The organism is Sphingomonas sp. 3P27F8, from assembly GCF_005502745.1.
GTDB lineage: Bacteria > Pseudomonadota > Alphaproteobacteria > Sphingomonadales > Sphingomonadaceae > Sphingomonas.
Window position 1 is genome coordinate 57,505 of sequence record NZ_SCNL01000006.1, and the last position, 56,191, is coordinate 113,695.

Genomic DNA, 56,191 nt, shown 5'->3' on the forward strand with positions numbered 1-56,191 from the left:
GCGGAGGCGGCCGAATGACCTGCGTGATGTCCACAACTGACCGGCTCGTTTACATGGCCAACCAGATCGCACGGAATTTCGCCGTGAGTGGCGAGGACGAGGCGGTCGCCGCGATGCGTGAACATATGCGCCTCTATTGGGATCCGGCCATGCGCCAGCGTATCGCCGCCTGCCTGAAAGAAGATGCCGGCGCTTTCAGCGACATCGCCCGACGGGCGGTGACGGCACTTCCGAACGAGATCGCCCATTCCGCGTCTCAAACGTGATTTAACTTCCGCACGGCGGTTGACCGCCTCCATGCCGCGATGCAGCATCAATCGGCTATGGTCGATCTTCCCCCCATCACCAACAATCCGGACGTGCGCTATCTTGGCCGCGTGCTCGGCGACGTCATCCGCGCACTGGGGGGCGAGCGCCTGTTCGCCGCGACCGAGGCGATCCGGGCCGCCTCGGTCGAGCGGCATCGCGACGGCGGTCCGCCAGTCGATCATCATCTGGAGGCGCTGACTCTCGACGAAACGCTCGATTTCGTGCGCGGCTTCATGCTGTTCTCGATGCTCGCCAACCTTGCGGAAGACCGGCAGGGCGTTACCGCCGAGGAAGGCGCAGACGTGCCCAGCGTGCTCGCGCGACTGGCGACAGAGGGCATCGACAAGGCCGCCGTCTCCGCGTTGCTCGACCGTGCACTGGTTTCGCCGGTGCTGACCGCTCATCCGACCGAAGTGCGCCGCAAGTCGATGATCGATCACCGCAACCGCATCGCGCAACTGATGGCCTATCGTGATCGCGGACTTGAGGTGACGCCGGACGGCGATGTGGTGGACGAGGCGATCGTGCGGCAGGTCGCGCTGCTCTGGGAAACCCGCGTGCTGCGACGCGAGCGGCTCTATGTTGCGGACGAGGTGGAAACCGCGCTCAGCTATCTGCGCGACGTGTTCCTGCCGGTACTGCCGGCGCTCTATCAGCGCTGGGATCGGGCGATGGGCGGGCGCGTCCCCTCGTTCCTGCGCCCCGGAAGCTGGATTGGCGGCGACCGAGACGGCAATCCCTTTGTCACGGCCGAATCGCTGCGCAACGCACTGGCCCGCGCAGCCGAGGCGGTGCTCGTCCATTATCTCGACCAGCTTCACGCTCTTGGCGCGGAGCTTTCCATTTCAGGCGAACTCGCGCCGGTCGACGAGGCGGTGCTGGCGCTGGCCGAACGCAGCGGCGACACGGCGGAGAGCCGCGCCGACGAGCCGTATCGCCGGGCGATTTCAGGGATCTACGCCCGCCTCGCGGCAACGCACCTTGCACTGACCGGAAAATCCGCCCCACGACCGGGAACGCTGCGCGGCGAGCCCTATCCCGATCCGGCCGCCTTCCGTGCCGATCTCGTCGCGCTCGCCCATACGCTCGGCGCGATCGGAGACGGGATGCTTGCCTCCGGCGGGGCGCTCGGGCGGTTGATTCGCGCTGTCGAGGTGTTTGGCTTTCATCTCGCCACGCTTGACATGCGGCAGAACAGCGCGGTCCACGATCGCGTCGTTGCAGAGCTTCTGAAGGTCGCCGACGTATGCGACGATTACCTCTCGCTCGATGAAGATCAGCGCGTCATGCTGTTGCGGCACGAGCTTTCCAGCCCTCGGCCACTCGTCTCTCCTTACGCGCGCTATTCCGACGAAACGCGCTCCGAACTCGCTATCGTCCACGCCGCCGCCGAGGCGCACGCCCGATACGGCGAGGGCGCGATCCGGCAGTATATCGTCTCGATGTCCAAATCCGTATCGGACTTGCTGGAGGTGAACCTGCTGCTCAAGGAGGCAGGGCTTTACCGGCCCGGCAGTCAGCCGGCCGCCGCGATCATGGCGGTGCCGCTGTTCGAGACGATCGAGGATCTCGCGGCTGCGCCAGCGATCATGGCCGAATGGTTCGCGCTGCCGGAGGTGCGCGGGATCGTCGCCGCGCGCGGGCATCAGGAGGTGATGATCGGTTATTCGGATTCGAACAAGGATGGCGGCTATTTGACCTCCACGTGGCAGCTCTCCAAGGCGTCCACCGCGTTGAAGCCGGTATTCGAGGCAGCCGGCGTGGGGATGCAGCTTTTCCACGGGCGCGGCGGCGCGGTGGGGCGCGGCGGTGGCTCCAGCTTCGCGGCGATCCTTGCGCAGCCGCCGGGCACGGTGCAGGGCCGCATCCGCATTACCGAGCAGGGTGAGGTGATCGCCGGAAAATACGGCACGCGCGAGAGCGCCGCGACAAACCTGGAAGCGATGGCATCCGCGACCTTGCTCGCAAGCCTCGAACCGCCGCAACTTTCCAATGCCGAGAACGAGACGTTTGCCCGCGCGATGGATGCGCTGTCAGAGACCGCTTTCCGCGCATACCGTGACCTTGTGTATGGCACGGATGGCTTCACCACCTTCTTTCGTCAGATGACGCCGATCGCCGAAATCTCGGGTCTCAAGATCGGCAGTCGCCCGGCGAGCCGCACCAAAAGCCAGCGGATCGAGGATCTGCGCGCGATCCCCTGGGTGTTCTCCTGGGCGCAGGCACGCGTGATGCTGCCGGGCTGGTATGGCGTCGGCCAGGCGATTGCGGCGTTCGAGGACAAGGCGTTGCTCGCCGAAATGGCCGCAGGCTGGCCGCACTTCGCCGCGACACTGGCGAATATGGAAATGGTGCTGGCGAAATCGGACATGGGGATCGCCGAGCGCTATGCCGGGCTGGTCGAGGACGGGGCGCTCCGCGATCGCATCTTCGGCGCGATCCGCGATGGCTGGCAATCCACCCATGACGGGCTGCTCCAGGCGACTGGTCAATGCCGGCTGCTGGAAAAGCATCCCACGCTCGAATCCTCGATCCGGCTGCGCCTGCCGTATGTCGAGCCGCTGAATCTGCTCCAGATCGAGCTGATGAGGCGCCACCGCGCGGGCGAGAGCGACGAGCGTATCAGTCAGGGAATTCTGCTGTCGATCAACGCCATCGCAACCGCATTGCGCAATTCGGGGTGAGACCGGCAAATTTGTCGAGACGCAACCCTCGCGCCTGATCTACGTTATGCCAGCGATACGATCTATCTCGAAAGGATGCCGACCATGCGCAGAATGATGCTTGCCCTTGGAGCATTGTCGCTCGCGGTTCCCGTTTCCATGAGCTTCCCGACCAGCGATGCGCAGGCCCGGACCTACAAGCACAAATATCGCGGCGTTAAGCGTTGTCGTCGATCGAGCGGCACCACGGGCCTCGTCGCGGGTGGCGTAGGCGGCGCGCTGGTGGGCAGCTCGATCCTGGGGCATGGCGCGCTGGGCACGGTTGCGGGCGCGGCTGGCGGCGCGCTGGCAGGACGGGCGATCGACCGGACGATCACCGCGAAAAAGCGCTGCCGTTATTCTTGATCCGCGACAAACGGCGCCGCCACCTCGCGCCTGACGCGCAGGAGGCGGCCGCTGGCGCGATCGAGCAGCGCCCATGTTGTCACCCCCTCGACCTTCACTCGCTCGTCGGCGCCGGTAAAGACGAAACGGCGGTCAAAACGCGCGCCGCGCGGCTCTCCGGCGACCCATGTTTCGCCGATCACCGCCTCCCCCGGTCCGACATTGCCGCGATAGTCGATCTCGTGCCGCGTCACGACCCAGATATAGGCTTCCTGCTGCTCAGCGGGCGCGACCGCCGCCCAGTGCCGGACGGCCAGTTCCTGTACCCAGCGTACCCACACCGTGTTGTTGACGTGGCCGAGTTCGTCGATGTCTTCGCGCGCGGCGACAAAGGGCAGCGTGAAACGCCTCACGCCTTGCGCCAGTAACGGATGCCAAAGAACAAGCCGGTCGCCACCACGACGCCCGCAAGCACTGCAACCACAGTATGCGTATCGGGCTGGAGCCGCCCGAGGAGCTGCTCAAAGCTGCGGCCGAAGGCATAACCGATCGTCGAAAAGGTAATCCCCCACACGATCGCCGACACGAGATTGACCAGCACGAACAGACGCGCCGCCACATCGGTGGTGCCAATCGCGATCGGACTGATCGTGCGAAAACCATAGATGAACCGAAACGCGAATATGAAGCCGATCGGGTGACGATGGAAAAAGCCGATCGCCTTTGCGAACGCGGGCTTCTGATGCGCCTTGCGCACGATCCGGTGATCGTGGAAGCGCCGGCCGATCAGAAACCAGATCTGGTCCGCCACGAACGACCCGACCGCTGCCGCGATCATCGCGCCCGGCAACGGAAACAGCCCGCGATGTGACAGGATGCCGCCCGCCACGACGACCGTCTCGCCCTCCAACCCGGCGCCAAGCAACAGTGCGGCGAGGCCATATTTGGCCACGATCGCCTCGATCGTCACTGCTCGACGCCCAATTGCCACAGCACGAAGGCATGTTCCTCCGCCGCCTCGTAAAGGCTGTCGAAGCGCCCCGATTTGCCGCCATGCCCCGCGCCCATGTTGGTCTTGAGCAGCAGAACATTGTCATCGGTCTTCGTGGCGCGCAGTTTCGCGCCCCATTTCGCCGGCTCCCAATAGGTGACCCGCGGATCGTTAAGCCCGCCGGAAATGAACAGGGGCGGATACGCTTGCGGCTTCACCTGATCGTAGGGCGAATAGCTGTGGATCAGCTCGAACGCGGCCTTGTCGATGATCGGATTGCCCCATTCCGGCCATTCGCCCGGCGTGAGCGGCAGCGTCTCGTCCAGCATCGTGTTGAGCACGTCGACAAACGGCACATCGGCGATAACCGCGCCCCACAGTTCGGGATCGGAATTCACCACCGCGCCCATCAGTTCGCCACCCGCGGACCGCCCCGCGATCGCGATCCGGCCCGCGCTGGTCCAGCCCTGCGCGATCAGCCCCTTCGCCACATCGACGAAATCGTTGAAAGTGTTGGTGCGCTTTTCCAGTTTCCCGTCACGATACCATTGCTGCCCCAGGTCGTCGCCACCACGGATATGCGCTATCGCGTAAGCAAAGCCACGATCGAGCAGCGAGAGCCGGCCGGTGGAGAAGCCTGGCGCGATCGCGTGACCGTAAGCGCCATAACTGTAAAGATAGAGCGGCCGCGACCCGTCCTTCGGGAAATCGGCCGGAAAGACGATCGACACCGGCACCATCGTGCCGTCGCGCGCGGCGATCTTCAGCCGCTCGGTGCGATATTTCGTGCCATCATAGCCCGAAGGGATTTCCTGCACCTTGAGCACGGTGAGTTCGTCGGCCGCGACGTCATAATCATACACTGTTCCGGGCGTGACCATCGACTCATAGCCGAGCCGCAGGACGGTCTGGTCATATTCGGGATTGTCGCCAAGCCCGGCCGTATAGCTTTCTTCCGGAAACGCGATGCGCCTGCCCTGGGTCGGCGCATCGTAGCGGTGGATCGCAATCTGATCGAGGCCATCCTCGCGCCCCTCCACTACGAAGAAATCGCGATAGCATTCCACTCCCGTCATGTAGAAGCTCGGCGATGGAGCGATCAGTTCGGTCCATTCGCCAGGCGCGCTGATCGGCGCGGTCACCAGTCGCCACATCGGATCGGTGTCATTGGTGTGAATGAACAGGGTGTCGCCATGTGCATCGACATCATATTCACGGCCCGCAAGACGCGGCGCGACCATGATCGGCGCCGCGAACGGATCGTTCGCCGGCAGCAACCGCACCTCGCTCGTCACATGATCGCCAGTCGCGATCATGATCCACTTGCGGTCGCTCGTCTCCGACACGGCGACGCGATAGCCCTCATCATCCTCGTGATAGAGCTCGACATCATCCGCCGGATCGGTGCCGAGACGGTGGAATCGCGCATTGTCCGTGCGCCATTCTTTGTTGGCGAGCCCGTACAGGAAGCCGGCATCGTCCGCCGTCCAGACTATATCGGAGAGCATGCCGGGAATGACGTCCGGCAGATGCTCGCCAGTCACGATATCCTTCACGCGGATCTCGAAGCGCTCCGCGCCTGAATCGTCGATCGCATAGGCAAGTTTGGTGCCGTCGTTCGACACCGCGAACGCGCCCAGCCGAAAATATTCCTTGCCCTGCGCGAGCGCCGGTTCGTCGAGCAGCAATTCGTCCGGGCCGCCGGCGACCGGCCTGCGCCACCACTTTCGATACTGGCCGCCCAGATCAAAACCGGTCCAGTACAACCAGTCGCCGTCCTTTTGCGGAACGGTTTCCTCATCCTCCTTGATGCGCGCCCGCATCTCGGCGTTGATCCGATCGGTCAGCGGCTTCAGCGGCGCCATCACCGCCTCGAAATAGGCATTCTCCGCTTCCAGATATGCGAGCACATCCTTGTCGGTGACATCGGGATAACCGGCATCTTTCAGCCATGCCCAGGGATCTTCGATCGTGATGCCGTGGCGGGTAAATCGGTGCGGGCGGGTTTGGGCGCGGGGCGGAACTGGAAGGCTCATGCGCCCTCCATAACCACCGATCCGATCTTGTCGATGCATCCGCACATCACGATTGCACTTTTTGCAATCTACTCCGCTTAGTTTGCAGTTGCGAAATGACATGCTGCGTCGCACAAGGATCGGGCCTTTCAGGCATCCTCTCCTAAAAACTTTCCAAGGCCGGTCTCGCGACTGGCCTTTCTTTTTGCCTGAAGAGCCTGCAAGCAAAGGTCGCTGAGGCACGCCGAATCAAAATAATGATTTGGAGTGGAGCCGCCGGCAGGACCGGCACCGGCGGAGCAACAGTGCGGGGGATCGAGCGGTCCGCGGATGGCCGTTCTCCCCCGCTTTGTTCTACCGGCGGTTCGCATCCTGCCGATATCGCCCCTTGCGTATTGGGCGAGAAATGCGCGATGCCGGCTCTTCCGTTAATTTAACAGGGACTTGATCGATGGCCGGCGGCTTATTTGCGCTGCTTGACGATATCGCAGTGCTCGCCAAGCTCGCCGCCGCCAGCCTGGATGACGTTGCCGCCGCGGCCGGGAAGGCGGGCGTGAAGGCAGCCGGCGTGGTGATCGACGATACCGCCGTCACGCCGCGCTATGTGGTGGGCCTCTCCCCTTCGCGCGAGCTGCCGATCATCGGCAAGATCGCCCTGGGGTCGCTACGCAACAAACTCATCTTCCTGCTTCCCGCCGCGCTGCTGCTGTCGGCCTTCGCGCCCTGGGCGATCACGCCGATCCTGATGGCGGGCGGCACGTTTCTTTGTTTCGAGGCGACCGAGAAGGTGATTGGCGCGATCACCAGCAAAGCGGACGATAACGACGCCGTCGCAGCCGCAGACGCAAAGCAACTGGAGGACCGCCAGGTTTCCGGCGCGATCCGCACCGATCTGATCCTGTCGGCAGAAATAATGGCGATCGCGCTGTCCACGCTCGATGACCAGTCGCTGGTCAATCAGGCGATCGCGCTCGCGCTGGTCGCGGTGGCCATAACGGCGGGCGTCTATGGCGTGGTCGCGCTGATCGTGAAGATGGACGATATCGGCCTCGCGCTCGCCCGCCGCCCCGGCACTATGACGCAGGCGATCGGGCGCGGGCTGGTATCGGCGATGCCCGTGGTGCTGAGCGCGCTTTCCACGATCGGGATCGCCGCGATGCTGTGGGTCGGCGGACAGATCATCGTCCACGGGCTGGAACAGTTCAGCCTGACGCCCATCCCCGATTGGATTCATCACGCCAGCGAGACGGTGCGGGGAACCGCCGGCGCGTTGGGCGACGCGGCATCCTGGGCCTGCGCGGCCTTCCTATCGGCGATCATCGGCCTTATCGTGGGCGGTATTGTCGCCGGCGTGCTGCATCTTGTCCCCCGTCGGCACTGACCCACGAACGGAAGCCACGCATGTCCACCTATTCCGCCCGACTCGCCGCCCTGCGCGAACAGCTCGCCCGCGAGCGCCTCGGCGGCTTCGTCGTACCGCTGACCGACGAGCATATGAGCGAGTATGTGGGGGCCTATGCGCAGCGGCTGGCGTGGCTCACCGGCTTTCAGGGATCGGCGGGGACAGCGGTGGTGCTGCCTGAAGAGGCCGCCATCTTCACCGACGGGCGTTACACCCTGCAAGTCCGCGAGCAGGTCGATGGCGACGACTGGCAGTTCGTCGGCGTGCCGGAGACGAGCGTGGCGGCCTGGCTCGAGCGGCACGCGGCGGACGGAGCGCGGATCGGATACGATCCGTGGCTCCATACCCGCGCCTGGGTGGACGAGGCTTCAGCCGCGCTCGCGAAGGTGGGTGCAACATTGGTGGCGATGGATACCAACCCGGTCGACGCGGTCTGGCCCGATCGTCCCGCCCCGTCGGACGCCACGCTGGCGGTGCATGACGATGCGCTGGCCGGCCGCTCCTCCGCCGACAAGCGCGCCGCGATCGCCGACTGGCTGGCCGAGCAGCATGCCGACGCGGTCGTGCTGGCAGCGCTCGATTCGACCGCATGGCTACTCAACGTGCGCGGCGCCGACGTATCCCGCACGCCCGTGGCGCTCGCCTACACGATCGTCAACGCGGACGGCACCGCCGACCTGTTCGTCGCGCCCGAGAAGATCACCGATGCTGTGCGCCAGCACCTCGGCAATGCCGTGCGCGTCCATCCTCGCGCTGCTTTCGCCACCGCGCTTGCGACGTTCGCGGGCAAGCGCGTGGCGGTGGATCCAGCGCTCTCGGTCGCGGCGATCCCGCTGGCGATCGAGGCCGGCGGCGGCACGACATTGCCGCTGCGCGACCCGATCGTCATCCCCAAGGCGTGCAAGAATTCCGCCGAGATCGATGGCCACCGCGCCGCCAGCCTGCGCGACGGCGCGGCGCTCACCCGTTTCCTGCGCTGGATATCGATCGAGGCGCTCAAGGGCGGCCAGACCGAGCTTTCCGCCGCCGCCAAGCTGCAAGCGTTTCGCGAGGAAACCGGGCTGCTGAAGGATCTGTCGTTCGACACGATCTCCGCCACCGGCGCGCACGGCGCCAGCCCGCACTATCACGTCACCGCGGAATCGAACGCGCCGATCGAACCCGGCCAGCTCTACCTGATCGATTCCGGCGGCCAATATGCCGACGGCACGACCGACCTGACGCGTGTCGTGCCGATCGGTGCGCCGACAGCCGAGATGCGCGACCGCTTCACCCGTGTGCTCAAGGGCCATATCGCGCTGGCCACCGCAGCCTTTCCGCATGGCACGACCGGGCAGCAACTGGACGCGCTGGCGCGTCTGCCGCTGTGGAAGGCCGGGCTCGATTTCGCGCACGGCACGGGACATGGCGTCGGCAGCTATCTTTCGGTGCATGAAGGCCCGGCGCGCATCGCCAAGCCCAGCTATGGCGGTGGCGGCCCGCAGGAGCCGCTGCGCGCCGGCATGATCCTTTCGAACGAGCCCGGCTATTACAAGGCGGGCGAATACGGCATCCGCATCGAGAATTTGCTGCTGGTGGTCGAGCGCGAATTTGTCGGCGGCGAGGCGCCGATGCTCGCCTTCGAAACGCTGACGCTCGCCCCGATCGATCGCGACCTGATCGATCCGGCGCTGCTCGATCAGGCTGAGCTGGCATGGCTGAACGCCTATCACGCGCGCGTCGCGGAAAGTTTAGGTACGGTGCTGGAGGGCGACGATCGGGCGTGGCTGATCGAGCGTTGCCGACCGCTGAACCATTAGCCGCGCGGCTGGCGACATGCGGGCGATCACTCCACGCCAGTATTGGCCGAGCCGCGGTCGGCCGCAATCGGCACCTCAGTGGCCGATGCAGGCTTGCCACGCGCCTGCTGTTTGCGCTTTTTAAGGTTCGCGCGGAGCTGCTCTGCGAGCCGTGCGGCCCGGCTATCATCATTGTTCGACATGCAATCTGTTAATGCGCCTGCGCCAAAGCCTTGACAATGCCGCCGCCCTCGTCTCTAGGGCGCCTCTCCCTCGGGAAATGCTGCCGTAGCTCAGTGGTAGAGCGCATCCTTGGTAAGGCTGAGGTCGTGAGTTCAATCCTCACCGGCAGCACCATTTTTTCAACAACTTAGTGATTCTCACGCCGCTAGCAGATTGTCCTTGGCAATCGCTTGGCAAGCAGCGGCGTTCAACTACCGCCGTTTTGCTCACAAATTCATATGTTGCATCTTACACGCTCTTCGACCGATAACGGGCCGGTTCCGGACTGGCACGTTTCGGAAGAGCGAAGCCGAAGAGCTGCCGGTCCTGACCCATTCGATTGCCCGGCCGGCTACGACCAGTTCAGGTCTTTCGGTCACCGGTCCACGAACGACCGCTCGTGCCGGAACCGGCCATTCGCCTCCTGTGGAGCGAGCGGGCAGCAACGCGCCTCAACTCAGACGAAGTAGCTCGCGGGCCTGCCGTTCGTCCACGCTTCTTCGAAGCCCCGCCTCGCGCCTTCCACGACGTCCGGTGCTCGGACGATTGTAATGACCTCCCTGGCTGAAGAAGCACCTCCGCGATTGGCGAAGTTCGCTGAGGCATGCCGCTTCGTTGTCGACCACGAACACCTTGGCGTGAAGCCCCTCCACAACCCGTAGCGCGAGCCGTTCTGGGTTGGCCATGCGCAGGATAGGCGCAGCCAACGAGGCTTCCGAGGTCAGGACGCGCACGTCGAGCCTCGACGCGACGAACTCCAGCAGGGCGAGCAGCTCGACCGAGAGATGCGGGGCCGCGACGAGGAGGCTAACCGCAGGCGACCGTGATGGGGAACGCGTTGTCGGCGCCAATCGTGATCAATCCGGACCGAATCCGGAAAGAGGCTTTGACAGTTGCCATTGAGTGCTAATTAAATCGCACAAGTAAGACTCGGGACGCCGTCTGAGGGGAGCGCGCCGATGCCAAGTCCATCCTTTGAATTCGACCCGTTTCCGACCACCCTTTATTCCGCCGAGGACCTTCTCCAAGGGTTCGATCCCGATAAGCCTTCGAGCTATGGAAAGATGCACGACACCCTTATCTACAGGGAGTTCGTGGCAACCGGCGGCGCAGCCTGCACAGACTACCTTACCACGATGGGGAGGGCGCTGCATGACAACGCGATCGGCCAAGCGCTTGCCCAGACAGTGCCGGGGGACCGGATCGTGGCGATCATGGGCGGCCACGCAGGTGCTCGCGGTGACGCGGTATATGAAGACACAGCTAGGCTTGCCTCCCGACTGACGACCGCCGGCTTCACGCTAGCAAGCGGCGGCGGCCCCGGTATCATGGAAGCCACGCACCTCGGCGTGGCCTTCGCCGGCGATCCCGGTCTGGAGGACGCGCTGAAGGAAATCTCCGCTGCGGGCGTACCGCCGGCGATTCCAGCTAATGCTGGACGGCTCGTGCAAGCCGACGGCGCGATCGACACCGCGATTGCCGGCGCGCTCGGCGAGTATCTGGCGCCAGCGGTGCGGATTATGCGCTCGCTCGGTCGAACCGGCGGCATAGGCATCCCGACATGGCTATACGGCCATGAGCCGACCACGCCCTTCGCCTCGTCGATCGCGAAGTATTTCCAGAACAGCATTCGTGAGGACGGACTCCTCGCGCTCGCGACCAATGGAATTATCTACATGCCTGGCGGCGCGGGTACGCTCCAGGAGGTGTTCCAGGACGCGGCCCAGAACTACTACAAGACCTTCCCGACAGGACCGGGCAAAACGGGCGAGTTCAGTCCCATGGTCTTCTTCGGTGATTTCTGGACGACGAAAATCCGCGTCCGTCCGGTATTGAAGGCTCTGTTCGGGAAGCCGGCGAAGGCGCCGGACCGCAACATCGGCAACGAATATGAAGACTGGGTTCGCTTCCTCACAGATCCGGACGAAGTGATCGCCCACCTCGAATCATTCGAGGCGAGGCCTGCGCCAGGCCTTGAGCTGATGAAGGCGAACATTAGCCTTCCGGCGGGCAACCTGCTCGACGACATGTTGCCGGGTACAGTGCTGGTCCCTGCGGCCTCGTGGAACAGCGGGCAACCCTATGTCACTGCCTATCCGGACGGCCCCTGCTATCCTCCGAACCAGCAGTCCAACCTGGCACGCACCAGCCTGACGCCGGTCGGCGGCGCCACCAACGTCCCCGCGTGTGACAACAGCGGCAGCATGAGTGCGATACGATGCGCAGTTCACTGAAGCGTTTTCCGACACCTATCGTCGCTGTCATGATGCTCGGCGCCTGCGCGCATGCGGAGAACTATCGTTGGAGCGAGGACAGCTCGCCCAAGTTCGCCGGCAACCTTAGTCCGCCAGACGGCAGCTCGTTCGGATCGTGGTCGGACCCATCGGTCTCGGTATACAGCTTCGCCAGCCCGGCGACGCCGACCCCCGACGCAAGCCTGCGCGACCTCTCCGATCGCGGCCAAGCCGCGCTAATCTTGGCGATGACTGCGTCGGGTGCGAAACCGGACGACATCCGGGATGCCCTGGCAAAGCCACTGAAAGCGAAGACCGCACCCACCGAGACGCCGGTCGTGACCGAGGGCGTTTTCAAACGGACGCTCGTCGCCAACGTCACCAAAGGCTGGAACGCCCGACCCGGCGACCGCCTCGTCTGGACGTGGGTGTACGTGAAGCCGCTCAACTTCGCCTTCGAGGGATATACGATCGTCGCGACCGATAATCAGGTCCTGAACATCGAGAACGTGACCAACGCCACCACGGCGAGCCTAACGGGGCAGCTCGGGCGGACGACGAGCGGTACCACCGGTTCGACGACCACCGCTCCGCCGGTCGTCAGCACGCTCTCCAACGTTCTCGGTGGCTCGGCGGGTGTATCGGGCTCTGTGGGCAACACCTACACGACGACGGCCGCAATCAATCAGCAATACGTGAAGCTCGGCGCGGACATCGTGCCCGGCGAGTTGCGGATATATCGCGAGAGCGAACGCAACCTGGATGTCGCAGGCAACACGTTGATCGCGCTGAGCCTGCGGATGGATCCGAATAACTATCAGGACGCAGACTTCGTGCAGACCCTGCGCGTGACCGGGCTGAACGTGCTGGACGACAAGCGGGCTTTCCGCTCGGCGGACGAGACAGTCATCGACGTTTCGGTGAACAAGGCCCCGCCGAGGTGCGAACTCAAGGCCGAGGTAACTCTCTTCTACCAGTTCAGGCGTGCCAAGGATGGCCGCAGCTACGTGGAGGGTCAGCAGGACGCGGAGTACTATTCCGCTCAGACCACCACGAAGGCCGTGACCGTCGTGCCGGCGGGCGACATCACGAAGCCCAGCTGGCGGATTTTCTCCAGCGCGAGTACCGTTCCTCTCTACGGACTTACTGTCTTCGACGATTCACTGCCGATCGACTTCGTGTCCTACGAACAGGCCAATGCCTTCGCGGCTTGGCTGAACCATCAGCCGAAGTCCTTTTTCTCGACCGCTACGCCGTCGATCGGCAAGATGGGCCTGAAGCTCATCAGCGGCATTGGGATGAAGGGCAACTGGACACCGATAGTGGCGGGACAGTTCATTGCTCGGCCTTTCAGCCAGCCGCCGGCCGATCTCGCGAAGACATGCCTGAAGATCGACCAGAGCTACGCCGCCACAGCCGCAGCCGTCGCGGCTTCTCAGCCGAGGCCGCAGCCCACACCGGTGCCGCCCAAACGGAAGTGAACCGTCGAAGACTATGGGCAGGGCCTACTCTCTCTGGAAGTGTCATGCGGTGAATTTGCTGATCGCCTCGGGTTCGGTCAGGTCCATTTCCCCATTTCCTGGATGCGGACGGTTGAGCCAAACGTGTGGCAGCGCGAGGATATTCGGCTGATCCGCCGAAAGGTTGGTGAGGCAGGGCGGAGCAGCTAGGCGGGTGCCGAACGAAATCATGGATATGTGGATGCCAGACGAAACCGAAGATCAGTCTTGGTCCGACCGCCGCGAGGCATGGCGTGCACAGGTTGAAGATGCCCGAGATGCCGCAGCGACCGACTACGCACGCATCATTCATTCCGCGTCGTTCCGTCGGTTGCAGGGCAAGACGCAGATCCTCAACCTGGGTGACAGCGACTTCTACCGCAACCGACTGACTCACTCCATCGAGGTGGCGCAGGTCGCAGGCGGCCTTTCTCGGCAAATGCAGAAGGACTTTCGCGACCACCCCGCCGCGGCCTGGATCCCGGACCTGACGCTCATCCAGGCGATTGGAGCGACGCACGATCTTGGCCACCCGCCGTTCGGCCATGGCGGCGAGGTCGCGCTGAACTACTGCATGCGCGGTGACGGCGGCTTTGAAGGCAACGGGCAGACGCTGCGCATCCTCGCGCGGCTGGAGCGCTTTTCCGAATCCGCCGGCTCGAATCTGTCTCGCCGCACGCTTTTGGGTATCCTGAAGTATCCAGCCGCTTTCACGGCGGTGGCGAGCCACGATCCGGATCTACGCCCCCGGCTGCTGAGTGGGACCAGCGTCGTGAACCTGATCGACCGGAAGGCGTGCAAGCCGCCCAAGTGCTATCTCGACACCGAGGCAGACGTGGTTGAGTGGCTTCTGGAACGCTTGCCGACAGCCGATCGTGATCGCTTCATATCCTTTGATCGCGAGGACGGCGGACATGGCAAGACGCGTTATAAGTCGTTCGACTGCAGCATCATGGATTTGGCGGACGACGTCGCTTTCGGCGTTCATGACCTGGAGGACGCCCTCGCAATGGGTCTGATGGACGCGGACGACGTAAGGGCGATGATACCGGAAGCCTCGTGCGGCTGCTTCCTCGACAGCTTGAAGCAACGCTACCCGGCGGAATTCGGCAATGACGTGTACGAGGGGTTCATCGCTGGGCTGAAGGAACACGATCGACGCAAGCGCTTCATCGGCCGAATGGTGGCGCACTTCATCACGAATGTTCGCATCGCCACGGATGAGGCATTCGGGACGCCGCTTCTCCGGTACCGTGCCGAATTGCCGAAAGCCCAGCGCGATTTCCTGAACCAGCTCAAGAAGGCGGTGGCGACCAAGGTCATCCGCAGCGCATCGGTCCAGCATCTTGAATTCAAGGGGCAGAACATGGTGGTCGAAGTGTTCGAGGCGCTGGCGTCGGAACCGAAGGCGCTGCTCCCGGGTCCTACCCTGACCCGGTATGAGGCTTCCGCGGACCCGCAACGGGTGATCTGCGATCACATATCAGGAATGACCGACTCCTTCCTGTTGAAGACCTATGAGCGGCTGTTCAGCCCACGAATGGGATCGGTGTTCGATCGGATCTAGACGGTTGCGGACGATCGTTTGATATGGTCGGTGAAGTCGACCAAGCCGACCCATGTCGTCTTCCTGGTCTGGTGATCGACCGTCGCCATCATTCGGTCGTTCGCGGCTATGCCGGCCTCGAGCGTCGCCGGGTCGATTGCGAGCTTGATGGCGGCCGACAGCAGCGGGTCGCCGAAAAGCGAGACGATGATCTGCGTGTCGGCACCTTGAGGCATCAAGCAGACCAGGTGATCGGTGGCCCCGGCAGTTCCCATGGGGAGCGTCGATCGGATGTTGGGATCGACCCCCGTCAGGAATTTTTCGATTGCGCCGCCGCCCCCTGCGCCACGTACGACCGCCCGCATGCGGCGCGCGTGTTTGCTTCCCGTCCAGTGCCAGCCGAGCGCGAGGTGAGCGAAACCGAAAGCAATCTTGATCAGGCCACGGCGTAGCGCGTCGAGCTCCATCGGAAAACCGACCTTGTACTCCCCGAATTGCTCGCGTTCAGCGGCTGCAATCGATGCAGCGATGTCCATCGGCTGGCCGGTCGTCGGGTCGATGACGCTTTCACCGCGACGCTTCGACTTCGCGGCTATGCCTTCGACGATACCGGTGACCTGACCGTGGTCGCCCACGACGAGAACCTGCTCGCCGTATGTCTCGTGTTGCCGTAGGACGATCGGCTTATGACGGAATGTCGCCGGTTCGTTGTGGGGCCGGACCATGGTGGCTGGCTCGTTGCCGATCGTGCTGGTCGCCGGCAGCGTCAAGTCGGGCACGGTCCTGCCGTGGCCGCGGATCGAATGCGTCTGGCGCAGGATGACGATATACGGCTGGTTGATGCATTCGGCATCCACGGAATCGCCGAGGCTATTGTTGCACCCCACGCACGCGTCATGGGTCGCGAGTCCGTCGCTTCCCCCAAGCGAATATGGGATCGCATGCTCGAGCGAAGGATTGAGCGCGGCCTGCCCGGTCTCTCGCGGGATTAGCGTTTTCGTGCAGTAGATACATCGTTGCATCCGGCAGATGTCGCGACATCTTGCGGAGATTTCAAGTGCGGCATTGGGTTTCATTTGTAAAATTCCGATGCTTTGGTGCCATCGCCCTGAAATCCCTTGGCTAGATCTTGATTCCCTCGGGGGCTGTCCAAGCACGATGCCCGACCCCAAGGTCGAGGCGGCAACCGGACACTGCCCTTAAGCCGGTGACCTTCTGCGCATCCCAAGCGCGGACGAGACCGCCGAGGATATTCCGGTCGACGACGCCGATCGCTGGCCAGCCAAGCAGGGCAGCAGCGGAGAACAGCTCCTCGGGACAAAAGGCGCCACGAAGGAATGAGAATTGGGTTGTCGCCTGGCGCTGATCAAAGGCCAACTCGCGCCAAACTGCTCCCTTTATGCTCCTTTCATGCGAGAGCTCTGTCAATGGCCGACGGATCTGAAGCGGTTACGCTAGCGCTTCTGTCAGTCCGGCTGTTCGAGCAGCCAGCGTGCGACGATTCGCATGAAATCGACGTAGGGAATTTTGTCGGGATCGAATTCGAGCGCGTCGGCGAGTGCGGGAAGGTCACCTAGAAATGCCTCGTAAATGCGCTGCACGCGATCTGCGCTGGGCAACTCCCGCCTGGTTACGTTTGCGAGCCAGTCACGAACTTCGCGCAACGCGCGTATCGGCTCGCCCCCATGCTCATGGATGTCGATGCCGGCGAGGTCCGAGATGAATTTCTGATACCGATATTGCTCGATATCGAGGACCAGGACCCTCTTCGCCTTCTGATGCTTTCCGCCGTAGCGCTTGGCGCCGAGGAAAAGGCCAAGCTCGAGCGGCATGTTGAATCGGGGCAGGTTGTGCTTGTCGTCTAGTTCGGTTCTCGACAGGTCGTGGATCCCATATCGACAATCCTCGATCAGCCTTTCGATCTTGTCGATGCGTGTCTGCCCGCCGTCGTCCAGCTCCCGCGCCGATCGGGGGCGGAAGCCGCAGATGAGGATCGCGACAATAATCGCGCGGAACGACGCGGCAAACTCTGGGTCGAAGGGGCAGTTGATGAAGACGTCATCGGTCGACGTCGCTGCCCGAGCCATCCTATTTCTTCTTGGAAAGGACGCTCTTCACGGCGGCCGTGATCTGCTTATCTGACACGGTCGATTTCTTGGACACGACTGGTGCCAACACGTAGCGGCCCGTGGCGGCGCTCCGCCCCAGGACGACCGGCTTCTTGACTGTCACATTCGTGTTCGTGGTCATGCTCCCAATGTGCGCTCGGCGGGAGACTTCCGCAATCCCTGCTCTGCTATTTCCACGTGGTACCATCAGTGGCGTTGAAGCTGATCGCATCGACGAACGGCCTCAGGATCTCGCTTGGCAGCGCGTATGTGATGGGGAGGCTCACGCCTGCGATGTCTAGGCCACTTGTCACCATGCCTAGGACCGCGCCCGTCTGTGGATCACAGACGACGCCGCCGCTGATCCCACCCAACGCGACGGAACTGATCTGGAACAGCCGTGTCTCCCCCAGTTGAATGGCTGGGCCTATAACCTCTTCGCGTACGGACCGGCCTCGGCGCCGACGCAAGCCCGAGCGTGCGCATGGATTCCCACGCGGCTTCCACGTCTGCGAGATGGCGGTCTTCGATATCGATTGCCGGTTGCTTGATCTCGATGGCCAGTTTTCGCCGGAAATCTTCCAAACCTTCATATTGCCACGGGAAACCGAAGCCCCGCGCTCTGATCGAGCGGCACAGGATCTTGATCGTATGATCCATGTCAAAAGGTCGGACGGTGCTGAGGTCGGCCGGGTCCTCCTTCCCAACTTCATCCACCAGCTTCCCGACGGACGCGACGACCATGGTGTGCTTCCAGAGCGCGGGAAACTTCTGCCGCAGGCTCAGTTCCAGAGCACACATGCTCACAGAGCCATTCGCATCGACGGCGACTCTGCGCTTTTCGTGGAGGAACTTCGGGATCAGCGATTCGATCGATCGACATACGAAGGCCACGCGCCGAGCCATGGCCTCCCCAGCGATTTCGTCCGCCCTGCGCTCTTCGAGGCGGGCGCGGATATCGTTGATCCGTGCACCGATTGTCGGGAAGCGGTTTCTTGCCCCGGCGACGAAGCCGAGGCGTTGCTCGCACTTTCGCGCACTTGATATCCGGTCGCTCTCGACGATCGGAACGTGGTCCTCAGCCGCAATGGCGAGTTCGACGAGATCGAGGACTGCGCCGTATTCCGCCTCGATCAGGTTGTTACTGTTCGGCACATCCAAACCGGCGGCCTTGCAGAGCGCCAATTGCTGCTCGTTGACTGCGCTTCTGAAGAAGGGTCGATAGATGTCGCTTTTGTCACATCCGATCATGAACGTCACCTCGCGGTAGTCCACGTGGCCGCTACTAAGTACGGGAAACCTTTCCTTTCTGAGACCCAGCCAGATTCCGACGTCGACGATGCGGCGTCGCAGGGCGACGCTGTGTTTGGGATTTAAGATCGTCCGCGACGGACAGATCGTAACGACCCCGTGGCGCCGGGCGAGCTCGACGATGCCCTGATTGACCGCTTCGTGGCGGATGACCGGCTCGCGGCACTTCAATACTTCGGCACACGGCTTAATGGCCGGTTGGCCGCCTCGCCAAGGCACCTTCCCGCCGTCGAGCGCAAGGTCGGCGTCCCACATCACCAGTTCGTCCAGCGCGGCGTCGATCTCTTCCTGGCGTATGACGATGTCGTATCCCGCGACCGACTGGCGGAGCGCTTCAAGCTGGTCATCGGTAGCGGTGGGGCGCGCGAACGCGTCGGCGGAACGTACCAGCTTAGGCTGCTCTATCCAGACGGCGGTGTCGATCGTCGCAAGCGCTTCGATCTCTTCCCGGATGCCCGGCAGATATCCTGCGAAACGGGGGATGCCAAGCAACTTCGCGCTCCAGCCGATGTCCAGCTGACCGCGACTATTCCTACGGAGCTTTACCTCGCCGGCGGCGACAGCATCGCGGGCGGCACGGACGGTCAGGAGGTGCAGGTCTTTGGCGGTGACCTTCTTCGTCGGGTCGAAGAAGTCGTCGTCATTGACGGCGGAGCGACCATCCAGGTCGCTCGTCCGGTCTTTTACGATGCAGCCGTCCGTCATGCGAAGGTGCACGTCCGCATGCGAGCCTCTTCCCATGCGAGAAGGTCTGCGACCCTGTAGCGTACCGGTCCATTCTTGGAGGCTTGGATAAACGGTGGCGAATCTATCCCCGACGACCGTCGCTTCTCGAGAAACCCCTTGGCCCGACGCAAAAATACGTTGGCCTCAACGGTCGTGAGGAGACGTTCTCCATCCGTCACCGCCACTGCGCCGGACACCTCAAGCACGACGGCTTGCGGCCTGCGATCAATAGTCGTCCCCCTATGCATGATCGTGCTCCATGAATGTGTAGTGACTTGGCAACTTTCTTTCGCTTGCCATGTGTTACTCCATCCGTCAAGGGATGTTGCCTAACCACTACACATGGAGGTTGCGCTGTCTGGGCTTCAGATTTCTCGGGGCACGCTAGTCAGCACCCTGGCAAAGACGTTCAACGTTCCGCAAACCTCGGGGCGCGGGTCAGATGTGGGGCATAACGGCCTGAACGCTCTGATCGCGCGCATCAGGCAGCTTGGCGCCTTGGGAGTTCCGAGTAAGCCGAGGCCGACCATGAACGCGCATCTGACCTACGGTCTGACCGAGGTGGCCGAGATATCGATGGCCATGGCGTTGATGAACGCGCACATGTCGCCGGCGCTTGCGGCCCGCTACGTGAAAGAGAAGTGGAGTGACCTGGCGACATTGGCGCTTGCTGGGATGCTTAAGGCAATCCCTGGATCGATGCGCGACTCCTACGAAATGCCAACCGGCGGTTCGCTTGCACTGATCGAGGGGAACATATTGCGCACCTTGGGCAATCGTGAGGCACGGGATGGTGTCGACGAGGTGCCGCTAGCGCCTGTCGAACTGTTCAACGACGCAATGCGCCTCGGCATCCGCCTTGCCGAATGCCCGTCTGCGATCGTGCTGAATGCGGGAGACTTCATGTACAAGAACCTCATCTCGCTGCGAGCATTTGCCCCGCCAGACGATGAGCTGCGCCTCATGCTCGACGCGATTCAGAACGCCGCGACCGGCGAAGACTAGACGCACGGTCGGGACATCATCTTATTGGCTGGCGCGATGTCGCCGGGCGGGCCGCCCGACGACACGCGACTTTCAGGCCGCCTTCGCCAATGAGGGTAGCTTGAACGTTTCGCCCCTGCGGCGCTGCTCCGCCCCGATTTCGTTGAGCCGATTGTAGGCTCGTACCATGTCATCCTGCGCGGACTGGAAGTCAGGCGCGGGCGCCTCTTCAAGCCTGCGCAATCGCAATCGATCGTCGAAGCGGAAGCAACCCAAGTTGAAGCCGTCCGGCACGAGCTGCGCACGGCTGCCCCGGTCGCTCATCCAGAGCATGCAGTTCTCGATGATGTGAACCTTCTTCCCGTCCGGCGCGACGAGGCCGATCTGTGGCACGTTCGGCACGTCAGGGGCGTAATGCACCCAGATAACCGGACGGCGGGTCGCGCGGACCCTCGAGGTGAACTGCATCAGTTGCAATGCGTGCGGTTCGGCACCGCTCAGCACCAATTCGACCTTCTCGATGAATTCCGCGTGGCGGCCGGGGCGGCCGGTCAATAGATGGGCGAGCGCGCCCATGAAGTTGGCGACGGCCTCGCGCTGTTGCTGCTGTTCGTTGTCGTTCATTTCTGCTCCTTCTGTCCGGTGCTTCTTTTCCCCTCGCTCTGCGGGGACACTTCATGAGTTTGGAAAAGCCGAGCCTGGGCGGAGCGCGCACGTCGCGCGCATCGCCGCCAGCGGGCGGCCGCCCGAAATGCAGTCCTGAGCGGGAATGAGGGTTCGAAGGGAAAAAGCGGCTCGCGAGCCGCATGTTTACGGAAACTTAGGTTTTGAGCCCGTAGGCTCCGCCGGGGCGTGTCCGAAGCTGAATGTCTTTTCCCTTCTGCCACTTCATTCAACAACTCCTGTTGTTGAAACGCGCGCGCGACGCGGCGGGCCGCTAGTCCACGACTGATCAACCGACGTAACGGTTAGGCCTCGTCGTTACGGGACGGTCAGATCGTAGCTGCGCACTTGTAAGACGGGCCTGATCCGCTAACATTCGCGTTGTGGTCGAGAGGTGCCGATCGGTGGCACCCGGCCTGATGCAAGGAGGACCGCATGAACGACGCAGATCGGCGCGCTGCTGTGCTCGCCGTCATCAAGCTGAAGACCGAGGAGAACACTGCCTCAAGGGAGACCGCGCGCGCGGCTCTCATCGCCGAAGGCATCTACACTAAGGCGGGCAAGCTGCGCGCCCAGTTCCAGGTGCCGAACGAGCGTAAGCGCAAGACCGAGGCGGCTTGAGCCGTCTTACGACGTCCTTCCTTCTCGGCTACCACGGCTGCGACAGGAAGGTGGGCGAGCGCGCGATCGCTGGTGAGTTCGACCTCATTGCCAGCGACAAGAAATACGATTGGCTTGGTCCCGGCGCATATTTCTGGGAATCGGATCCTCGGCGGGCCGCGGAATGGGCGAGCTGGAAGGTCGGCCGCAACCATTACAGACACGGTGCCGTTATCGGCGCGGTCATCGATCTTCGTCACTGCCTTGACCTGACGACGCGCGAGGATGTCGAGGTCTTCAGGAAGGCGCACGAGTCCTTCATCGATCACCAGCAGACGGGCGGACTGGAGGTGCCGGAGAACATCTCTGTGCCGGGCCAACCGGATCAGGACCGTTCGCTGAGATTCCTGGACTGCGCGGTCTTCAAGCATCTTCACGGGCTGTTGGCCGAGGGAAGGGTCGAGCCGTACGATACCGTGCGGGGAATGTTCACGGAGGGGCCGGAGGTCTATCCAGGATGCGGTTTCGCCGAACGGACCCACGTCCAGATTGCGGTTCGCAATCCGAGTTGCGTCGTGGGCCTGTTCTGGCCGCGGGGCGACGCCGCCGCCGCGGTCAGGGATGTGCTAGATCCCAAACCGACGGCGACGACTTGATCGGCGCTGGGGTTGGCCGTCCTCTTCTAGGTCGCGACACCACCGGACCTTTCCGCCGACAAGCCAGAAGTGCGACCTGCAGCCGTCACGAGCCCAAACCGACGGATGGAGCGTAGGCAAGCCAAGCCGATCGACCGACAAGCTCCATCGCGGCTTGACGTTATCGAGCAGCATTACCTCGAGCTGTCGACCGCATCCGCACGGACAGATCATGCCGGCGGACCAGAGCTCGCCATCTTCCCGCGCGACGACGAGAAAGCCATCGGGAAGCGCGGCGGGCAGTTCGTCACCTTCGACGAAGGCCAAGGCGTATTCCTTGTCTCGGGGCCTACGCCCGGCGAGGAGGAGTATCCTCGCCCACGCCCGATCACGCCACTGTGCTAGGTGCGCGCCGACCTGCCTGATGAAAACGATCATCCCGCCTTTCCTAAGGCCGGCAGTCCGAGCGGCGGTTCCACCGCACCGGCGCCGAGGACATGGGAAGCCGCGACGTCGAAGCTACCCTCCGGGAAGGTCTCGTCTTCCATCTCGGCGAGGCGGAACAACGTTCGGGCATAGCGGTCGTTCGGTTCATGCCGGAAGGGGAAGGCTCGGGCGATATACTCGAGCATCGCTGCCGATGCCGCGCGCATGTTGAGCGCGATGACGGCTGGCGCCTCTTCGTGCACGCCCTTGATGTAGCCCTCCGCCACTTCGTCCGCGTGGGCGTTGGGCGCGACCCGCGCGAGGTATTCCGCTCGTAGTGATTCAGGCGTGTAGACCCGCCGGCTTCCTAGGCTCGACCGGCCGGGCTGGACATAGTCGACGCGACCCATGACCTCGGCAACCGCCGGATCGCCGTCCTCGTCCCGCCGCGTGGGAATCGTGACCCCCATGTCGATGAGCGGGATCAGGAACGCCTGAGCGATCAGATCGGCGATCTGTCGTCCCTCGGACGAATCCACGCACGAGAAGATGACATCCGCCTCTGCCGCCGCCTCGATGGCGGCACGGGTAAGGATCGTCTCGGGTATCGCCTCTGCGGTGGCGTCGGGGCGGTATCGCGCGATCGCTTCCGCCAGAACGTCGACCTTCAGACGGGCAGCATCGGCGTCGCCGACCACGGCGTTGAGGATGCGGTTCAGGTTCTTCGTTTCGACGCGATCGAAGTCGATGAGGATGATGCGGCCAAAACCGAGGCGTGCGACCTGCTCGGCCATGATCGAGCCGGTACCAGAAACGCCAATGATGCATGCGCAGCGGCGTTTAAGTGCGGCTTTCATGCCATCTCCAAACGCCATCGATGGCTTGCGGCCACCATCGCCCGGTTCGAAGTGAAGGATATCGTCGCCAGCTACGCGCACGACGAGGTTGTAGCGCTCACCCGCAGCCGTGTGGGCTCGCGCCCGCATCGCGCCGCCCGGCACCATGATAGCCGAACCGATCAGCGCGGGCGTGGCGCCGCACCACCCCGCGAACAGGTGCCGCATGACTTCGGCGTCGCTGACATCATCGGCGTGGGAGAAGGCGAACAGACCACCGGGGTGGGAGTGGACGAGGACAAGCGTCAGGCCTTCTTCTTCGGCCCGCTCCTGCGCGATAGCCAGTCGTGCTCCTGGCCACACGATCATGTCGGGCTCGCGAAGGCGACACTCGTCGTAAGGAACGAGCAGCACGTCGCGCGCGATCAAGTCTCCTTGCGGGCCAGCGCCCGAGCCGCATAGCAGGATCGCAGCCGCCTCGCCGCCGTCGATGGGCAGTAGGTGGGTCGCGAGGCGGGCGTGGAGGATGCCCGACAGCGTCAAGCGGCGGCTCACTTTTCCACCTCACGGGCGAGCGATTCCTCGACGAGCAGCAGGTGGGTGACCACGCTGTCCTTGCCAGGGCGCCAGGGCGCGATCGCGCCGCGATGGCGCGACCAGCGCTGAAAAACGCGACCAGTGATAGTCTCGCTGACCTGGGTCTGCGGGATCGGCTGACCGTCCGTGCGCGCGAGAGCCGGATTGCAGTAGAACATGTCGATCTCGGCCATCGGATAGGCAGTCGGGATCTCGATAGCGACGGTGGTCGTGCCTACGTTGTAGCCCGCCGGAAGTTCGACATCCCGAAGAACGAGCCAACGCCGTCCGGCGTCAATGATGGTCGCCCAGTCGTGTCCATGGGCGGTGAGCCATTCCTCGTCGGTCGGCAGCAGCGCGAAATCGCGATGCCGCGCCGTTGCGACCTCACCGTTGTTGATCTCACGGGGCGTGAGCCGGAGCTTCTCGATGCCCGGTTCGCGGAGATCGATGATGTAGTTGAGATCGACCTGCCTGCGCCCGCTGGCAGACTTCAGGACGATGATCCACGCCGTGTCGGTGTCGAACCCAGCCTTCGTCAGGGCATCACGGACGCTGATTTCGGGGGTGTCGCCCTTGATGGTCACGCCCTGAACGTTCAGCTTCCACTCGTCGGCTTTCGTATAGAAGGTCTCGACGCCGGCATGCTTCAGGTTGACGTCCGTGCCGGGCTCGATGAGCAGATCGGCCTCGTCCTCGCGCTGCAGGTAGATGTGCTGTGCCGGATCGACCGCGGCCAGCGTGCGAAGCGCGTGTTCACTGATGGCGTTAGCGGGCCACTCGATCGAATGGTCGTTGAGAACCAAGCGGAATGTGCGGTCGGTCTTTTCTACGATGAGCTTCGGCGCGGCGATGCCGGTCATATCGACCTGCTCCTCCGGCCGCACCTCTTCGATGTCGCCGCCGGGCAGCCACTGGAGGACGATGTACTCGTTGTGCGGGCTGAGGCCGAGACTCGCGAGAACCTGGCGGCCGGTCGGCGTCGTGTCGGGGACATGCACGCGGCGAAAGACGAGGCTCTCGTCAGAGACGTCGACGACCGTGAAGCGTTCGATGCTGGCGGTATTCTGGGGCTGATCCATGGAGAGAATCCTTTCAAGCTCGGTTTTCGATTGCATTCTTGCAACTGACGACTCATATGAGGTCGAGAGTTGGTAATTGCAAGAGTGAAATTTGATGCCGAATGTCGAATTTAATGCGCGGGCGTTCTATCTCGCGCTCGACGGGGCCCGTGCCGCCAAGGATCTCAACTGGAAGCAGGTGGCGGAGAAGTCAGGTGTCAGTGCGTCGACGCTGACCCGCCTGTCGCAAGGCAAGCGGCCCGACGTCGATAGCATGGCGGCGCTGGTGTCTTGGTCGGGCCTGTCGGCGGATGAGTTCGTTACAGGCGGCCGTGGTCAGCGGCCCGAGGCTCTATCGCAGATCACGAGCCTGTTGAGCGCGGATGCGCGGCTGACAACCGAAAGCCGCGATGCGATGATCGGTATGGTGACCGCCGCCTATCAGCGCATGGCGAAGGTCGACATCAAGAAATAGTTCAGCGCTTGCTGCGCTTACCGGAACCCGTGGGCAGGCTTTGGCCCTGGACGCTCGACATTATCCTCGCGACGTCGCCTGCGAACGCTGTGGTGACGCTTCGCACGACATCGTCCGGCGAGGGCGTGTCCCTTAGGTAGCGTCTCAATTGTTCGTCACGCGACGTCAGCATGGCCAACGTGCGCTCATCGTCGCCTGGCATGTGGATGCTCCTGCTCATTTAACGCGTTTCGCGTAGGAGGGGTTCAGCTCGATGTCGAAGTAGTGCTTTCGTCGAACCCAGATGAATCCTTCGTTACGCGTGAGGACCGCGACGTCGATCGGTCCGCCGACGGTATCGGGGTCGGGCGAGTATCGACGTTTGCGCGACGTGAGTTCGACAAGCGAGTAAGCGAATTCCGCGAGTTCCTTCTTCGACAGGTGGTCGATGACACCGACGACTTCCTGCTCGGAGGCTTCGCTGAGCCCCTCGATCCCTTCCCGGAACCGCTGGAGGGCAGCTTCCTGAAGGGCCTTGCGGGCCGTTCGCGGAAATGTGCGCGGCCGGGAATCCAGTATCTCCCCGACCATCGACATCATGATGCGCTCGAGCCGCTCCTCGGACGACTTGTCGATACCGAAGATGAAACGCTCGACCATGTCGGTCTGGGCGAAAGGCACGACGGCGGCCGTCGCGCCCCGCCGGTCGATGTCGATCACTTGCTCTTTGATCACCCGGAACTCGCCGAAGTAGATCCCATCCCATTCCACGGCGTGCATCGTCGGAAACTGGTCGGCGCTGCCGAAGCCCGCGAATACGAAACCAGTGAACACCTCGGTCCGGATCCGCGACCGCACCAAAGTGAAGATCATCGTATGCAGCTGGGAGCGGAGCGAGGCGTCGACCTCCAACCCGCTCAGGGCAACGTTGATGATGCCGTCGATCACGGCGCCGTAGCGCGAAATGAAATCGGCCTCGCTATGACCATCGAGGAAGCCGTCAATGCGATCGTCCTCGGCCTCGGCCTGGCGCGCTGCGATGGCAGAGCGGACGCGCTCTACGGGATCGACCGCGCGACGCCCACGACCTCGTAGCAACGCCTCGAGCATGGCGTTCACATGCACAGTGCTGAGCTGGTTCAGCTCGGCGGCGACGAGCTGTCGGAGGTGATCGAACTCATCTTCGTCGCTGTGTCCGAAGTTGAGCAGGAACTCGCTGAACTTGGGCCATACCGAGACGAGCCTGTCGAAGGTCCCGGTTGTCTGCTTCTCGCGGAAGTCGCGAACGACGACTTCCAATGGCGCGTTCATGTGATGGGCGTTGTTATAGATCATAAGCCCGACGGGCTGGAATCGCGACAGCTCGAAGATCTTCTCTGCGGAATCGTACATCTTCCGCTGGCCTGGGCTCGCCAACGTGACGACGCTGTCGGCTGCCAATGCCACCGCGGTGCGGTTGAGGAGGCGATCTCAGCGGTCAACGATCACACCTGCAATCTGCTCGCGTCGCCCCATGCAGCACCCCCTTCAAGCAGTCTGGATAATAGAGAGTTGCCGCGCAAGGGGGCGCCGTCTGATACGAGACGGCCCGGCTTGTTCAGTCGTCCGTCCGTGGACGCGCGATGCTGTTGATCGCGCCCTCGACGATACGCCCGAGATCGTTGCTCTTCGTGTCGTGATCATACAGGCAATACAGCAGCCAGACGGCGCGCCACAGATCGCATTTCGGATCCATCCACTCGACGTTCAGGCCCAGCTCTTTCGCTTCGCTAAAGTCGATGACCGCGCCGTGCGAGTTGTATTGCGTTGCCGACGACAGCTTGTTGAGCGTCGTCTGAAGATCCTTGTCATCGAGATCCTTAAGCATGCCTCGGCGCAGGATTTTCTCTGCCAGACCGCGCATCCGCTTGACGTTGGCGTCGGCATAGTCGCGGAGTACCTGGTCCTTTGAAGCGTCGCGGGCGATGAACTCGCAGGGCATCTGCCCGAGCTCGGGAAGCATCATGTGCGGGTCGATCGGCCCGAGCTCGGAATTGACGCCGAGTAGGATCGTCGATGCCGACATCGCGATCACCGTGCCTCCGCTTTTGGCCCAGCTCGGGACGATGACGCGGTAATCATCGACCCGGTGCCGTAGCACGGACACGAACTTTTCGATCGCATCGACGGAGCCACCCGGCGTCTGAATGATCAGATCGACGCTCTTCCCCTCGATGTCCTCGAGGATTTCGGAAAGGTCGTCGGGGTCCGTGTGGTTGATGCCCTCGTTGAGCTGGGCGAAATAGACGATCGCCTCGCGACCGGTCAGCTCCTCAATGTCAGTGATGAGCAGCTGACGTAGGTATCGGTCCTTCTCCTTCGCCCAGTATTTAGATGACTGCGTAGGCGGCAAGGCGGTTCGCGGAAATTGCCCCCGAGCTTTTCGCTGAATTTCGGCCACGGTCGTCCTTGGATCTCTCATTGGGATAGACTGTCGAGCTGCGCAGCGGCGGCTCGCTCTTCGGCACGGGGACTATCGTGGCTTCGTGCCGCGAAGGCGGGTGTTGCTCCCCTGGAAAACGCCTCTCGTTCGCAGCCATCGTCACGCTCCTGTACGTCTGCCCGCCTCGCTCTTCTTGGTCTAACCAAAGAAACGCCTGACGGACCCGACCGTTCATCCCCCATGGATCACGACGACGTCTGCATAACAGACGTGGACTCGAGCCACAATCACCCCAGATCCGCACCCTGCAAGCGGAGAAAAATCCAATTTGGTTCGGCGCCACTGCTTCATCATTTGCGCCTGCGCAACGTCGGAGACGGCCACCGTCCCGACGAGGGGAACGACGTTATCTGGGTCCTACGCAACAGCCACTTGCATATCGAGGTGCGAGGGCACCTTTCACTCATATTTGTGCCGCTTGTCCGTCCGCGAATTGCTTCGCCCAGCAGAAGTTGTTGACCAACTCCATCTGCGGGATCGTGTTGCAGGTTATCTCCATGAGTCTGGGGTTCGCGTAGATTACCGCCAGGCATCGTGCGCGGCTGATGGCGACGTTCAGCCGGTTCTGACTGTAGAGGAACTCGATGTTGCGCGGCAGGTCATCGCCGCTCGATGTCGCCATCGAGATCAGGACGATGGCGGCTTCCTGACCCTGGAACTTATCGACCGTTCCCACACGAGCACCGCCGGGCAGCATACGCTTCAGGAGTTCGACCTGCATGTTGTATGGGCTCACGACCAGGATGTCGGCGACGGTTATCGGATGCTCGACACCATCCTTGTCGCGCCACCGCTGACCGAGGAGCAAGCCGTAGGTGCGCGCGAGGCGATCCGCCTCTGGCTGCGACCGCTGCGTGCACCCAACGCTTTCGACGGTGACGAAGCGAAGCCCCGACGGTGCGATGACGCCAGGTTCCAGGTCGGCCGGCGCGACGAGCGATTGACGCTCGGTGCCGGCCGCAGAAGTGAGCCGGTTGTCGTAAACGGCAGCGGACACGAATTCACAGAGGTCGGGATGCATGCGGCGCGTCTGGGAAAGGAAGACTCCGCGCTCGGGAGGAACCGTCGCATGGTCCTGCAGAACGTGCCTCAGTGCCGATGTCCCGCTCGAGCGAGGATGCGTACCCTTGATAGGCTGTGCCAGTTGCATCTGGTCGCCGACGAGGACGATGTTTCGCGCGCACACACCCGCCGCGACCACGTTAGCGATGCCGAACTGCCCTGCTTCGTCTACGAAGAGGTAATCGAATGCCTGGTCGTGCTCGGGTCGGGCGAACAACCAAGCCGTTCCGGCAACCAGCTGGTGACCGGACGTCACGGCGTCGTTCTTGGTGGTTTCTTCGATCCACCGGCCGGTCCCGAGCTGCTGATCCTCGCGGCTGTTCTTCTTGATGCCGCGTAGGTTTAGGCCGTTCGCTGCGACGAGCGTCTCTACTTCACCGAGCAGTTGGTTGATTGCCTTGTGGCCGTGCGCGGTGATGCCGACACGATAGCCTTGCGCCAGCAAGGCAAGGATCGCGTGAGACGCGGTATAGGTCTTTCCTGCGCCAGGTGGGCCCTGCACAAGCAGGTGGCTCGACTGGAGTGCGTGCAGAGCCTCGATCGTTGCAGGCAGCACTGGCGCATCGTTCGCGATCACGTGCGCGCCCGGTTCACGCCCGCGGAGCGTCGGCAGGTCGCGACGCAGGATCGAAACAACGGCCGAATAGCGATCGAGATCGTTGTCACGAACCGCTTCCGCGAAGCGATAGATGGCCAAGCGGAGATTCTTGTCTGGGACGGGACCCGGTGGGATCAGCGCGGTGCCGGGCGCGATCGCGGCGACGCTCGGACCGAGCTTCAGCTCGATCGTCAGATGATCCTCGTCAATCGACATCACGGTGCCCGAGCGATCCAGCGTACCCGCGCGGACGGGCTCACTCCCCGCCTTCAACTTGAAATCTTGGGCGGGAAAAGTGAACGTGTGGATCACCGATCGCTTTTCTGGCCGCGCCGGGATGTCTGGGTGCGGCGCAAGGCCAGCCAGACATTCGGGATCGTCCAGCAGCGCGTCGTGCGGAAGGTCCTGTCGGGAAAACATCGCCCACCAGTCGGGCTTAGCCTCGCGACCGTGGAATTCGAGCAAGTCCGAGAGTAGCGGTCGCCATGTTTCGCCAGGTTCCTCGGCGGCGAGAAGCGCGACGCTCATCGCGTGCAGCCGCATCTCGACCTCATTGCGCTCCTCGGCTGCTTCCGGCCGCGCTGGCGTGGCGGGTCGTTCGAGCCAAGGCATGCCTTCGCCGCGCATCGAAACCAGCCAGTCCCGACATGCTAGCGTCGAGGCGCAGTCAAAGCGGTTGTATGCTTCGATGTCGTCGAGGAGCCGCTGGTCGCCCAATCGGCGCCATCGCTCATACATGACGATGCTGTCGCCAGCAGTCGTCACCTCTCCGCCACGCGCGTCTTCCAGGTAGAACTTCTCCATGTTCTTGATCGAGTACGCCGGCTCAGAGGTACGGATAGCCTCGCGCACGACCCGATAGAGGTCGACGAGGCGTTGTTGACGGAGGAAATCGTCGATCGCGTTCTCGCGGGTGCCGTGGAACATCGCCAAGCGCTTGAGTGCGGTCTCCTCATAGGCGGCATAGTGATAGATGTGGGCGTCAGGGTATTGTTCGATCCGATCGACCATGAAGTCGACGGCAGCTTGGAAGGCCTGCTTTTCTTCGTCACGGTCATGCGCCCAGAATGCTTGAAACTGCTCTTCACCGTCGTCGACAGTCGTGATGCCGAAAAGATACTCTAGTCCGCCATCGAAGAGCGGATCGCCCTCCATGTCGAAGAACATGTCCCCATCATTCGGGCGCGGCAGTCGGGCTAGCCCACGCCCTGATTCTAGGCCCAGCCGCTCGACGACGCGTTCGCCCGTCTGTCGTTGATGGTCCTGCAGCCGAGCCTGCTCTCTCAAGCGCCACAGCGTTTCAGGCTGGATGCCGTCGACACGGGCTTCCGGCGGCAGCGCCGCCAGAGCGCGAAGGTCAGGAACGTCGGCTGCCTTCAATGCTTCGGCCTGTCCCCGCGTCAGCCCCGCGACGAGACTGAGGTGATCGGCCGCGTCCCACTCGTCCTCGCATCGCTTCACCCAACGACAGTAAGTGCAATGTCCGCACGGAGCGCCTTCGGACGCAGCCGGCGGGTTCGCCGAGAATGCGAGGAAACGGTCTCGCGCGAGCATGAAATAGTGGATCACCGAGTTGGTGCGCACGCTTGCCGTCGAACCATCGCCGAGCACCACGTGCATCGCGTCCGGTTGACGGCCCTGCTCACGCGCGAGGATGTCCGAGTATATGCACATCTGGATCAAATGCTTCGGCTTGGCCGTCCGCGCGAGCTTCGTGTCAGCAACTTCGTAGGAGAAGTCACCGAGCGCTGAAGGTTGCGAGACCTTGAGCGGGAAATCTGAGTAACCCTGCCAAGGCCCGTCGCGGAACGCACCTTGATAGATGACGTCGGCGCCTTCGCGCATGGCTGCCAGCGTACGTGCGGCTTTCTCGTCGACATCGGCGTCGCCGGCGATCTCGACGACTACCTTGCCTTCCCCACGCAACCGCTCAAGATAAGCACGTTCGTGCTCGAAACCCTTTTCCTGAAGAAGCTGGGTCGGCTCGTCGTCCGGCGGAAAGGCGACCCGCTTATCGAGCTGGGCAATGTCGAGCACGGTCGCGTGCGCGCAGCCCAAGAAATTCACTAAGTCGCTAGCAGAATAGATAACCGTGGCGTTTCTGCGTTGCATTTGATTTCCCCTACCGCACTGATTTTCCGTGAGAAACCCACACACGGAAATCAGCGGTAACACACGGAAAGCCCACGCTCAGACTTGGTAAGGCTGAGGTCGTGAGTTCAATCCTCACCGGCAGCACCATTTTTCAGTCGGTTTGGCGGACGATGCTCGCCGACATGGTTCGTGTATCTGCCGCGACCTTACATGCTCGAGGAAAGCTGGCGGGGCGGCGCTGATACATGCGGTGTCCACATCATCGAGCTGGCAGGCTCGATAGCGGCACACCACGTCATTTTTTTTGGCGTAGAGTGTAGCCAAAGGCGAAATGACACCATTGCAGATCAGAAGGCCGCCTCCCACTCCGCAGAAGAAAAGCCGATCAAAAGCCCGCCGGCGAATTCCACAATCGGCCTTTTTATCATTGACGGGTTCGCGACCATCGCCTGAACCGCCGCCTCACCCTCCATCCGCCCCTTAACTTCGTCGGGCAGCTTCCTGTAAGTCGTGCCGAGCCTGTTGAGCACCCGATCCAGCCCGGCTTGCGAGACCCACTGGGCGATCTTGGCCGCGTCCACACCATGTTTCTTATAATCGTGAAAAGTGTACACGACGCCGTGCGCGTCCAGCCAGGCGCGGGCTTTCTTGACGGTGTCGCAGTTCGGGATGCCACAGAGCGTAATCATGGCGCCTCAATCAAGGAAACGGCCGAGCACCGCAACCGGCTGATCCACAAAGCCGAGCGCGCGATAGAAGGCGAGCGCTTCCTCATTTCCGTCACGCACCATCAACTGCAGCTTGGGCGCGCCGCGGTCGCGCAACCACGCTTCCGCCGTTCGCATCAGCGCGCGACCAATGCCGGCACGCCGCGCATCTGGCGCAACCGCAAGATAATAAACCCAGCCGCGATGGCCATCATGCCCCACCATCACGCTGCCGGCGATCGCGCGATCCTCCCGCGCGACGAAGATCGTCGAGGTAGCGCCTGCAAGCGCGAAGGCGATATCGCGCGACGGCGGGTTCCACGGACGCGTCAGACCGCAGGCTGCCCATAACGCGACAAGCTCGGCCTCATCCGCCCCTGTCGCCTCCACGATCATTGCATCTGCTGCTTCGCGAGATCGGCAGCGAAAGCGGCACGCGCTTTCGCGACCATCTCCGGCAACACACCGGCATCTATCAGCGCGCCGCCACGCGCCCGGTTGAGCAAATCGGTCGTCTCGGGATGGAAGGGCAGCACAATATCGGCTTTCACCGTCGCCAGCCGATCGAAAGTGCGGCGAAAATCGGCGACGATTTCGGGATAACGGTGATTGCGGACCAGCCGATTGCCCGCCACCGTGATGCTGCATGCGAACAGCACGTCGCGCAGCACGCCGCCGGCCATGATCCTCATCGACCAGCTTGTGCAGCCCGGCGTATGCCCCGGCGTTGCCACGGCTGTAAGCGTAACACCGCCGAGTTGCACCGCCTCACCGTCGCGGATCCCACGATCGACTGCTGCGGCCGGGAACCGGATAACGCCATAGGTCGTCTCGCCCGGCGGCGTCCCCGTGGTCACTGCATCGCGATCGCCAGCCCCCACCACCAGCCGAGCGCCGGTCGCCTTTTTCAGCGCCGCCAGCCCACCGGCATGGTCGAAATGCGCATGGCTGAGCAGGATCAGCTTCACATCGCGCAGCCTGACGCGCGCCGTGATGCTCTTTTCCAGTCGCGCCACGTTCTCCGCCATCGGCGCATCAATCAGGATCGCACCGGCGCTGGTATGGATCAGATAGGCAGCCAGCCCCTCGGTGCCCACGTAATCGATCGGTCCGATCAGATTAAACGGCTGGATCGGCCGGGTCCAAGCCGGAGGATCACCAGCCGACGCCGGCGCAGCGCCGGTAAGGAGCACGGCGGCGCACAGCGATCCCCGAAAGAAAAGCCTCATTCCCACTCGATCGTGCCGGGCGGCTTCGAGGTGTAGTCGTAGGTTACCCGGTTGATGCCCTTCACCTCGTTGATGATCCGCGTGGTCACGCGGGCGAGGAAGCCGCCGGGGAACTCGAACGCCTGCGCCGTCATGCCGTCGGTGGAGGTTACGGCGCGCAGCGCGAGTACGCTGTCATAGGTCCGCCCGTCCCCCATCACGCCGACTGAGCGCACCGGCAGCAGCACCGCGAACGCTTGCCAGATCGCATCGTAGAGGCCCGCATCACGGATTTCCTCCAGATAGATCGCATCGGCCTTGCGCAGGATATCGCAGCGCTCCTTCGTCACTTCGCCGGGGATCCGGATCGCCAGGCCCGGGCCGGGGAACGGGTGCCGCCCGACGAAGATTTCGGGCAGGCCCAGTTCGCGTCCCAGCGCACGCACCTCGTCCTTGAACAATTCGCGCAGCGGCTCGACCAGCTTCATGTTCATCCGCTCGGGCAGGCCGCCGACATTATGGTGGCTCTTGATCGTCACGGACGGGCCGCCGGTGAAGCTGACGCTCTCGATCACATCGGGATAGAGCGTGCCCTGCGCCAGGAATTCCGCGCCGCCGATCTTCTTGGCCTCCGCCTCGAACACCTCGATGAATGTCTTCCCGATGAACTTGCGTTTCGCCTCCGGGTCGGTGACGCCGGCGAGGCCGTCCATGAACAGCGTCTGCGCCTGCACATGGACCAGCGGGATATTGTACGCACCCCGGAAAAGCCCGACCACCTGCTCCGCTTCTCCCGCGCGCAGGATGCCGCCGTCCACGAAAACGCAGGTAAGCTGATCGCCGATCGCCTCATGGATCAGCACCGCCGCCACCGCGGAATCGACGCCGCCGGAAAGCCCACAGATAACGCGCCCCTTGCCGACCTGCGCGCGAATCTCCTCGATCTTGGCCTGGCGGAACTCCGCCATCGTCCAGTCGCCACGAAGCCCGCAGACGTGGCGCGCGAAATTGGCGATCAGCTTGCCGCCATCGGGCGTATGGACGACTTCCGGGTGAAACTGCATCGCATAGATCCGGCGCGCGTCGTCCGCGATCACCGCATAAGGCGCGCCAGAGCTGGCGGCGACCGGCCGGAAACCCGGGGCGAGCGCGGTGACCTTGTCACCGTGGCTCATCCACACCTGATGCCGCTCGCCCTCGCGCCACACCGCATCGAACAGGGAACAGCGATCGGCGATATCGATGAACGCTTCGCCGAACTCGCCGGAACTTCCTTTTTCCACCGTGCCGCCAAGCTGATGCATCAGCGCCTGCTGGCCGTAGCATATGCCGAACAGCGGCACGCCGGATTCGAGGATCTCCTGCGGGATGCGGGGGCTTCCCTCATCGAGCACCGAGGCGGGGCCGCCCGACAGGATCACCCCCGCCGGCCTCATCCGCGCAAAGGCGGCGGCGGCTGACTGGAACGGCGCGATCTCGCTATAGACCCCCGCCTCGCGCACGCGGCGCGCGATAAGCTGGGTCACCTGGCTGCCGAAATCGACGATGAGGATGCTGTCGGGATGTTCCATGTCGGGCCTGTAGCGATGTGCCGGCGCGCGCGAAAGAGGCCCTGCGCCTCAAACCGCGCGGCGCGTCAGAAACGCTTCCGGCCCTATCCAGCAGGGTAGGGGCGAGTCGCTCGACGCAGATTTCCAGCCGCTCGGTGGAGCTGCCGTGTGCCGCGTCCGAGATCGCCGCAATCGCTGGCAGGTCCGCCGCCCTTATCGAACGCCATGAACCGATCGTCGTCATCGCGCTCCTTCCGCCGGCAACCGACCGCGCCCTGGGCGCCGCGCGGGATCATATCAAGCGGGGCGATCGTGCAGTTCCGCTTTCAACTCGCGGCCATCGGGCGCGCGGTAATATATCTCATAATAGCGCGCCGTCGGGCTGTGCACCCGCTCCACCAGCGTGATACGTTCGCGTGGCGCGATCGCCAGCGCCCGCGCGCGCCAGGCGGGCGAAAGCGCCTCGAACGCGATCGTGCGTTCGAACGCGCCGTGGCCCTCCGGCTCCCACTCCAGCGCCGCCACGCGCCTGCCGCGCCAGTAGAATTGCATTTCGTTCTCCCCGCCCGGCGCGACATGCTCGATCCAGGCGCGGTGCAGGCGCGCGATTTGATCGCCAGACAGCGTGAACATCGCCGCCCCTGCGGCCACCATTGCGCCGTGCCCGATCCGGCGGAACAGCCGCTCGTTGATTAACGGCAGCAGTCGCTTCACCCCGATCGAGGCGAATACTGCCGCTGCCGCGACCAGCAGACCCGCCACCAGCGCGCCGCCAGTCAACAGGCCAAGCCACGCATAAAGTGCGATCTTGAGGATGTGGAGCAGCACCTCGTTCATCGCGCGGGTCGCGACGATCTCGCCCGGCGTGAGCCCGAGCCGCTGATAGGCGCGGTTGAACAGCAGCCCAACCGCGCCGGTGAAGCCCGACAGCAGCCCGGCCACCATTCCGAACAGCGGCAGCAGGCGCGGCGATAGTGCCGACCGCCGCGTCGTCTCGCGCCCACGAAACAGCGCGGGAACATTTGAGAGCAGGAAACAGCCGATGATGAATTCGATATAGGCCGGCTCGAACCGGCTGAGCAGCCATACGCCGAGCGCCGTGGCCGGCAACGCGGCCGGCACGAAGCGGCGGACGACGTCCCAGCGTACTTCCTTGCGAAACAAGGCGATCCGCGACAGCGCGCTCGCGGCCGTTCCGATCGACAAGGCAGCTGGCACCGCCGTGATCGGCACCACCAGGCGCAGGATCGGCACGAGCACCAGCCCGGCACCCCCGCCCGATACTGCGCTGACGAGAAAAGCCGCGAGGGCGGCCAGGAACACGACAACAATCATCACAGCCGGGATAGCGCGTCAATGCGACCGCCACGCGGCATTTATGTCAGCGATTGTTTCCGGCGCGGAAAAGAAAAGGGCCGCTCCCGACAAGGGAACGGCCCGATTCCTGATTTCCGCCGACGTTACACGGCGAGGCTGCGCCTTATGCCGCGGCGTCGAAATCCTCGTCCGTCATCACCGGGCCGGAATCCTGACCCTTGGCGGAAGCGTCGCGGTCCACGAATTCGATGATCGCCATCGGTGAGGCGTCCGACGGGCGGATGCCGGCCTTGATGATACGGGTGTAGCCGCCGTTGCGGCTGGCGTAACGCGGCGCGAGCACGTCGAACAGCTTCACCAGCTGCGCGTCGTCCAGCAGTCGCGCATGCGCCAGGCGACGATTCGAGAGACCGCCCTTCTTGCCCAGCGTGACGAGCTTTTCGATATACGGGCGAAGCTCTTTCGCCTTGGCCACCGTGGTGGTGATCTGCTCGTGCTTGATAAGCGCTGCCGACATGTTGCGGAACAGCGCGATGCGATGTGCCGAGGTGCGCTGAAGCTTACGGCCGCCAACTTTATGACGCATGATATCTTCCTTGTCGTTCGTTCGGGGGCCGTCTTACGGAACCCCAGACCAGGTGGAGGCGTGGTCCACCCCGAATACGCCGCCTCAGACTGGCTGAGGCCCAATAGGAGCCGGTGTGACGACGCGGAGAAGCCGCGCCGCCGGACAGATCAGGCTTTGCCGATCCGCCGGCCAAGGTTATCGCGAGACACGGATTGGCTTGCGCTAATCCGCCGCGATCACCCCATGATTTCCTGTTCGAGCTTCTTCGCCATCTCTTCGATGTTCTCGGGCGGCCAGCCGGGGATTTCCATGCCCAGGCGAAGCCCCATCGACGACAGCACTTCCTTGATCTCGTTCAGCGACTTGCGGCCGAAATTCGGCGTGCGCAGCATCTCCGCCTCGGTCTTGCCGACCAGATCGCCGATATAGATGATATTGTCGTTCTTCAGGCAGTTCGCCGAACGCACCGACAGCTCAAGCTCGTCCACCTTCTTAAGGAGGTAACGGTTGATCTGCTGTGTATCGCCCTGCGGCTCCGCGCCGGCGGCCGGCGCGGCGACACCGATCGGCGCGGACCGCGTAACGGCAGAATCGTCGAAGTGCACGAACAACGCCAGCTGGTCCTGAAGGATGCGCGCGGCATAGGCGAGCGCGTCCTCGGACGTGACCGTACCGTCGGTCTCGATCGACAGCGTCAGCTTATCGTAATCGAGATCCTGGCCAACGCGGGTCGGGTCGACCTTGTAGCTGACCTGGCGAACGGGCGAATACAGCGCATCGACCGGGATCAGCCCGATCGGCGCATCGGCCGGACGATTGGCTATCGCCGGGACATAGCCCTTACCGACATCGGCGGTCAGCTCCATGTTGAGCGTCGCGCCCTCATCGAGATGGCAAATGATGAGATCGGGGTTCATCACCTCGATATCACCGCTGACCGCGATGTCACCCGCAGTGACGGTGGCGGGCCCCGTTGCCGAAAGCTGAAGCCGCTTCGGGCCTTCGCCCTGCATCTTGAGCGCGATCTGCTTCACGTTCAGGACGATATCGGTGACGTCCTCACGGACGCCGGCGAGCGAGCTGAATTCGTGCAGCACGTTCTCGATCTTGATCGACGTGACGGCGGCACCCTGAAGCGAGGAAAGCAGCACGCGGCGCAGCGCATTGCCCAGTGTGAGGCCGAAGCCACGCTCGAGCGGTTCGGCAACGAAGGTCGCCTTGCGCTTCCCGTCGCCGCTCTTCTTCTCGAGCGCGTTGGGCTTCTTCAGTTCCTGCCAGTTCTTTGCGTTGACGGACAAGCTCACGTCCCCTGAAGTTGGGCCGGAACGGGGGCTCGCCCCGGCCTTGGTGCAAAAGACCCCCGGCTCGTCAGCCAGGGGCTACAAGATCAGACGCGGCGACGCTTCGACGGGCGCACGCCATTGTGCGGGATCGAGGTCACATCACGGATCGATGTGATCTGGAAACCGACTGCCTGCAGCGCGCGGAGCGCGGATTCGCGGCCCGAGCCGGGGCCCTTGACCTCGACCTCGAGCGTGCGGACGCCGTGCTCGGCAGCCTTCTTTCCCGCATCTTCGGCTGCGACCTGCGCCGCATACGGGGTCGATTTGCGCGAACCCTTGAAGCCCATCATGCCGGCGGAGGACCAGCTGATCGCATTGCCCTGCGCATCCGTGATGGTGATCATGGTGTTGTTGAAGCTGGCGTTGACGTGGGCCACGCCGGCCGTGATATTCTTGCGTTCGCGCCGACGGAGGCGCTGCGGTGCCTGTGCCATGTGGTATTCCTGACCTTTTCTTTCAATTCGGCGGCCGGGAGGCTGCATGCCTCAACCCTGCCACCGACGGAGCAAGCCGAAGAACCGTCCCTGCGGACGGCTCCCGTGCAGCTTACTTTTTCTTGCCCGCGATCGGCTTCGCCTTGCCCTTGCGGGTGCGCGCATTGGTGTGCGTGCGCTGGCCGCGAACCGGCAGGCCCTTGCGGTGACGCAGGCCACGATAGCAGGCGAGGTCCATGAGCCGCTTGATGTTCATCGCCGTCTCGCGGCGCAGATCGCCCTCCACGGTGTGATCGGCGTCGATCGTCTCACGGATCTGAAGCACTTCCTGATCCGTCAGATCCTGAACGCGCCGCTCCGGGGCGATCGCGAGCTTTTCGATGATCTGCTTGGCCTTGGCCGGGCCGATCCCGTGAATATAGGTGAGCGCGATCACTACGCGCTTGTTGGTCGGGATGTTGACACCCGCAATACGTGCCATGAAACTTGTTCTCCTGTGCTCCACAGGGGCCGGCATGGCTGCCACGGCCCCCATCTCGTCGCATTGACTTCCTAGACGCAGGAAAGCGGCGTACGCAAAAACGCGCCGCCGGTAACCGTTGTTTTGGAAGTACGTGCCACTAAGCCCCGCTGCAAGCCCTGTCAAGCGACGCGCCGAAGCGAGACCTTTGCCAACGGAAAGCCGGCGGGAAGCGAACTTCCCGCCGGCCTCGGTACCCCCGGGAGTTTCGGGTACCGATCTCGCGATCAAACGAAACCTGTTCAAGGAAACCGCGCGAGGGGACACGCGGCCATAGCGCATCAGTTACCGGCGCCCGCCCGTCGCGGGCGTGGCTTCGGCATGACAAATTGTTCATTTAGCCGGAGAGATATCTCCGCCCGAAACGCGCATCGCGCGATTGCACGCGCGAGCCATCGAGTCGCTCATCGCCAGGCGCGCGCTGCGAGCGGCACGATAGGCGGGCATTCACGCCGCCGCGGACGAGATGAGGGGAAGTCCTCGCTCTTCACTGTTGCGGCCCGCCTTAACTAAGGGGGGCCCGCCTCACTTGCCGTCGAGAATCGCCTCGATCGCGGCCGTCACCTGGCCGATGTCGGCCATGCCGTCGACGCGACGAACCAGCCCGCGCGACTCGTAGATCGGAATGATGGGCGCAGTCTTTGCGCGATATTCCGCCATCCGCGTGCGCACCGTCTCCTCGTTGTCGTCGGCACGACGCTTGAAATCATGGCCGCCGCAGACGTCGCACGTCCCGGGAACTTTCGGTTGCTGAAACGTGTCGTGGTATCCCGCACCGCAGGTACCGCACGTGAAACGCCCGACGATCCGCTCTACCAGCGCATCCTCGTCCACGCTCAGTTCGATCACGAAATCGAGGGCACGGTCACGGCCGGCGAGAATGCCATCCAGCGAGTTGGCCTGCGCAGCCGTGCGGGGATACCCGTCAAAGATCGCGCCCTGCGCCTCGCTCATCGATGCCAGCTTATCGTCGATCAGCGCCGAGACGATTTCGTCGGAAACGAGCGCGCCGGAATCCATGATCGCGGCAACCTCGCGCCCCAGCGGCGAATCGACCTTGCGCTTCTCGCGCAGCATGTCGCCGGTGGAAAGCTGCACCATGCCGCGGTCGGCAACCAGCCGCGCCGCCTGAGTCCCCTTGCCCGCGCCCGGCGGCCCCAACAGGATGATGTTCACGCGAACCGTCTCCCCCAATTCCTCAGCGCGATCAGCGCAGGCGGCCGCCCTTCAGCTTCGCCTTCTTGATAAGATCGCCATACTGGTGCGCCAGCAGGTGCGACTGGATCTGCGTTACCGTATCCATCGTCACGTTGACGACGATCAAAAGGCTGGTGCCGCCAAGATAAAAGGGAATTGACAGCGCCGAGACCAGATATTCCGGGAGCAGGCAGATGATCGTCAGATAAGCCGCCCCGATCACCGTGATGCGCGTGAGCACATAGTCGAAATACTGTTCGGTGTTCTTGCCGGGGCGAATGCCGGGAATGAACCCGCCATAGCGCTTCAGGTTTTCCGCCGTCTCCTCCGGGTTGAACTGTACCGCGGTGTAGAAGAACGAGAAGAAGATGATGCCCGCGCCATAAAGAAGCATGTAAACCGGCGAGCCGTGCTGCAGATACTGGTTGAGGCTGATGATGACATCGCCCCACCAGCTTTCGCCAGACACGCGATTGCCGGCGAACTGCGTGATCGTCAGCGGCATCAGCAGCAGCGACGATGCGAAGATCGGCGGGATCACGCCGGCGGTGTTGAGCTTGAGCGGCAGATGGCTACGCTCAGCCTGCATCCCGCGCTGCGTCTGTCGCTTGGGATATTGGATCAGAATGCGGCGCTGCGCGCGTTCCATGAAGCAAATGAACAGCACAAGCAGCATGACCGCAACGACGATGCCGATCAGCTTCACCGGATCGAGACTGCCCGAACGGCCGCCCTCCAGCAGGTTGAACAGCGTAGTGGGCAGATGCGCGACGATGCCGGCCATGATGATGAGCGAAACGCCATTGCCGATACCGCGGCTGGTGATCTGCTCACCCAGCCACATCAGGAACATCGTGCCGCCGATCAGCGAGATGACCGCCGCGACGCGAAACATCATGCCTGGCTGGATCACCGCCTGCACGCCCTGGTTTGCGCCCAGCGCCTCGAGCCCGACCGCGATGAAATAGCCCTGGACCGCCGTGAGCAATACCGTGCCATAACGCGTATATTGATTGAGTTTCTTGCGCCCGCTCTCGCCCTCTTTCTTGATCGCGGCGAGCTGCGGCGACAGCGACGTCGCGAGCTGCACCACGATCGAGGCAGTGATATATGGCATCACGCCGAGCGCGATCAGCGACATGCGCGTCAGCGCGCCGCCGGAGAAGGTGTTGAAGAAATCGAGCACCCCGCCACGCGTCTGCTGGCTGAGCAGCCCCAGCGCGGTCGGATCGATGCCCGGGAGCGGCACATAGCTCAACATGCGGAAGACGATCAGCGCGCCGATCGTGAACCACAGCCTCTTCTTGAGGTCGGTCGCCTTCGCGAATTTCGCGAGACTGATGCTTTGCGCCATCTGGTCGGCTGCGGATGCCATCGTGCGTGGATGCCTTCGGATACGAAAAACGGCGGAGTAGGTGCTGATGCCCCCGCCCCGCCGCTCATATAGTCATGCTCGAAGGCTTGTCTAACCCGGCGAGCAAATTCCGCCCTGGCCGATCGGCCGGGGCGGCATTCGAGACTTACTTCGCGGTCTTCGCGGCAATCTTCGCCGCGCGGACAGTGCCCTTCTTGGCCTTCGCCTTTTCGGCTGCCGGCACGATCTCCGGCACCGTGACCGAGCCACCCGCCTTCTCGACCGCTTCGCGCGCCGAGGCCGAGACGCCGGCGACGGTGAAGTTCAGCTTCGCCGTCAGCTCGCCCTTGGCAAGCAGACGGACCCCGTCCTTGCCGCCACGCGCCAGGCCGGCCGCCTTGAGCGCCGCGTGATCCACGTCGGTGCCGGTCAGCTTGCCCGCGTCGACCGCCTTCTGGATCGCGCCCAGATTCACCGTGGCATAATCCTTGGCGAAGATGTTGTTGAAGCCGCGCTTCGGCAGCCGCATGTGGAGCGGCATCTGGCCACCCTCGAAGCCGGCGATCGATACGCCTTCGCGGCTCTTCTGGCCCTTCTGGCCACGACCGGCGGTCTTGCCCTTGCCGGAGCCGATGCCACGGCCAACACGCATACGGCGATGGCGGGCGCCTTCGTTGTCGCGGAGTTCGTTCAGTTTCATATCGTGCACTCGCTTTCGCTTTTGTCGCGCGGACGGAAATAAGGAAGGGGGCGCGTTAGCCCCCTTCCGCAAATTTGTCACTATCGGCCCGACGGCGAAGGCATTGTCTGCACCGGCCTTCGCGTTACTGCGGGTCGGGCCGGATTTTGCCTGTGCGCCGTAGGATCCGACCGGATCATGCCGCGGTGCCGGATAGTGCCGTGGCGCCGCCTTTCAGCTTCGGCCTCCCCGAAGCGGCTGATCCCGATATAGCGTCAGCCCTCCTGGACTTCCACCATGTGCTGCACCTTACGGATCATGCCGCGGACTTCAGGCGAGTCCTCCAGCTCCGATACGCGGTGCATCTTGTTGAGCCCGAGCCCGACCAAAGTCGCGCGCTGGTCCTTGGTGCGACGGATCGGCGATCCGGTCTGCTTCACCTTGATCTTCGCCATGCCGGGTTACTCCGTGACGGCCGCGGCTTCGGCAGCGGCGGTCTGCGCATCAGCGCCATGCCCGCGACCGAGCAGGTCGGCGATCTTCTTGCCACGGCGCTGCGCGACCGACTTCGGCGAAGTCTGGCTGCCCAATGCCTCGAACGTGGCGCGGATCATGTTGTAGGGGTTTGACGTACCGATCGACTTGGTCACCACGTCGTGGACGCCCAGGCTCTCGAACACGGCGCGCATCGGGCCGCCCGCGATGATCCCGGTGCCCTGCGGCGCCGAACGGACGGTGACACGACCGGCACCGAAATGACCGTTGCCGTCATGGTGCAGCGTGCGGCCTTCCTTGAGCGCGACACGAACCATGTGCTTCTTGGCCGAGGCGGTCGCCTTCGAGATCGCCTCAGGCACCTCGCGGGCCTTGCCATGGCCGAAGCCGACACGGCCCTTGCCATCACCCACGACAACCAGCGCCGCGAAGCCGAAGCGCTTGCCGCCCTTCACCGTCTTGGACACGCGGTTGATATGGACGAGCTTCTCGATCAGCTCCTCGCCACCATCCTCGTTGTTGTTCCGCCGATCGTCGCGACGACCACGGTTGCCGTCACGGCCGCCACGGCCGCGATCGCCACCGCCACCGCCGCGGCCGCCACGCGCTCCACGGCCGCGCGGGGCCTCGCTGGCGCCACCGGACGCCGCTTCAGGAGCGGTCGCGGTCGCCTGAACCTCGGTGTTGTTCTCGTCAGCCATGTCTTAGAACTCCAGTCCGGCTTCGCGCGCGGCTTCCGCCAGCGCCTTCACCCGGCCGTGAAACAGGAAGCCGCCACGGTCGAATACGACCTGCGTAACGCCTGCGGCCTTCGCCGCCTCGGCAACGCGCTTGCCCACTTCGGTCGCGGCCGCGACGGTCGCGGTCTTGCCCTCGTGGCCGGCGAGCGTCGAGGCCGACGCGAGCGTGCGGCCCGCCTCGTCGTCGATCACCTGGGCATAGATGTGCTTGCCCGAACGATGCACCGAAAGGCGCGGACGAACGCCGGCGCGTGCGCGCAGCGCCGTGCGATTGCGGCGACGCCGCTTCTCGAAAAGCGAAAGGCCCTTGGTCACTTCTTCTTCCCTTCCTTACGGAAGATGTACTCGCCGTCGTACTTGATGCCCTTGCCCTTGTACGGCTCGGGCTTACGCCAGCGGCGGATCTCTGCGGCGAGCTGGCCAACCTTCTGCTTGTCGGCACCCGAAATCTCGACCGTCGTGTTATCCGGGGTCTTGACCTCAAGACCTTCCGGCACGTCGATGTCGACATCGTGGCTGTAGCCGAGCTGCAGCTTCAGCTTCCGGCCCTGCGCGTTGGCACGATAGCCGACGCCGGTGATGAGCAGCTTCTTGGTGAACCCATCGGTGACGCCCGTGACGAGGTTCTGCACCAGGGTACGCTGCATGCCCCAGAAGGCGCGCGCGCGCTTGGTGTCGTTCGCCGGCTGCACCGAGATGCCGTCCGCCTGAACGTCGTAGGTCACGTCGTCGGCGAGCGCGAGCGAAAGGGTGCCCTTGGGGCCCTTCACGCTCAGCGTGCCGTCAGCGATGTTAGCGGTCACGCCCGAAGGGATCGCGACCGGCTTCTTGCCGATGCGGCTCATCAGAACACCTCCGCCAGCACTTCGCCACCGACATTCTGCTCGCGCGCTTCCGCGTCGGAGAGAACGCCGCGCGGCGTCGATACGATCGTGATGCCCAGGCCGTTCATCACACGCGGCAGGTCGTTCGACCCGCTATAGATGCGGCGGCCCGGCTTCGAGACGCGCGCGACGTGCTTGATCGCCGGCTGGCCCTCGAAATACTTGAGTTCGATACGGACGCCCTTGGCGGGCCCCATGTCTTCCTCGCTGTAGCCACGGATATAGCCTTCGCGCTGAAGCACGTCGAGCACGCGGACGCGCAGCTTCGACGCCGGCGAAAGGACACTGTCCTTGCGCGCGCGCTGGCCGTTGCGGATGCGGGTGAGCAGGTCACCCAGGGGATCGGTCACTGCCATTGTTCGTGATCCTTACCAGCTCGACTTCGTGACGCCGGGAATAAGGCCCTTGTTGGCCAATTCACGCAGCTGCACGCGGCAGAGACGGAACTTACGATAATATGCGCGCGGGCGGCCGGTGATCTCGCAGCGGTTACGCACCCGGGTCGGGTTAGAATTGCGCGGCAGTTCGGCCATCTTCAGGCGCGCGATGAGACGCTCGGTCTCATCGAGCGACTTGTCGTTCGCCTTCGCCTTCAGCGCTGCAAGCTTGCCGGCATATTGCTTCACCAGCTTCTTGCGGCGCTCGTTCTTGTTAACGGAACTCAGTTTCGCCATGGACTTAAGCTCTCTCGTTCAAAAATTACGCGGGGCGCTCACGCGGCCTGCTTTTCTTCGATCTGGACATCCTGCGGGAACGGGAAGCCGAACAGGCGAAGCAGCTCGCGCGCCTCGTCGTCGGTCTTCGCGGTCGTCGCGACGATGATGTCCATGCCACGCACCTTGTCGATGCGGTCATAGTTGATTTCCGGGAATACGAGCTGCTCCTTCAGACCGCAGGCGTAATTGCCGCGGCCGTCGAAGCTCTTCGGGTTCAGCCCGCGGAAGTCGCGAACGCGCGGCAGCGCGATCGTGACGAAGCGATCGAGGAATTCGTACATGCGCTCGCGACGCAGCGTGACCTTAACGCCGATCGGCATGCCCTCGCGCAGCTTGAACTGCGCGATCGACTTCTTCGCCTTGGTGATCACCGGCTTCTGGCCCGCGATCAGCTCCATCTCCGAAGCGGCCTGTTCGACGCGCTTCTTGTCCTGGGTCGCCTCGCCGACGCCCATGTTGATGACGATCTTGTCGATCCGCGGAACTTCAAGCGCGTTCTTGTAGCCGAACTTCTCGGTCATCGCCTTCGCGATGGTGTCGTCATACAGCTTGCGCAGACGCGGGGTGTACGCATCAGCCATCGATCTTCTCCCCGGACTTCACGGCCACGCGGACCTTCTTGCCGTCCTTCACCTCGAAACGGACGCGCGTCGGCTTGCCGTCGGCGGTTACGTGCGCCACCTTCGAGATGTGCAGCGGCGCTTCCGTGCGCTCCAGGCCGCCCTGCGGGTTGGTCTGGCTCGGCTTGCGGTGACGGGTGGCGACGTTGACGCCTTCGACAACGACCTTGCCGCCCTTTGGCATCGCGAGGGTTACGGTGCCGGTCTTGCCCTTGTCCTTGCCGGACAGGACGATCACGCGATCACCCTTCTTGATCTTCGCGGCGGCCATTACAGCACCTCCGGCGCAAGGCTGATGATCTTCATGTGCTTCTTGGCACGCAGTTCGCGCACCACCGGGCCGAAGATACGGGTGCCGATCGGCTCCTCGTTCTTGTTGACCAGCACGGCCGCATTCGAATCGAAACGGATGGTCGAGCCGTCCGCGCGATGAATGTCCTTCGCGGTGCGAACGATGACGGCGCGATGCACGTCACCCTTCTTCACCTTGCCACGCGGCTGTGCTTCCTTGATCGACACCACGATGATGTCGCCCACGCTGGCCGTGCGGCGCTTAGAGCCGCCCAGCACCTTGATGCACTGCACCCGCTTCGCGCCGCTGTTGTCAGCGACGTCGAGATTGGATTGCATCTGGATCATCGATCCGCTTCCTTCTCGGTTATGGCACTGGATACCGACCCAGCGCCGCCTTCAAATCCAAACCCCATCAAGAGGCGAACGGTTTACGCCGCGACGTCGCCATCGACATCGACCTGAGCCGGCGTCGCGCGGGCATTGACCCGATCGACCACCTTCCAGGTCTTCAGCCTGGAGATCGGCGCGGTCTCTTCGATCCGCACGGTCTCGCCAGTCTTGAACTCGTTCGCCTCGTCATGGGCGTGATACTTCTTCGAGCGGCGAATGATCTTGCCGTAGAGCGGGTGCTTGACCTTGCGCTCCACGTTCACGACCACCGTCTTTTCGCCCTTGTCCGAGACGATCACCCCGGTCAGCACGCGCTTCGGCATGTCTCTCGTCCTCTTACTTGGCCGCTGCGGCGACGCGAGCCGCCTGCAGGGTCTTGATACGGGCGATGTCCTTGCGGACCTCGCGCACGCGGCTGGGCTTCTCGAGCTGATTGGTCGCCGCCTGGAAGCGCAGGTTGAACTGCTCGCGCTTCAGGTTGCCCAGCGCTTCGCCGAGCTGGTCGTCGGTCTGCCCGATGAAATCAGTCTTCTTTGCCATCTCATTCGCCTCCGAGGTGCGACGTGTCGCCGAGGCGCGCCACGACCTTGGTCTTGATCGGGAGCTTCATCGCCGCGCGTTCAAACGCCTCGGCGGCGAGCGCGCCCGGTACACCATCCAGCTCGAACAGGATGCGGCCCGGCTTCACCCGCGCCGCCCAGAATTCGGGCGAACCCTTGCCCGAGCCCATGCGGACTTCGGCGGGCTTTGACGAAACCGGCACATCCGGGAAGATGCGGATCCACAAACGCCCCTGGCGCTTGATGTGACGCGTGATCGCGCGGCGGGCCGCCTCGATCTGACGCGCGGTGATCCGCTCCGGCTCGAGCGCCTTGAGGCCATAGGCCCCGAAGTTCAGCGCGGTGCCGCCCTTGGCGTCGCCGTGGATACGGCCCTTGAACGCCTTGCGGAATTTGGTGCGCTTTGGTTGCAGCACGTTCTTTACTCCTTAGCGGCGGTCATCGCGCGCGGGGCGCACGCCGGAGGTCTGAGCCTCCATCATCAGCCGGTCGGTGGCCATCGGATCATGGCCGAGGATCTCGCCCTTGAAGATCCACACCTTGACGCCGCACACCCCATAAGCGGTATGGGCCTCGGCCTCGGCATAATCCATATTCGCGCGCAGCGTATGCAGCGGCACGCGACCCTCGCGATAGCTTTCCGAACGCGCGATCTCGGCGCCGCCGAGACGGCCGCCGCACTGCACGCGGATGCCGTCGGCACCCAGGCGCATCGCGGACTGCACCGCGCGCTTCATCGCACGGCGGAACGCGATACGGCGCTCGAGCTGGTCGGCGATGCCCTGCGCAACGAGCTTGGCATCCACTTCCGGCTTGCGGATCTCGACGATGTTCAGACTGACATCGGATGAAGTCATCGCACCCAGGGTGCGACGGAGCTTCTCGATGTCCGAGCCCTTCTTGCCGATAATGACGCCGGGGCGCGCAGCATAGATCGAGATGCGGCACAGCTTGGCCGGACGCTCGATCACCACCTTCGAAATCGCGGCCTGCGGCAGCGCCTTCATGATGTACTTGCGGATCTTTAGATCCTCAAGCAGCAGGCGGCCATAGTCCGCGCCTTCGGCGTACCAGCGGCTGTCCCACGTGCGGTTGATCTGCAGGCGCAGACCGATCGGGTTGCTCTTGTGACCCATTACGCTTCTTCCTGCTCGCGCACGACGATCCGCAGCCGCGAGAACGGCTTGAGAATACGGGTGGACTTGCCGCGGCCGCGCGTGGCGAACCGCTTCATGGTGATCGACTTGCCAACCGATGCCTCGGATACGACGAGCGCGTCGACATCGAGGTTGTGGTTGTTCTCGGCATTGGCGATCGCGGATGCAAGCACCTTGCGCGCGTCGACCGCCATCGCCTTCTTGGAGAAGGCGAGGATGTTCATCGCGTCACCGACCTTGCGGCCACGGATCAGGCCCGCGACGAGGTTCAGCTTCTGGGCCGAGCCACGGATCTGCGTGCCGACCGAGAGCGCTTCCTTCTCGCCGACCTTGCGGGGGGATGCAGGCTTGCTCATCAGCGCTTGCCCTTCTTGTCAGCCGCGTGACCAGGAAAATACCGGGTCGGTGCGAACTCGCCGAGCTTCATGCCGACCATGTCCTCGTTGACCGAGACCGGCACGAACTTGCGGCCGTTGTAAACGTTGAACGTAAGCCCGACGAACGTCGGCAGGATCGTCGAACGACGCGACCAGGTCTTGATCGGGCCGGCACGGGTGCCGGCGTCCTGTGCGGTTTCTGCCTTCTTGAGCAGATGCAGGTCCACGAACGGACCCTTCCAGACGGAGCGCGCCATTACTTCTTCCTCGCGTGACGGCTGCGGATGATCATCTTGTCAGTCGCCTTGTTGTGGCGCGTGCGGGCGCCCTTCGTCGGCTTGCCCCACGGGGTGACCGGGTGACGGCCGCCCGAGGTGCGGCCTTCGCCGCCGCCGTGCGGGTGATCGACCGGGTTTTTCGCGACACCGCGGGTAAGCGGGCGCTTGCCCATCCAGCGGCTACGACCGGCCTTGCCGAAATTCTGGTTCTGGTTGTCGGGGTTCGAAACCGCGCCCACCGTCGCCATGCAATCGCTGCGGATATAGCGCTGCTCGCCGGAGTTCAGACGAACGATCACCATGCCCTTGTCGCGGCCGACGACCTGCACATAGGTGCCGGCCGACCGCGCGATCTGACCGCCCTTGCCCGGCTTCATCTCCACATTGTGGACGATGGTGCCGACGGGCATCTGGCCCAGCTCCATGGCATTGCCCGGCTTCACGTCGGTCTTCCTGCCGGCAACGACCTTGTCGCCGACGCCGAGGCGCTGCGGCGCGATGATGTAAGCCACCTCGCCGTCCGCATACTTCACCAATGCGATGAAGGCCGTACGGTTCGGGTCATACTCGAGCCGCTCGACAGTGCCGTCGACGTCCCACTTGCGGCGCTTGAAATCGATCAGACGATAGCGCTGCTTGTGGCCGCCCGCGATACCGCGCGAGGTGACATGACCCTTGTTGTTGCGGCCGCCAGACTTGGTCTTGCCCTCGGTGAGAGCCTTGACCGGACGCCCCTTGTAGAGCGCCGAGCGATCAACCAGGATCAGGCCACGAACGCCCGGGCTGGTCGGATTATAATGCTTGAGTGCCATTACGCCTTGGCCCCCTCGGTCACGTCGATCGACTGCCCATCCTTGAGCGTGACGATCGCCTTCTTCATGTCGGACCGCTGATAGGGAGCACCCTTCCAGCGCTTGGTCTTGCCCTTCTGGACGATCGTGTTCACGCCCACGACGCTGACGTCGAAGATCGCTTCCACAGCCGCCTTGATCTCCGGCTTGGAGGCGTCTCGCGCCACCTTGAACACGACCGCGTTCTGCTCGGAGAGAAGGGTGGACTTCTCGGTGATGTGCGGCGCGACGATCACGTCATAATGACGGTTGTCGATCGCCTTGGTCGGCTTCTTAGCCATTGAAGCGCGCCTCCAGCTTCTCGACCGCAGCGCGGGTGATAACCAGCGTGTCGGCCTTGATGATGTCATAGACGTTGGCGCCGACGGCCGGGAGCAAGTCCACGCCCGGCAGATTGCGCGCCGAACGGAAGCCCTCGCCAGCATCGCCGTCGATAACGAGCGTCCGCTTGCCGACGCCGAGCGTCTCGAAATGCCCCTTGAGCTCCTTAGTCTTGCTGACCTGGAAAGCATCGAGGACGATCAGCGAACCGGCCTTTGCGTGGCTCGAAAGAGCCATCTTCAGGCCCAGCGCGCGGATCTTCTTGTTCAGCGACGGATTGAAGTCGCGGACGCGAGCGCCGTGCGCCTTGCCGCCGCCGATGAACACCGGGGCGCGGCGATCACCGTGACGGGCGACACCGCCGCCCTTCTGGCGACCGAGCTTCTTGCCCGACCGCGCGACGTCCGCACGCTCGCGGGTGCCGCGCGCGGTGCCACGACGCTTCTCGAGCTGCCAGGTGACGACACGATGCAGAATGTCGGCACGCGGATCGACGCCGAAAACCTCGTCCGAAAGCTCAACGTCCGCGGCATTCGCCTTGGCGTCGAAGGAGGATACCTTGATCTTCACTTATCAGCCCTCCTGGCCGTCGGTCGCTTCGGGCGCGACCGAGGTCTCGGCCGGCGTATCCGCAGCGGTGTTGCTGTTGGCGGCCTTCAGGCCGGCTGGCAGCGGGGCATCGGCATGACGCGGCTCTTTCACCGCGTCCTTGACGAAGAGCCAGCCGCCCTTCGAACCGGGCACCGAACCCTTGACGAAGATCAGGCCGCGCTCCGCATCGGTGCCGACGATCTCGAGATTCTGCTGGGTGCGGTTCTTGTCACCCATGTGGCCCGCCATCTTCTTGTTCTTGAAGACGCGGCCCGGATCCTGGCGGTTACCCGTCGAACCGTGGGAGCGGTGAGACACTGACACGCCGTGCGTAGCGCGCAGACCGCCGAAGTTCCAGCGCTTCATGGCGCCCGCAAAGCCCTTGCCCTGCGTGCGGCCCTGGATATCGACGTACTGGCCCGTGACGAAGTGATCGGCAGAAAGCTCCGCGCCGACGTCGAGGAGGTTATCCTCGGTCACGCGGAATTCGTGCACGATCGCCTTCGGCTCCACCTCGGCCTTGCCGAAATGGCCGCGTTGCGGCTTGGCGACATTCTTGGCCTTGGCGCTGCCTGCGCCAAGCTGGACGGCGGTATAACCGTCCCGATTTTTTTCGCGACGGGCGACGACCTGAAGCGCCTCGATCTGCAGGACGGTAACCGGCACGTGGCGGCCGTCGTCCTGGAACAGGCGGGTCATCCCCATTTTCTTCGCGATCACGCCAGTACGCATGATCTACACACTCCTTACAGAGGCACCCGCGGGCCCATCCCACAGGTGCTTGTGATCGCCTCCAGGAGAGGCAATCGATACAACCCGGATATACGAAACGTGCCCCCGTCCCGGGCTGGCGCCTTCCGGAGGAAAGCATGACGGGAGACGCTGTCCCGGAGGGCGAGCCCGCCGGCGGTATCTCTTGTCTGTCAGTCGCCCCGCATCGGCGGGGTTTCCAAACACGTTACCGGAAATCCGGGAACGACAAACCCGCGGGACTCGGTGTCCACCGCGGGGAGGCCGGCCATTACGCCAGCTTGATCTCTACGTCAACGCCCGCTGCGAGATCGAGCTTCATCAGCGCGTCGACCGTCTGCGGAGTGGGCTGCACGATGTCGAGCATGCGCTTGTAGGTGCGCACCTCGAATTGCTCGCGGCTCTTCTTGTCGATGTGGGGACCACGGTTGACCGTGAACTTCTCGATGCGGGTGGGGAGCGGGATCGGACCGCGGATAAGCGCGCCGGTACGTCGGGCGGTGTCGGCGATGTCGCCGGTCGCCTGATCGAGCACGCGATGATCGAACGCCTTCAGGCGGATGCGGATGTTGCTGTCCATATTCCCTACCGATGCGAAAGAGCGGGGCGACTCAACCGTGCCTCCATCCCTGAGGGGATGACGAATCGGCGGCCACCTCTTGCTGTTTTCAACCCAAACCGAAGGCGCGGCTCATATCCACGCCCTCACAAAAAGGCAACCGCCCGACTCACCTTATTGGCGAGCCGGGCGGCTGTTTCGCGATAAATCGCTTACTTGTCGATCGCGCTGACCACGCCGGCGCCGACGGTACGGCCACCTTCGCGGATCGTGAAGCGCTGGCCGACGTCCATGGCGATCGGCGCGATGAGCTTGATGCCCAGCGCGACATTGTCGCCCGGCATCACCATCTCGGTGCCCTCAGGCAGCTCGACGGTGCCGGTCACGTCCGTGGTACGGAAGTAGAACTGCGGACGATAGTTGGCGAAGAACGGCGTGTGACGGCCACCTTCGTCCTTCGACAGCACATACACTTCCGACTTGAAGTCCGTGTGCGGCTTGATCGAGCCGGGCTTGCAGAGCACCTGGCCGCGCTCGACCTCGTCGCGCGCAACGCCGCGGATAAGCGCGCCGACGTTGTCGCCCGCCTGGCCCTGATCGAGCAGCTTGCGGAACATCTCGACGCCGGTGACGGTGGTCTTGCGGACCTCAGGGTGGATGCCGACGATCTCGACTTCCTCACCGACCTTCACGATGCCCGTTTCGACGCGGCCGGTGACGACCGTGCCACGACCCGAAATCGAGAACACGTCCTCGATCGGCATCATGAACGGCTTGTCGAGCGGACGCTCCGGCTGCGGGATATAATCGTCAACCGACTGCATCAGCTCGAGCACGGCATCCTTGCCGAGCTTGTCGTTCGAGCCGCTGAGCGCGCAGGTCGCCGAGCCCTTGATGATCGGAATGTCGTCGCCCGGGAATTCATACGAGCTCAGCAGCTCGCGAACTTCCAGCTCGACCAGCTCGAGGATTTCCTCGTCGTCGACCAGATCGACCTTGTTCATAAACACGACCATCGCCGGAACGCCGACCTGACGGGCAAGCAGGATGTGCTCGCGGGTCTGCGGCATCGGGCCGTCGGTGGCGGACACGACGAGGATCGCGCCGTCCATCTGCGCCGCACCGGTGATCATGTTCTTCACATAATCGGCGTGGCCGGGGCAATCGACGTGCGCATAGTGACGCTTTTCGGTCTCATACTCGACGTGCGCGGTCGAGATCGTGATGCCGCGCTCGCGCTCTTCCGGTGCCTTGTCGATGTTCGCGAAATCGACCGCCGCGTTGCCGGCGACGTTATCCGCCAGCACCTTGGTGATCGCAGCAGTCAGCGAGGTCTTGCCATGGTCGACGTGACCGATGGTGCCGATGTTCAGGTGCGGCTTGGTCCGCTCAAACTTAGCCTTAGCCATTGATTCCCTACCTTCTGGATTTCCGTGTGAGCCGCACGAGGACTCGCCGTGAAGGCGGCCCCATAGCGACTGTTTTCACCCTTTGCCAGCCCCTCCCCGGCCCGGTGCCGCACGCGACGTCCGGAACATGGGGACAGGCCAGGCCTTACGCCAGCTTTGCCTTCACTTCGTCGGCGACGTTCTGCGGCACTTCGTCGTAATGCGAGAACTGCATCGAATAGCTCGCGCGGCCCTGCGTGAAGGACCGAAGCTGATTCACGTAACCGAACATGTTCGCCAGCGGGACCATCGCGGTCACTGCCTGGGCATTGCCGCGCGTGTCCGTGCCCTGGATCTGGCCGCGCCGGCTGTTCATGTCGCCGATCACGTCGCCGAGATAATCCTCCGGCGTCACGACCTCAACCTTCATCACCGGCTCAAGGAGGGTGATGCCGGCCTTCTGAGCCGCTTCACGCATCGCCCCACGCGCGCAGATTTCAAACGCGAGCGCCGACGAGTCGACATCGTGATAGGCACCGTCCGTCAGATGCACCTCAAAGTCGATGATCGGGAAGCCGATCAGCGAACCTGTCTCGGCCGTCTCGCGGAAGCCCTTCTCGACCGACGGGATGTATTCCCGCGGAATGTTACCGCCCTTAACCTCGTCGAAGAACTGATAGCCCGAGCCACGCTCGCCCGGGATCACCGTCACCTTCACACGGCCGAACTGGCCCGAGCCGCCCGACTGCTTCTTGTGCGTGTAGTCGATATCGACCTTCTTCTTGAGATATTCGCGATACGCCACCTGCGGCGCGCCGACGTTAGCCTCGACCTTGAACTCGCGCTTCATGCGATCGACGAGAATTTCGAGGTGAAGTTCGCCCATCCCCTTGATGATCGTCTGGCCCGATTCGTGATCGGTCGAAACGCGGAACGAGGGATCCTCGGCGGCCAGGCGGTTGAGCGCGATGCCCATCTTCTCCTGGTCAGCCTTGGTCTTCGGCTCAACCGACAGCTCGATCACCGGCTCGGGGAACTCCATCCGCTCAAGAATGATCGGATGCGCAGGATCGCACAGCGTATCACCTGTCGTCGTTTCCTTGAGGCCCGCGATCGCGACGATGTCGCCCGCGCGTGCCTCATCGATGTCCTCACGCGAGTTCGCGTGCATGAGGAGCATGCGTCCGATCTTTTCCTTCTTGTCCTTCACCGAATTCAGGTAGCCGCCCTTTGTGAGGACGCCCGAATAAATGCGCGCGAAGGTGAGCGAGCCGACGAACGGATCGTTCATGATCTTGAACGCCAGCGCCGAGAACGGAGCCTCGTCCGACGACGGGCGCTCGTCCGGCGTTTCGCCGTCGAGCTTGACGCCCTTGATCGCGGGCACGTCCAGCGGGCTTGGCAGAAAGTCCACCACGGCATCGAGCAGCGGCTGCACGCCTTTGTTCTTGAACGCCGAGCCGCACACAACCGGCACGAACGACATGTTCAGCGTGCCCTTGCGGATCAGCTTCTTCAGCGTGGCGGCGTCGGGCTCGTTGCCCTCCAGATACGCCTCCATCGCGTCATCGTCCTGCTCGACGGCCAACTCGATCAGGTCGTTGCGATACTTCGCCGCCTTCTCGACCATGTCGTCAGGAATCGGCTGATATTCGAATTTCGCGCCAAGCGATTCTTCGAGCCAGATGATCGCGCGATTTTCGACCAGATCGACGAGGCCCTTGAAGCCGCCTTCCATGCCGATCGGGAGATAAAGGACTGCCGGCTTCGCGCCCAGGCGATCGATGATCGACTGCACGCAGAAATAGAAATCAGCGCCAGTGCGGTCGAGCTTGTTCACGAAGCACATCCGCGGCACACCATACTTGTCGGCCTGACGCCACACCGTTTCCGACTGCGGCTCAACGCCGGCAACGCCGTCAAAACACGCGACCGCACCGTCGAGGACGCGCAGCGAACGCTCCACCTCGATGGTGAAATCGACGTGGCCGGGCGTGTCGATGATGTTGATGAGATGCTCGGGGCCGTTGCCCTCCTCGGCCTTCCACTTGCACGTCGTCGCAGCGGACGTGATCGTGATCCCGCGCTCCTGCTCCTGCTCCATCCAGTCCATCGTCGCGGTGCCCTCATGCACTTCGCCGATTTTATAGGACTTGCCGGTGTAATAGAGGATGCGCTCGGTCGTCGTCGTCTTGCCGGCGTCGATGTGCGCCATGATGCCGATATTGCGATAACGGTCGAGCGAATGGCTGCGGGCCATGATCGTAGGTTCCTTGAGCATGCGGGAAGCCGGCCGATCCGGCTCCCCGCGATATAGGGTTTGTTCTTACCAGCGGTAGTGGCTGAAAGCGCGGTTCGCCTCGGCCATACGATGGGTATCTTCGCGCTTCTTGACCGCGTTGCCGCGATTGTTCGAAGCGTCGAGCAGTTCGCCGGAAAGACGCGCCGCCATCGTATTCTCGCTGCGGCCGCGCGCGGCGGAGATCAGCCAGCGGATCGCCAGCGCCTGCGCACGCTCGGGACGAACCTCGACCGGCACCTGATAGGTCGCACCGCCGACGCGGCGGCTGCGGACTTCGATGCCCGGCTTGATGTTGGCGAGCGCTTCATGGAACACGCCGAGCGGATCCTTCTTCGCGCGGGTCTCCACGGTTTCGAGCGCACCGTAAACGATGCCTTCGGCG

Annotated in this window: 61 protein-coding genes, 1 tRNA gene and 1 pseudogene (2 of these 63 running past the window's edge); 15 read left to right on the forward strand and 48 right to left on the reverse strand. The window is 63.4% G+C overall.

What is annotated here, in order from left to right; all coding sequences use genetic code 11:
* The 4 genes from fdhF to FFS35_RS08770 form a co-directional block, all read left to right on the forward strand.
* Positions 1–18, forward strand: partial view of a formate dehydrogenase subunit alpha gene (gene fdhF, locus FFS35_RS08755; RefSeq protein ID WP_137786712.1) — the final stretch only. The gene continues 2,826 nt to the left of window position 1, outside the view; the window shows 18 of its 2,844 coding nt (coding positions 2,827–2,844); the start codon falls outside the window, past its left edge; its stop codon occupies positions 16–18.
* A gap of 35 nt (positions 19–53) precedes the next feature.
* A complete protein-coding gene (locus FFS35_RS08760; RefSeq protein WP_249341539.1) occupies positions 54–266 on the forward strand; it encodes a formate dehydrogenase subunit delta in 213 nt (70 codons plus the stop codon).
* A gap of 57 nt (positions 267–323) precedes the next feature.
* On the forward strand, positions 324–2,993 hold the full coding sequence (gene ppc / locus FFS35_RS08765; protein ID WP_137786714.1) for a phosphoenolpyruvate carboxylase: 2,670 nt from the start codon (positions 324–326) through the stop codon (positions 2,991–2,993).
* 84 nt (positions 2,994–3,077) lie between these two features.
* A complete protein-coding gene (locus FFS35_RS08770) occupies positions 3,078–3,377 on the forward strand; it encodes a hypothetical protein (protein ID WP_137786715.1) in 300 nt (99 codons plus the stop codon).
* Here the strand turns inward: FFS35_RS08770 and FFS35_RS08775 are convergent.
* The 3 genes from FFS35_RS08775 to FFS35_RS08785 are packed head-to-tail and all read right to left on the reverse strand — an operon-like array spanning position 3,368 to position 6,383.
* Complete coding sequence (locus tag FFS35_RS08775; protein ID WP_137786716.1) at positions 3,368–3,769, reverse strand: acyl-CoA thioesterase; 402 nt, start codon at positions 3,767–3,769, stop codon at positions 3,368–3,370. The two genes, FFS35_RS08770 and FFS35_RS08775, sit on opposite strands and share 10 nt — an antisense overlap.
* Positions 3,766–4,326, reverse strand: coding sequence for a DedA family protein (locus tag FFS35_RS08780; protein WP_137786717.1), 561 nt, complete (start codon positions 4,324–4,326; stop codon positions 3,766–3,768). Before FFS35_RS08780 ends, FFS35_RS08775 begins: the two co-directional genes overlap by 4 nt.
* Entirely contained in the window at positions 4,323–6,383 is a 2,061-nt protein-coding gene (locus tag FFS35_RS08785; protein WP_137786718.1) for a S9 family peptidase, read from the reverse strand. Before FFS35_RS08785 ends, FFS35_RS08780 begins: the two co-directional genes overlap by 4 nt.
* Positions 6,384–6,813: 430 nt before the next feature.
* Here FFS35_RS08785 and FFS35_RS08790 point away from each other — a divergent pair, with 430 nt between their 5' ends.
* The 6 genes from FFS35_RS08790 (at position 6,814) to FFS35_RS08815 (ending at position 15,064) form a co-directional block, all read left to right on the forward strand.
* A complete protein-coding gene (locus FFS35_RS08790; protein WP_137786719.1) occupies positions 6,814–7,743 on the forward strand; it encodes a DUF808 domain-containing protein in 930 nt (309 codons plus the stop codon).
* 20 nt (positions 7,744–7,763) lie between these two features.
* On the forward strand, positions 7,764–9,563 hold the full coding sequence (locus tag FFS35_RS08795) for an aminopeptidase P family protein (RefSeq protein WP_137786720.1): 1,800 nt from the start codon (positions 7,764–7,766) through the stop codon (positions 9,561–9,563).
* A 261-nt stretch (positions 9,564–9,824) separates the two neighbouring features.
* Positions 9,825–9,899: transfer RNA gene (locus FFS35_RS08800), tRNA-Thr, on the forward strand.
* Positions 9,900–10,828: 929 nt separating this feature from the next.
* Entirely contained in the window at positions 10,829–11,998 is a 1,170-nt protein-coding gene (locus FFS35_RS08805; RefSeq protein WP_137786721.1) for a hypothetical protein, read from the forward strand.
* A complete protein-coding gene (locus tag FFS35_RS08810) occupies positions 11,983–13,479 on the forward strand; it encodes a hypothetical protein (RefSeq protein WP_137786722.1) in 1,497 nt (498 codons plus the stop codon). Before FFS35_RS08805 ends, FFS35_RS08810 begins: the two co-directional genes overlap by 16 nt.
* A 220-nt stretch (positions 13,480–13,699) precedes the next feature.
* A complete protein-coding gene (locus FFS35_RS08815; protein WP_137786723.1) occupies positions 13,700–15,064 on the forward strand; it encodes an anti-phage deoxyguanosine triphosphatase in 1,365 nt (454 codons plus the stop codon).
* Here FFS35_RS08815 and FFS35_RS08820 read toward each other — a convergent pair.
* From FFS35_RS08820 to FFS35_RS08845, 4 genes and pseudogenes are all read right to left on the reverse strand, one after another.
* Positions 15,061–16,119: an HNH endonuclease gene (locus FFS35_RS08820; protein ID WP_137786724.1), complete on the reverse strand. Its 1,059-nt coding sequence runs from the start codon at positions 16,117–16,119 to the stop codon at positions 15,061–15,063. The genes FFS35_RS08815 and FFS35_RS08820 overlap by 4 nt on opposite strands.
* A 94-nt stretch (positions 16,120–16,213) precedes the next feature.
* Positions 16,214–16,444, reverse strand: a pseudogene (locus FFS35_RS20310) (hypothetical protein); the annotation flags it as partial.
* A gap of 65 nt (positions 16,445–16,509) precedes the next feature.
* A complete protein-coding gene (locus FFS35_RS08830; RefSeq protein ID WP_137786725.1) occupies positions 16,510–17,130 on the reverse strand; it encodes a hypothetical protein in 621 nt (206 codons plus the stop codon).
* Between the two features lie 363 nt (positions 17,131–17,493).
* Complete coding sequence (locus tag FFS35_RS08845) at positions 17,494–19,167, reverse strand: hypothetical protein (protein WP_137786727.1); 1,674 nt, start codon at positions 19,165–19,167, stop codon at positions 17,494–17,496.
* A gap of 363 nt (positions 19,168–19,530) precedes the next feature.
* On the opposite strand from FFS35_RS08845, the gene FFS35_RS08850 reads away from it, so the two are divergent.
* Complete coding sequence (locus FFS35_RS08850) at positions 19,531–20,193, forward strand: hypothetical protein (protein ID WP_137786728.1); 663 nt, start codon at positions 19,531–19,533, stop codon at positions 20,191–20,193.
* Positions 20,194–20,265: 72 nt separating this feature from the next.
* Here FFS35_RS08850 and FFS35_RS08855 read toward each other — a convergent pair whose 3' ends face one another.
* Positions 20,266–20,796, reverse strand: a complete 531-nt coding sequence (locus FFS35_RS08855) for a hypothetical protein (RefSeq protein ID WP_137786729.1) — start codon at positions 20,794–20,796, stop codon at positions 20,266–20,268.
* Between the two features lie 474 nt (positions 20,797–21,270).
* Here FFS35_RS08855 and FFS35_RS08860 point away from each other — a divergent pair, with 474 nt between their 5' ends.
* The 3 genes from FFS35_RS08860 to FFS35_RS19970 all read left to right on the forward strand — a co-directional run bounded on the left by FFS35_RS08860 (position 21,271) and on the right by FFS35_RS19970 (position 22,475).
* On the forward strand, positions 21,271–21,456 hold the full coding sequence (locus FFS35_RS08860; protein ID WP_137786730.1) for a hypothetical protein: 186 nt from the start codon (positions 21,271–21,273) through the stop codon (positions 21,454–21,456).
* A 50-nt stretch (positions 21,457–21,506) separates the two neighbouring features.
* Positions 21,507–22,091, forward strand: a complete 585-nt coding sequence (locus FFS35_RS08865) for a hypothetical protein (RefSeq protein ID WP_137786731.1) — start codon at positions 21,507–21,509, stop codon at positions 22,089–22,091.
* Positions 22,092–22,196: 105 nt separating this feature from the next.
* Complete coding sequence (locus tag FFS35_RS19970; protein ID WP_171007572.1) at positions 22,197–22,475, forward strand: hypothetical protein; 279 nt, start codon at positions 22,197–22,199, stop codon at positions 22,473–22,475.
* A 29-nt stretch (positions 22,476–22,504) separates the two neighbouring features.
* Here the strand turns inward: FFS35_RS19970 and FFS35_RS08875 are convergent, their stop codons facing one another.
* Complete coding sequence (locus FFS35_RS08875) at positions 22,505–23,887, reverse strand: ThiF family adenylyltransferase (protein ID WP_137786732.1); 1,383 nt, start codon at positions 23,885–23,887, stop codon at positions 22,505–22,507.
* The gene (locus FFS35_RS08880; RefSeq protein WP_137786733.1) at positions 23,884–24,990 is read right to left on the reverse strand and encodes a multiubiquitin domain-containing protein; all 1,107 of its coding nucleotides are present in this window, start codon (positions 24,988–24,990) and stop codon (positions 23,884–23,886) included. Before FFS35_RS08880 ends, FFS35_RS08875 begins: the two co-directional genes overlap by 4 nt.
* Before the next feature lie 94 nt (positions 24,991–25,084).
* Here FFS35_RS08880 and FFS35_RS08885 point away from each other — a divergent pair, with 94 nt between their 5' ends.
* On the forward strand, positions 25,085–25,444 hold the full coding sequence (locus FFS35_RS08885) for a helix-turn-helix transcriptional regulator (RefSeq protein ID WP_137786734.1): 360 nt from the start codon (positions 25,085–25,087) through the stop codon (positions 25,442–25,444).
* Positions 25,445–25,660: 216 nt separating this feature from the next.
* Here FFS35_RS08885 and FFS35_RS08890 read toward each other — a convergent pair whose 3' ends face one another.
* From FFS35_RS08890 to rpsG, 38 genes are all read right to left on the reverse strand, one after another.
* Entirely contained in the window at positions 25,661–26,815 is a 1,155-nt protein-coding gene (locus FFS35_RS08890) for a hypothetical protein (protein ID WP_212742188.1), read from the reverse strand.
* A gap of 205 nt (positions 26,816–27,020) precedes the next feature.
* On the reverse strand, positions 27,021–27,863 hold the full coding sequence (locus FFS35_RS08895) for a hypothetical protein (RefSeq protein WP_171007573.1): 843 nt from the start codon (positions 27,861–27,863) through the stop codon (positions 27,021–27,023).
* 445 nt (positions 27,864–28,308) lie between these two features.
* The gene (locus tag FFS35_RS08900) at positions 28,309–31,677 is read right to left on the reverse strand and encodes a TM0106 family RecB-like putative nuclease (protein WP_137786736.1); all 3,369 of its coding nucleotides are present in this window, start codon (positions 31,675–31,677) and stop codon (positions 28,309–28,311) included.
* Positions 31,678–32,006: 329 nt separating this feature from the next.
* Positions 32,007–32,348 carry an arsenate reductase gene (locus FFS35_RS08905; RefSeq protein WP_137786737.1) on the reverse strand — a complete coding sequence of 114 codons (342 nt, stop codon included), beginning with the start codon at positions 32,346–32,348 and terminating at the stop codon, positions 32,007–32,009.
* Positions 32,349–32,354: 6 nt separating this feature from the next.
* Entirely contained in the window at positions 32,355–32,762 is a 408-nt protein-coding gene (locus FFS35_RS08910) for a GNAT family acetyltransferase (protein ID WP_137786738.1), read from the reverse strand.
* A complete protein-coding gene (bla, locus tag FFS35_RS08915) occupies positions 32,759–33,595 on the reverse strand; it encodes a subclass B3 metallo-beta-lactamase (protein ID WP_137786739.1) in 837 nt (278 codons plus the stop codon). The genes FFS35_RS08910 and bla overlap by 4 nt, the downstream gene beginning before the upstream one ends.
* The gene (guaA, locus tag FFS35_RS08920; RefSeq protein ID WP_137786740.1) at positions 33,592–35,145 is read right to left on the reverse strand and encodes a glutamine-hydrolyzing GMP synthase; all 1,554 of its coding nucleotides are present in this window, start codon (positions 35,143–35,145) and stop codon (positions 33,592–33,594) included. The genes bla and guaA overlap by 4 nt, the downstream gene beginning before the upstream one ends.
* Before the next feature lie 276 nt (positions 35,146–35,421).
* Positions 35,422–36,447 (reverse strand): sulfite exporter TauE/SafE family protein, encoded by a 1,026-nt coding sequence (locus FFS35_RS08925; protein WP_249341541.1) that lies wholly within the window; start codon positions 36,445–36,447, stop codon positions 35,422–35,424.
* Positions 36,448–36,604: 157 nt separating this feature from the next.
* Complete coding sequence (gene rplQ, locus FFS35_RS08930; RefSeq protein WP_137786742.1) at positions 36,605–37,027, reverse strand: 50S ribosomal protein L17; 423 nt, start codon at positions 37,025–37,027, stop codon at positions 36,605–36,607.
* 218 nt (positions 37,028–37,245) lie between these two features.
* The gene (locus FFS35_RS08935; protein ID WP_137786743.1) at positions 37,246–38,307 is read right to left on the reverse strand and encodes a DNA-directed RNA polymerase subunit alpha; all 1,062 of its coding nucleotides are present in this window, start codon (positions 38,305–38,307) and stop codon (positions 37,246–37,248) included.
* An 89-nt stretch (positions 38,308–38,396) separates the two neighbouring features.
* Positions 38,397–38,786: a 30S ribosomal protein S11 gene (rpsK, locus tag FFS35_RS08940; protein WP_066486290.1), complete on the reverse strand. Its 390-nt coding sequence runs from the start codon at positions 38,784–38,786 to the stop codon at positions 38,397–38,399.
* Positions 38,787–38,898: 112 nt separating this feature from the next.
* Positions 38,899–39,267 carry a 30S ribosomal protein S13 gene (gene rpsM / locus FFS35_RS08945; protein WP_137786744.1) on the reverse strand — a complete coding sequence of 123 codons (369 nt, stop codon included), beginning with the start codon at positions 39,265–39,267 and terminating at the stop codon, positions 38,899–38,901.
* A gap of 564 nt (positions 39,268–39,831) precedes the next feature.
* Positions 39,832–40,482, reverse strand: a complete 651-nt coding sequence (locus FFS35_RS08950; protein ID WP_137786745.1) for an adenylate kinase — start codon at positions 40,480–40,482, stop codon at positions 39,832–39,834.
* Positions 40,483–40,513: 31 nt separating this feature from the next.
* Positions 40,514–41,878 (reverse strand): preprotein translocase subunit SecY, encoded by a 1,365-nt coding sequence (secY, locus tag FFS35_RS08955; protein ID WP_137786746.1) that lies wholly within the window; start codon positions 41,876–41,878, stop codon positions 40,514–40,516.
* Between the two features lie 145 nt (positions 41,879–42,023).
* Positions 42,024–42,557: a 50S ribosomal protein L15 gene (gene rplO / locus FFS35_RS08960; protein ID WP_137786747.1), complete on the reverse strand. Its 534-nt coding sequence runs from the start codon at positions 42,555–42,557 to the stop codon at positions 42,024–42,026.
* Between the two features lie 254 nt (positions 42,558–42,811).
* Complete coding sequence (gene rpmD / locus FFS35_RS08965) at positions 42,812–42,991, reverse strand: 50S ribosomal protein L30 (protein ID WP_137786748.1); 180 nt, start codon at positions 42,989–42,991, stop codon at positions 42,812–42,814.
* 6 nt (positions 42,992–42,997) lie between these two features.
* Positions 42,998–43,732, reverse strand: a complete 735-nt coding sequence (gene rpsE / locus FFS35_RS08970) for a 30S ribosomal protein S5 (protein WP_137786749.1) — start codon at positions 43,730–43,732, stop codon at positions 42,998–43,000.
* 3 nt (positions 43,733–43,735) lie between these two features.
* The gene (rplR, locus tag FFS35_RS08975) at positions 43,736–44,086 is read right to left on the reverse strand and encodes a 50S ribosomal protein L18 (protein ID WP_137786750.1); all 351 of its coding nucleotides are present in this window, start codon (positions 44,084–44,086) and stop codon (positions 43,736–43,738) included.
* Positions 44,083–44,616, reverse strand: coding sequence for a 50S ribosomal protein L6 (gene rplF / locus FFS35_RS08980; protein ID WP_137786751.1), 534 nt, complete (start codon positions 44,614–44,616; stop codon positions 44,083–44,085). The genes rplR and rplF overlap by 4 nt, the downstream gene beginning before the upstream one ends.
* On the reverse strand, positions 44,616–45,011 hold the full coding sequence (rpsH, locus tag FFS35_RS08985) for a 30S ribosomal protein S8 (protein ID WP_137786752.1): 396 nt from the start codon (positions 45,009–45,011) through the stop codon (positions 44,616–44,618). The genes rplF and rpsH overlap by 1 nt, the downstream gene beginning before the upstream one ends.
* A gap of 12 nt (positions 45,012–45,023) precedes the next feature.
* Positions 45,024–45,329 (reverse strand): 30S ribosomal protein S14, encoded by a 306-nt coding sequence (gene rpsN / locus FFS35_RS08990; protein WP_137786753.1) that lies wholly within the window; start codon positions 45,327–45,329, stop codon positions 45,024–45,026.
* Between the two features lie 38 nt (positions 45,330–45,367).
* Entirely contained in the window at positions 45,368–45,952 is a 585-nt protein-coding gene (rplE, locus tag FFS35_RS08995) for a 50S ribosomal protein L5 (RefSeq protein ID WP_137786754.1), read from the reverse strand.
* Positions 45,945–46,262, reverse strand: a complete 318-nt coding sequence (gene rplX / locus FFS35_RS09000) for a 50S ribosomal protein L24 (RefSeq protein ID WP_137786755.1) — start codon at positions 46,260–46,262, stop codon at positions 45,945–45,947. Before rplX ends, rplE begins: the two co-directional genes overlap by 8 nt.
* Complete coding sequence (gene rplN / locus FFS35_RS09005; protein WP_137786756.1) at positions 46,262–46,630, reverse strand: 50S ribosomal protein L14; 369 nt, start codon at positions 46,628–46,630, stop codon at positions 46,262–46,264. The genes rplX and rplN overlap by 1 nt, the downstream gene beginning before the upstream one ends.
* Positions 46,631–46,713: 83 nt before the next feature.
* Positions 46,714–46,998 carry a 30S ribosomal protein S17 gene (gene rpsQ, locus FFS35_RS09010; protein ID WP_137786757.1) on the reverse strand — a complete coding sequence of 95 codons (285 nt, stop codon included), beginning with the start codon at positions 46,996–46,998 and terminating at the stop codon, positions 46,714–46,716.
* A gap of 13 nt (positions 46,999–47,011) precedes the next feature.
* Positions 47,012–47,215, reverse strand: coding sequence for a 50S ribosomal protein L29 (gene rpmC, locus FFS35_RS09015; RefSeq protein WP_137786758.1), 204 nt, complete (start codon positions 47,213–47,215; stop codon positions 47,012–47,014).
* Between the two features lies 1 nt (position 47,216).
* Positions 47,217–47,651, reverse strand: coding sequence for a 50S ribosomal protein L16 (gene rplP / locus FFS35_RS09020; protein WP_137786759.1), 435 nt, complete (start codon positions 47,649–47,651; stop codon positions 47,217–47,219).
* Between the two features lie 12 nt (positions 47,652–47,663).
* Positions 47,664–48,371, reverse strand: a complete 708-nt coding sequence (gene rpsC, locus FFS35_RS09025; RefSeq protein ID WP_137786760.1) for a 30S ribosomal protein S3 — start codon at positions 48,369–48,371, stop codon at positions 47,664–47,666.
* Entirely contained in the window at positions 48,371–48,748 is a 378-nt protein-coding gene (gene rplV / locus FFS35_RS09030) for a 50S ribosomal protein L22 (protein ID WP_137786761.1), read from the reverse strand. The genes rpsC and rplV overlap by 1 nt, the downstream gene beginning before the upstream one ends.
* Positions 48,748–49,026 (reverse strand): 30S ribosomal protein S19, encoded by a 279-nt coding sequence (rpsS, locus tag FFS35_RS09035; protein WP_137786762.1) that lies wholly within the window; start codon positions 49,024–49,026, stop codon positions 48,748–48,750. Before rpsS ends, rplV begins: the two co-directional genes overlap by 1 nt.
* Positions 49,026–49,859, reverse strand: a complete 834-nt coding sequence (rplB, locus tag FFS35_RS09040) for a 50S ribosomal protein L2 (RefSeq protein ID WP_137786763.1) — start codon at positions 49,857–49,859, stop codon at positions 49,026–49,028. Before rplB ends, rpsS begins: the two co-directional genes overlap by 1 nt.
* Positions 49,859–50,179 carry a 50S ribosomal protein L23 gene (locus FFS35_RS09045; RefSeq protein ID WP_137786764.1) on the reverse strand — a complete coding sequence of 107 codons (321 nt, stop codon included), beginning with the start codon at positions 50,177–50,179 and terminating at the stop codon, positions 49,859–49,861. The genes rplB and FFS35_RS09045 overlap by 1 nt, the downstream gene beginning before the upstream one ends.
* Positions 50,172–50,789: a 50S ribosomal protein L4 gene (gene rplD / locus FFS35_RS09050; RefSeq protein WP_137786765.1), complete on the reverse strand. Its 618-nt coding sequence runs from the start codon at positions 50,787–50,789 to the stop codon at positions 50,172–50,174. The genes FFS35_RS09045 and rplD overlap by 8 nt, the downstream gene beginning before the upstream one ends.
* A 3-nt stretch (positions 50,790–50,792) precedes the next feature.
* Positions 50,793–51,542, reverse strand: a complete 750-nt coding sequence (gene rplC, locus FFS35_RS09055; protein ID WP_137786766.1) for a 50S ribosomal protein L3 — start codon at positions 51,540–51,542, stop codon at positions 50,793–50,795.
* Positions 51,543–51,831: 289 nt separating this feature from the next.
* A complete protein-coding gene (gene rpsJ / locus FFS35_RS09060) occupies positions 51,832–52,140 on the reverse strand; it encodes a 30S ribosomal protein S10 (RefSeq protein ID WP_007406109.1) in 309 nt (102 codons plus the stop codon).
* A gap of 191 nt (positions 52,141–52,331) precedes the next feature.
* A complete protein-coding gene (gene tuf, locus FFS35_RS09065) occupies positions 52,332–53,528 on the reverse strand; it encodes an elongation factor Tu (protein WP_137786767.1) in 1,197 nt (398 codons plus the stop codon).
* A 145-nt stretch (positions 53,529–53,673) separates the two neighbouring features.
* Positions 53,674–55,767, reverse strand: a complete 2,094-nt coding sequence (gene fusA, locus FFS35_RS09070; RefSeq protein ID WP_137786768.1) for an elongation factor G — start codon at positions 55,765–55,767, stop codon at positions 53,674–53,676.
* A 66-nt stretch (positions 55,768–55,833) separates the two neighbouring features.
* Positions 55,834–56,191: the 3' portion of a 30S ribosomal protein S7 gene (gene rpsG, locus FFS35_RS09075; protein WP_137786769.1), read on the reverse strand. The gene runs 113 nt beyond the window's last position; 358 of the gene's 471 nt are visible here — the last part of the coding sequence; its start codon lies beyond the right edge, outside the window; it ends in the stop codon at positions 55,834–55,836.

Coding starts and splice junctions, on each gene's coding strand:
- FFS35_RS08760 (WP_249341539.1), top strand. CDS start 54: ATGGCCAACCAGATCGCACGGAATTTCGCCGTGAGTGGCGAGGACGAG.
- ppc (WP_137786714.1), top strand. CDS start 324: ATGGTCGATCTTCCCCCCATCACCAACAATCCGGACGTGCGCTATCTT.
- FFS35_RS08770 (WP_137786715.1), top strand. CDS start 3,078: ATGCGCAGAATGATGCTTGCCCTTGGAGCATTGTCGCTCGCGGTTCCC.
- FFS35_RS08785 (WP_137786718.1), bottom strand. CDS start 6,383: ATGAGCCTTCCAGTTCCGCCCCGCGCCCAAACCCGCCCGCACCGATTT.
- FFS35_RS08790 (WP_137786719.1), top strand. CDS start 6,814: ATGGCCGGCGGCTTATTTGCGCTGCTTGACGATATCGCAGTGCTCGCC.
- FFS35_RS08795 (WP_137786720.1), top strand. CDS start 7,764: ATGTCCACCTATTCCGCCCGACTCGCCGCCCTGCGCGAACAGCTCGCC.
- FFS35_RS08805 (WP_137786721.1), top strand. CDS start 10,829: ATGCACGACACCCTTATCTACAGGGAGTTCGTGGCAACCGGCGGCGCA.
- FFS35_RS08810 (WP_137786722.1), top strand. CDS start 11,983: ATGCGCAGTTCACTGAAGCGTTTTCCGACACCTATCGTCGCTGTCATG.
- FFS35_RS08815 (WP_137786723.1), top strand. CDS start 13,700: ATGCCAGACGAAACCGAAGATCAGTCTTGGTCCGACCGCCGCGAGGCA.
- FFS35_RS08820 (WP_137786724.1), bottom strand. CDS start 16,119: ATGAAACCCAATGCCGCACTTGAAATCTCCGCAAGATGTCGCGACATC.
- FFS35_RS08830 (WP_137786725.1), bottom strand. CDS start 17,130: ATGGCTCGGGCAGCGACGTCGACCGATGACGTCTTCATCAACTGCCCC.
- FFS35_RS08845 (WP_137786727.1), bottom strand. CDS start 19,167: ATGACGGACGGCTGCATCGTAAAAGACCGGACGAGCGACCTGGATGGT.
- FFS35_RS08850 (WP_137786728.1), top strand. CDS start 19,531: ATGGAGGTTGCGCTGTCTGGGCTTCAGATTTCTCGGGGCACGCTAGTC.
- FFS35_RS08855 (WP_137786729.1), bottom strand. CDS start 20,796: ATGAACGACAACGAACAGCAGCAACAGCGCGAGGCCGTCGCCAACTTC.
- FFS35_RS08860 (WP_137786730.1), top strand. CDS start 21,271: ATGAACGACGCAGATCGGCGCGCTGCTGTGCTCGCCGTCATCAAGCTG.
- FFS35_RS19970 (WP_171007572.1), top strand. CDS start 22,197: ATGGAGCGTAGGCAAGCCAAGCCGATCGACCGACAAGCTCCATCGCGG.
- FFS35_RS08880 (WP_137786733.1), bottom strand. CDS start 24,990: ATGGATCAGCCCCAGAATACCGCCAGCATCGAACGCTTCACGGTCGTC.
- FFS35_RS08885 (WP_137786734.1), top strand. CDS start 25,085: ATGCCGAATGTCGAATTTAATGCGCGGGCGTTCTATCTCGCGCTCGAC.
- FFS35_RS08890 (WP_212742188.1), bottom strand. CDS start 26,815: ATGTACGATTCCGCAGAGAAGATCTTCGAGCTGTCGCGATTCCAGCCC.
- FFS35_RS08900 (WP_137786736.1), bottom strand. CDS start 31,677: ATGCAACGCAGAAACGCCACGGTTATCTATTCTGCTAGCGACTTAGTG.
- FFS35_RS08905 (WP_137786737.1), bottom strand. CDS start 32,348: ATGATTACGCTCTGTGGCATCCCGAACTGCGACACCGTCAAGAAAGCC.
- FFS35_RS08910 (WP_137786738.1), bottom strand. CDS start 32,762: ATGATCGTGGAGGCGACAGGGGCGGATGAGGCCGAGCTTGTCGCGTTA.
- bla (WP_137786739.1), bottom strand. CDS start 33,595: ATGAGGCTTTTCTTTCGGGGATCGCTGTGCGCCGCCGTGCTCCTTACC.
- guaA (WP_137786740.1), bottom strand. CDS start 35,145: ATGGAACATCCCGACAGCATCCTCATCGTCGATTTCGGCAGCCAGGTG.
- rplQ (WP_137786742.1), bottom strand. CDS start 37,027: ATGCGTCATAAAGTTGGCGGCCGTAAGCTTCAGCGCACCTCGGCACAT.
- rpsK (WP_066486290.1), bottom strand. CDS start 38,786: ATGGCACAGGCACCGCAGCGCCTCCGTCGGCGCGAACGCAAGAATATC.
- rpsM (WP_137786744.1), bottom strand. CDS start 39,267: ATGGCACGTATTGCGGGTGTCAACATCCCGACCAACAAGCGCGTAGTG.
- secY (WP_137786746.1), bottom strand. CDS start 41,878: ATGGCATCCGCAGCCGACCAGATGGCGCAAAGCATCAGTCTCGCGAAA.
- rplO (WP_137786747.1), bottom strand. CDS start 42,557: ATGAAACTGAACGAACTCCGCGACAACGAAGGCGCCCGCCATCGCCGT.
- rpmD (WP_137786748.1), bottom strand. CDS start 42,991: ATGGCGAAGATCAAGGTGAAGCAGACCGGATCGCCGATCCGTCGCACC.
- rpsE (WP_137786749.1), bottom strand. CDS start 43,732: ATGGCTGACGAGAACAACACCGAGGTTCAGGCGACCGCGACCGCTCCT.
- rplF (WP_137786751.1), bottom strand. CDS start 44,616: ATGAGCCGCATCGGCAAGAAGCCGGTCGCGATCCCTTCGGGCGTGACC.
- rpsH (WP_137786752.1), bottom strand. CDS start 45,011: ATGGCAGTGACCGATCCCCTGGGTGACCTGCTCACCCGCATCCGCAAC.
- rpsN (WP_137786753.1), bottom strand. CDS start 45,329: ATGGCGAAACTGAGTTCCGTTAACAAGAACGAGCGCCGCAAGAAGCTG.
- rplE (WP_137786754.1), bottom strand. CDS start 45,952: ATGGCTGATGCGTACACCCCGCGTCTGCGCAAGCTGTATGACGACACC.
- rplX (WP_137786755.1), bottom strand. CDS start 46,262: ATGGCCGCCGCGAAGATCAAGAAGGGTGATCGCGTGATCGTCCTGTCC.
- rplN (WP_137786756.1), bottom strand. CDS start 46,630: ATGATCCAGATGCAATCCAATCTCGACGTCGCTGACAACAGCGGCGCG.
- rpsQ (WP_137786757.1), bottom strand. CDS start 46,998: ATGCCGAAGCGCGTGCTGACCGGGGTGATCGTCTCGGACAAGGGCGAA.
- rpmC (WP_137786758.1), bottom strand. CDS start 47,215: ATGGCAAAGAAGACTGATTTCATCGGGCAGACCGACGACCAGCTCGGC.
- rpsC (WP_137786760.1), bottom strand. CDS start 48,371: ATGGGTCACAAGAGCAACCCGATCGGTCTGCGCCTGCAGATCAACCGC.
- rplV (WP_137786761.1), bottom strand. CDS start 48,748: ATGAGCAAGCCTGCATCCCCCCGCAAGGTCGGCGAGAAGGAAGCGCTC.
- rpsS (WP_137786762.1), bottom strand. CDS start 49,026: ATGGCGCGCTCCGTCTGGAAGGGTCCGTTCGTGGACCTGCATCTGCTC.
- rplB (WP_137786763.1), bottom strand. CDS start 49,859: ATGGCACTCAAGCATTATAATCCGACCAGCCCGGGCGTTCGTGGCCTG.
- FFS35_RS09045 (WP_137786764.1), bottom strand. CDS start 50,179: ATGGCTAAGAAGCCGACCAAGGCGATCGACAACCGTCATTATGACGTG.
- rplC (WP_137786766.1), bottom strand. CDS start 51,542: ATGCGTACTGGCGTGATCGCGAAGAAAATGGGGATGACCCGCCTGTTC.
- rpsJ (WP_007406109.1), bottom strand. CDS start 52,140: ATGGACAGCAACATCCGCATCCGCCTGAAGGCGTTCGATCATCGCGTG.
- tuf (WP_137786767.1), bottom strand. CDS start 53,528: ATGGCTAAGGCTAAGTTTGAGCGGACCAAGCCGCACCTGAACATCGGC.
- fusA (WP_137786768.1), bottom strand. CDS start 55,767: ATGGCCCGCAGCCATTCGCTCGACCGTTATCGCAATATCGGCATCATG.